Source organism: Streptantibioticus silvisoli (genome assembly GCF_027947535.2).
In the GTDB taxonomy this organism is placed as follows: domain Bacteria; phylum Actinomycetota; class Actinomycetes; order Streptomycetales; family Streptomycetaceae; genus Streptantibioticus_C; species Streptantibioticus_C silvisoli.
Map to the genome: position 1 here is coordinate 57,672 of NZ_JAAGKO020000019.1, position 57,671 is coordinate 115,342.

Below are 57,671 nucleotides of genomic sequence, written 5' to 3' on the forward strand. Positions count from 1 at the left end.
TCACCGGCTGGTCGTGGTCGATCTTGGACAGCCGGCTCAGCCGATCGCACAACTGGGCCGCGTCGCCGGCCGGTTCCTCCCCCTTGCGCCAGCGATGCAGTATGTCGCGGGCCTCCGTGGCGCCGAGACCGCATTCGTCGGCGAGGGTGTCGACGACGCGGTGGTCGCGAAGCGTCACGACGCAGCCCGTGCCGGCGAGGAGCGCGGCCCACAGCCGCAGCATGGTGAGCTGGGCGGCGAACTCGTCCGGCTCGTTGCACATGGTGGCCACCAGTTGCGTCCACGAGCGCAGGGGCTTGCGCTGATGGCGGGCGACGGTGACGGCGGCGGCGACCAGGGTGGGCTCGGCGGGCCGGAGGGCGTCCGCCCCCGACACCGCCCGCAGCAGCGCGACGAGCGCGTTGGCCGTCAGCGCGACGTGGCGGCCGCCCCGGTCGACGAAGTCGAAGATCCGCCCGGCCGCCGCCGAGCCGAACGTCAGATAATCGCTGACATACGAGAGGGGCGCGCTCCGTACCTGGGCATACCCGAAAGTCGATGCGACTTCCAGAAAGAGAGCCTCTGCACTGTTTATTCTTTCAGCATCCTCGCCGACCACATCCTTGAAACCGGGCGGTAGCATTCCCAGGCGGCGCCTCAAAGTGTCCTCGTACCTCCTCAGCGACGTCCTTCGACCGTCGGCAGCGAGAATCCGCTGCCGCCTGCTCCGGCCCGTTCGCCTTCGACGCGGGTTCCTCGCAGTCGGCGAAAACGCTAGAGCGGACGTGTCAACGCGCCGTACACCCGCCGCGATGCGCCGCGTGTACGCGCGATGTACGCCGCTCCTGTAGTGCGGGTTCAGCCGTCCCGGATGACGGCGGAGCACTTCCCCCGGCCACCTCGAACTCGCATTGACGCCCTTTGAGGTGCCGGTATAGCGTCTGCGTCTTCATGTGATCCCGACAGCGGGGAGCGACTCTTCATGCAGCCTGCGCGGCGTACGCCGGGAAGCCCTTACTCGGTCTATTCGGAAATGTCCGCGCTGGCTCGGCGTACGGGCTCCGTTAATCTCGGCCAGGGCTTTCCCGACTGGAATCCGCCCGAGCCGCTGCTCGCCGCCGCATCCCACGCCATATCCCACGGGGATCACCAATATCCGCCCGTGCGCGGTCTGCCGGAACTGCGCCGCGCGGTCTCCGCCGACCTCGCGCTGCGCTGCGGGATCGAGGTGGACCCGGAGACCGAGGTGGTGATCACGGCGGGTGCCACCGAGGGACTCACCGCGGCGATCCTCGCCCTGGTCGGTGAGGGCGACGAGGTGGTGTTCCCCGAGCCGTTCTACGACGCGTACCCGGCCGCCGTCACGATGGCCGGCGGTGTCCCGGTGACCGTCCCGCTGACCGGCCCGGACTACGTGCTCGACGAGGCGGGCCTCGCGGCGGCGGTCTCACCGCGCACCCGCATGATCCTGCTCAACACGCCGAACAACCCGACGGGTCGCGTCCTCACCCGGCCGGAACTCGACGCGGTCGCCCGTACGGCGGCGGCACACGATCTGATCGTGCTGGTCGACGAGGTCTACGAACACCTCGTGTACGACGGCCGCGAGCACCTCTCGCCGGCGGCCGTGCCCGGAATGCGCTCCCGGACGCTCACCGTCGGTTCCGCCGCCAAGACGTTCTCCGCGACCGGGTGGAAGGTGGGCTGGGTGAGCGGGCCGGCCGAACTGGTGGGGGCGGTGGCGCGCGTCAAGCAATACCTGTCGTTCGCCACCCAGGGCCCGCTCCAGACCGCGGTGGTGGCGGGACTGAACCTGCCGGCGTCCTACTTCGCGGACCTGCGCGGCGCGATGGAACGTCGCCGTGACCTGCTCTGTGCCGGTCTCACCGCGGCCGGTTTCGCCGTGACCCGGCCGGAGGGCGGCTACTTCGTCCTGGCCGACGCCAGCGGTCTGGGTGTCACCGACGCCGCGGACTACGCCGACTGGCTCGCCCGTCACGGCAAGGTGGTCGCCATTCCCGGCGGTACCTATTTCACCGACGCGCGGTCCGGCGCGCATCTGCTGCGCTTCGCGTTCTGCAAGACCGACGAGGCCCTGAGGACCGCCGTCGCCCGGCTGTCCGGCCTGCGGGACATCGCGGACGCGTACCGGGCACCGGCGTCGCGCGGACGGACGCCGTGACCGGCGCCCCTCCCCGGCCGTGCGGCGATGCGCCGCCGCCGGGGGCGACACCGCACGGCCGTACGCCGTGACCGCTTTCTGAGGACGTGGAGGTTTTCAAGTGACCGTTCTGGTCGTCGCCGTCGGCCCACCGGTACTGGAGCAGGAGCTCGTCCGCGCGGGCCACACGGACTTCGTGTCGGTGGTTCCGGAGGCGTACGCCGGACTGCGCGGCGACGGCCACCCGGTGGTCCCGGTGCGGTCGTTGGACGACTACGCTGCGCTCGCCGCCGTGGCCCGTGCCCATCCGGGGGCCGGCGCAGTACTGACCGTGCAGGAGGAAGGCATGCGGGCCGCGGCCTTTCTGCGCGACCTGCTCGGCCTGCCGGGCGCCGGGCTCGGCGAGGCCGTCCGTTTCACCGACAAGACGCTGATGAAACGCCTGCTGGCAGCCGCTGGGCTGCCGGTGGCCGCGAACACCCGGGTCGCCTCCCTGGACGCCGTACCCGCTGCGGCCGAACTGATCGGCTGGCCCGTCGTGGTCAAACCGGCGGCCGGCGGAGGGACCGAGAACGTGTGGCGCGCCGACGGACCGGCGCACCTGGAGCGCTTGGCCGCCGAGGGCCACCTCGCCCCGCTGAGCGCCTGCGGTTCCCTCGTGGTCGAGGCCTTCGTCGACGTCCGCACCGAGTACCACTGCGACGCCCTGCACGTCGGTGGCCGGGAGGTCTACGCCCACGTGGGACGCTACCCGGCACCGCTCCTCGCCGGACTCGGAGCAACGGGCGGCACCACGCTGCTGCCGGACACCGATCCGGTCGCGGCCGCCGTACTCGACCTGCACCGCGCCTCCCTGCGTGCGCTGGGGCAGACCGACGGTTTCACCCACGGCGAGTTCTTCGGCACGCCCGACGGCCTCATGGTCGGCGAGGTGGCCGCCCGGCCCGGCGGCGCCGGCCTGCCGCGGGCACTGTTCCACCAGTACGGCATCGACGTGCGGGCCTGGGCGGTCGACCTCGCGCTGGACCGCCCGCTGCGCCCGGTGGGCGGGGCCCGCGCCGACGTGATCAGCTGGCTCACGCTGCCCGCCCGTCCCGGACGGATTCACCACGTCAGCAGTGCGAAGGACCTGAGGGAACTGCCCGGCGTGATCGAGGCGGTCATGCGCTACGGCCCGGGCGACCTGTTCGATCGGCCGCGGTCGTCCATCGCCTACGCCGGCCACGTCTACCTGGCCTCGACGTCCCCGGAGGAGGCCACCACGGACATCGAACGCGTCCTGGCGGCCTACCGGTTCGAGCTGGACACCGACGCCTGACCTCCCGACGGCGGGGCTCGCGGCCCGAAGGGGGCCGTCCCGGGGCTCCGGGACCGGCGAGCCGCCGAGGGGGCGAACCACCGAACGCGGTAAGGATGATGTTGTTTTCATGATCGACCGGCTTGTCCGCCCCGGTCAGTGGACCCTGACGCAGCGCGTACTGCCACCGGCCGGCCTGCCCCGGCGGCTGTGCACGCAGTCGGCGATTGCCGCGGTGGGTGGGGGTACCTACCTCACGGGCGGTGTGGTCTTCTTCAGCCTCTACACAGGACTGCCGGCGACGCAGATCGGGCTGGGCTTCTCGTTCGCCGGTCTGCTGGGGCTGGTCGGATCGCTGCCGGCCGGGCATCTCGCCGACCGGTTCGGCGGCAGGAGGGTCTGGCTGGCCGGAGCGGTGGTGACCGCCGCGGGGTTCGGTGCCTATCCGTTCGCGAGCGGGTTCTGGTCGTTCCTGCTGGTGATGGCGGTCGCCACGGTCGGTCAGCTGCTCGCCGGCTCCGGGCAGGGCCTCTACGCGGTCGCCGCCCTGCCGGCCGGCGACCGGGTCCGGGTGCTGTCGTTCGTCCGCGCGTACAAGAACGTCGGCTTCACCGTCGGCAGCGGGCTCGGCACGGCCGTCCTGGCCCTCGATTCCCGGGTCGCGCTGCTGGCTCTGGTGCTGGCCAACTCGGTCGGCATGCTGGTCAACGCGGCCCACGTCGCACGGATGCCGGTCGCGCACGCCACCGGGCCGGCCGGCCACCGGCCGCGTCCGAGGCCGTGGAGCGTGCTGCGCGACCGGCCGTACCTGGCGCTCGCGACACTGCTCAGCATGGTGAGCATCCTCAACGTCACCATCTTCAGCGACGTGATCCCGCTGTGGGCGATCACCATGACCGACGTGCCGAAGCCGGTGCTGGGCGTGCTCGTCGCGCTGAACACGGTGATGGCGGTGGCCTTGCAGGTGCCGGCCACCCGCGGCGCCGGGACCACCGCCGGCGCCGCGCGGCTGGCCCGGCGTGCGGCCTGGTCCATGGCCGCGGCCTGCCCGGTCCTCGCCCTGAGCGGGGCGACCCACGGCTGGCTGACCGTGGTCGTGCTGGGCGTGGCCGTGGTCCTCACCACGATGACGGAGCTGTGGATATCCGCTGCCCAGTGGTTCGTCAACACCGACCTGCCGCCTGCGGACCGCCGGGGCGCGTACGCCGGGGCGAGCCGCATGCTGAACAGCGTGTTCCAGATGATCGGCCCGGCTTCCACCACGTTCCTGGCCATTCGCACCGGCGGCTGGGGCTGGTGGGTGGTCGCGGCCCTGTTCGCCGCGTGCGCCTTCGCCGTCCGTCCGGCGATGACCGCGGCGACCCGTCGCCCCCGCTACGGCGAACGTACCGTGCGGGTGCCCGACACCGCTCCGGCCGTGGCGCGGGTGCCCGTCACCGGACGGAGCACCGTGCGGTCGGGGGCGCGTCCGTGAACCGCCGGGTGTGACCCGTGAGCACCCGGCTCCGGGCGGCCCCGCGCGCGGTCGGCCGGAGCCCGGGGAGCGGGCACGGCAGCCCCGCCCCCCGTACGTCCCCGGAGGGCCCCGTTGCGTGGACACTGAAAGCAAGCACGTAAACCGATGCTCCTTGCGGGGTCACGTCTTGCCGCGACGTGGCGGGGCAACGGGGTGGGACAGTGAGGATTCGAGGAGGCTGACCATGTCGTCGCGCCGTGTCGAGTGGCGTTCCTGTTGCTGCGGCGGTGCTGCTTCGCCACGCCCTTGCCTGCGGACCACGACGACGTGGCGGCCTTCTTCCGGTTGTGCTTGCGCCAGTCGTCGCAGATGCGGGAGTACGCCATGAGGAAGGCCGAGTCCGGGTGCAGGCGGGCAAGCTCCGCTGGGGGAGCGAGGCCGGCGGGCTTGCCTCGCAGGTCAAGATCGGTTGGGCCTGTCGTGTCGGTTGGAGTAGGGCCGACAGCCTCTGGATTGGGTACTGCGTCTTCTTCCCGGCTCCACGGCCTCGCAAGGTGGGCCGCACGGACCCGGTCGTGCGACGATGCCGGGATGAACCGCCTGGCCGACGCGACCTCCCCGTACCTCCTCCAGCACGCCGACAACCCCGTCGACTGGTGGCCCTGGTCGCCCGAGGCGTTCGAGGAGGCTCGGCGGCGGAACGTGCCCGTGCTGTTGTCGGTGGGTTACTCCGCGTGCCACTGGTGTCACGTCATGGCTCGGGAGAGCTTCGAGGACGAGGTGACGGCTGCCGTCGTCAATGACGGGTTCGTGGCGGTCAAGGTGGACCGTGAGGAGCGGCCGGACGTTGACGCGGTCTACATGGAGGCCGTGCAGGCCGCCACCGGGCAGGGCGGCTGGCCGATGACCGTCTTCCTGACCCCCGACGCCGAACCCTTCTACTTCGGCACCTACTTCCCGCCCGCGCCGCGCTCCGGCATGCCCGCGTTCCGCCAGGTGCTCGACGGGGTCTCCACGGCGTGGCGGGACCGGCGCGAGGAGGTCGCGGAGGTGGCGGCCCGGATCACCGCCGACCTCGCCCGGCGGAGCGTCACCGCCGCGCTGCCCGGTGGCCAGGTGCCCCGTGGGGCCGAACTCGACTCCGCCGTACGGGTGTTGGCGGATGAGTACGACGCCGTGCACGGCGGCTTCGGCGGGGCGCCGAAGTTTCCGCCGTCCATGGTGCTGGAGTTCCTGCTGCGCCACCACGCCCGCACCGGATCGCCCGAGTCGCTGGCGATGGCCGAGGAGACCTGCGAGGCGATGGCCCGCGGCGGGATGTACGACCAGCTCGGCGGCGGATTCGCCCGCTACACGGTCGACCACACCTGGACCGTTCCGCACTTCGAGAAGATGCTCAGCGACAACGCGCTGCTGTGCCGGGTCTACACCCACCTGTGGCGTACCACCGGATCGCCGCTGGCCGAACGCGTCGCGCTGGAGACCGCGGCGTTCATGGTCCGCGAACTCGGCACCCCCGAGGGCGGGTTCGCCTCCGCGCTGGACGCCGACAGCGACATCGCCGGCGGCGGCCACGCCGAGGGCGCGTTCTACGTGTGGACCCCGCGGGAACTCGACGAGGCGCTCGGCGCGGACGACGCCGCCCTCGCCAGGGAGTACTTCGGCGTCACCGACGCGGGCAACTTCGAGGCCGGCGCCTCCGTACTGCGGCTGCCGCACCGGGACGTGGACCCCGCCGAACGCGTCGAGGCCGTCCGCCGGCGGCTGACGACCGTACGCGCCTCCCGGCCGCGGCCGGGACGGGACGACAAGGTGGTCGCCGCCTGGAACGGGCTGGCCGTCGCCGCGCTCGCCGAGACCGGCGCGATCTTCGGCCGCGACGACCTGGTCCGGGCCGCCGAGTCCGCCGCCGGCCTGCTGCTGCGGATCCACCTCGGCGAGGACGGCCGGCTCGCCCGCACCTCCCGCGACGGCCGGGCCGGGGGCAACGCCGGCGTGCTGGAGGACTACGCCGATGTCGCCGAGGGCCTGATCACGCTGGCCGGCGTCACCGGCGAGCCCGCCTGGCTGGAGTCGGCCGGCCGGCTGCTGGAGGTGGTCCTGGACCACTTCACCGGTGAGGACGGCGCCTTCCACGACACCGCCGACGACGCCGAGGCGCTGATCCGCCGCCCGCAGGACCCCACCGACAACGCGGCGCCGTCGGGCTGGACCGCCGCGGCCGGCGCCCTGCTGTCCTACGCCGCCCACACCGGCTCCGCCCGGCACCGGGACGCCGCCGTCCGCGGACTCGGCGTGGTCGGCGCCCTCGCCGCGACCGCGCCGCGGTTCATCGGCTGGGGCCTGGCGGTGGCCGAGGCCGCGCTCGACGGACCGCGCGAGGTGGCCGTCGCCGGGCCGGCCGGCCACGCCGGCACCGACGCGCTGCGCCGGGCCGCCCTGCTGGCCACCGCCCCCGGCGCGGTCCTCGCGGTCGGCGAGCCCGACACGCCCGGATTCCCCCTGCTGGCCGACCGCCACCTGCTCGGCGGCGCCCCGACGGCCTACGTCTGCCGCGGCTTCGTCTGCTCCCTGCCGGTCACCGACGCCCGCGGCCTGACGGAACGCCTCAGCCGCGACACGACCGGGCAGGGCTCGTAACTCCGGCGGAACGTGGCGTTCCACTACGGGTGACGTGGGTGGCGTTCCGCTACGGATGACGTGGAGGACGTGGCGTTCCGCTGCGGGTGGCGTGGGCGACGTCGGCGTCGCGGGGCGTCACCCCGCGGCGCGGACCGCTGACGGAAGCGGACCACCGCACGGGCCCCGTGGGCCGGTCACCGCACAACGGTCAGCGCGGCCGGTGAACGCGATACGGCCACCGCGGACCGGTCGACGACGCCGGTCACCGCGGACCACCGGCCCCTGCCCGGCCACCGCGGACCGGTCGACGCCGCCGATCACCGCCGACCACCGAAAACCCCCGCCCCGCCCCCGAGACCCCGCGCCCCCTCACCGCGACCCCGTCATCCCCTCCGAGATCATCGTGAGCGTGCGGTCCAGCAGGTCCGGCAGGGGTTCGGCCGCGCCGGTCTCCGACCAGTACAGCAGCGCCTCGGTCCAGCCGCCCATCAACGCCCCGGCCAGTACGCGCAGTTCGAGGTCGTCGGCGGGCCGGCCGTCCCGCTGGGAGAGCGCGCCGGTCAGCAGGCGCTGCGCGGTCACCATGTTCTCGCCCAGCCGGGTGCGGATCGCCGGCACCTGCCGGCACAGCCGCATGCGCAGCAGGATCTCCCCGCGGTCCTCCTGGAACATCTGGCGGGCCGCGTCCGCGATCGCCGCCCGCATGCTCACCACCAGCGGTTCGCCGGCCGGCCGGGAGGCGATCGCGGCCCGCATCACCGGGTCGTACTCGTCGCTGAGGACCACGTCCTCCTTCGTCGGGAAGTACCGGAAGAAGGTGCTGGGGGAGACCTCCGCGTCGGCGGCGATCTGCTCGACGGGCGTGGCCTCGTACCCCTGCGACTCGAAGAGCCGGTAGGCGGCGGTCCGGATCGCCCGCCGGGTCTTGATCTTCTTGCGTTCCCGCAGGCTCGGCGCGGGAGGGTCCGAAGGGGTCGCAGAAGCCATGCGGTCATTGTCGTGCATCCGCCCCACGGCACCGTCCGCTCTGCCGCACGGCACCGGCCCACTCTCCCGCGGGCCCGCCCGCCCGTGCTTGCGGCGCCCCTCCGCGCCTGCGACGCCCCGGCCGGAGACCGGCCGAACCGGCGCCGAACCCCGCGCCGAGCCCCGGCCGCAACCGCGCCGAACCCCGCACCGAACCCCGGCCGCACCCACGCCGAACCCCGGCCGCACCCACGCCGAACCCCCGCGCAACCCGCGGAGCGGACGGTCGAACGGGATCGAACGGATATGTCGGCGGAAATGTGGCGGGGGTTGAGCCGGACGTATGACCGAAAAGGGGAGAAACGATTCCCTAAAGCCGGTAAGCGTTATTTATGGCTGTACGCGACCAGCGAGATCCCCACGTAGTGCACGGCGAACGCGGCCAGCGTGAGCGAGTGGAAGACCTCGTGGAAGCCGAAGTAGCGCGGGGAGGGGTTGGGGCGCTTGATGCCGTAGATCACCCCGCCGGCGCTGTAGAGCAGGCCGCCGACCGCCACGCAGACCAGGACGGCCACCCCGCCGGTGCGCATGAAGTCGGGCAGGAAGAAGACCGCGGCCCAGCCCAGGGCCAGGTAGCACGGGGTGTAGAGCCAGCGCGGCGCGCCGACCCAGAAGACCCGGAAGGCGATACCGGCCAGCGCTCCCGCCCAGACGAACCACAGCAGTGCGACCGCGGTGCCGTGCGGGAGCAGGAGTATCGCGAGGGGGGTGTAGGTGCCGGCGATGATCAGGAAGATGTTCGCGTGGTCCAGCCGCCGCAGGACGGCGTACGCCTTCGGGCCCCAGTTCCCCCGGTGGTAGAGCGCGCTCACCCCGAACAGCAGGCAGGCGCTGAGGGTGTAGACGGCGCAGGCGATCCGGGCTCGCGGGCTGTCGGCGAGCGCGGTGAGCGCCACTCCGGCGATCAGGGCGGCCGGGAACATCCCGGCGTGCAGCCATCCGCGCAGCTTGGGCTTCACGACGGCGTTTGCGTGCTCGGCGGCGGTGGCAACCGCGGCCTTCACGGGAGTTTCCTCGACCGGGGTCATGGCGGCCACTCTACCTACGCGTCCGTAGGTTACGTCCGGGTCATGAAACGGGCGAGAAGTGGCAATGCTCACCCCTCGGGGGGTGGACAGCACAGATGTCATGGGTGGACACTCATATGAGCAGACACTCATGTGAGTGCGGTCGGTACCGGATGAGCGGGCGCGCGAAAGCATCCGGGCCGCAGCCCCCAAGGGGCCGAACACCAACCCTCAACATCTGACGCCCGGGACGTGCGGACCGGGCGGGACGGAGCGATCGTGGCGCGCGGAAATGCGGCTCCCATCAGCCGGCAGGAAGCTCCCACCAGTCACCAGGAACTGATCGCCTGGGTCGACGGGATCGCCGACCTGACCCAGCCCGACGAGATCGTGTGGTGCGACGGCTCCGAGGAGGAGTACCAGCGCCTGTGCGACGAACTCGTCGAGCGCGGGACGTTCAAGCGGCTCGACCCGGTGCACCGCCCCAACTCCTTCTATGCCGCCTCCGACCCGAGCGACGTGGCACGGGTGGAGGACCGGACCTTCATCTGCTCCGAGCGCGAGCAGGACGCCGGCCCCACCAACCACTGGAAGGCCCCCGCCGAGATGCGGGAGATCTTCGCCGGCGACGACGGGCTGTTCCGCGGCTCGATGCGCGGCCGGACCATGTACGTGGTGCCCTTCTGCATGGGCCCGGTCGGCTCGCCGCTGTCGGCGCTCGGCGTGGAGATCACCGACTCCGCCTACGTCGCCGTCTCGATGCGCACCATGACCCGGATGGGCAGCCGGGTGCTGGAGGAACTCGGCGACGACGGCTTCTTCGTCCGGGCCGTCCACACCCTCGGGGCCCCGCTGGCGCCCGGCGCCAAGGACGTGCCGTGGCCGTGCAACACCACCAAGTACATCTCGCACTTCCCCGAGAGCCGGGAGATCTGGTCCTACGGCTCCGGCTACGGCGGCAACGCGCTGCTGGGCAAGAAGTGCTACGCCCTGCGCATCGCGTCGGTGATGGCCCGCGACGAGGGCTGGCTCGCCGAGCACATGCTCATCCTCAAGCTCACCCCGCCGCAGGGCGCGCCGCAGTACGTGGCGGCCGCGTTCCCCTCCGCCTGCGGCAAGACCAACCTGGCCATGCTGGAGCCGACGATCCCCGGCTGGAGCGTGGAGACCGTCGGCGACGACATCGCCTGGATGCGCTTCGGTGAGGACGGCCGGCTGTACGCCATCAACCCGGAGGCCGGCTTCTTCGGCGTCGCCCCCGGCACCGGTGAACACACCAACGCCAACGCCATGAAGACCATGTACGGCAACTCGATCTTCACCAACGTGGCGCTCACCGACTCCGGCGACGTGTGGTGGGAGGGCATGACCGAGCAGCCGCCCGCCCACCTCACCGACTGGAAGGGCAACGCCTGGACGCCGCAGTCCGGCACCCCGGCCGCCCACCCCAACGCCCGGTTCACCGTGCCGGCCTCGCAGTGCCCGATCATCGCGCCGGAGTGGCAGGACCCGCAGGGCGTGCCGATCTCCGCGATCCTGTTCGGCGGCCGCCGCGCCAGCGCCGTCCCGCTGGTCACCGAGTCCTTCGACTGGCAGCACGGGGTCTTCCTCGGCGCCAACGTGGCCTCGGAGAAGACCGCCGCCGCCGAGGGCAAGGTCGGCGAACTGCGCCGCGACCCGTTCGCCATGCTGCCGTTCTGCGGCTACAACATGGGCGACTACTTCGCGCACTGGCTGCGGATCGGCCGGCAGGCGCACGAGCGCGGCGACGGTGACAAGCTGCCGCGGATCTTCTACGTCAACTGGTTCCGCAAGGACGCCGGCGGCCGCTTCGTGTGGCCCGGCTTCGGCGAGAACAGCCGGGTGCTCAAGTGGGTCGTCGAGCGCCTCGCCGGCCGCGGCGACTCGGTGGAGACGCCCATCGGCCACCTGCCGGCGCCGGGCGCCCTCGACACCGAGGGCCTCGACATCGACCAGGCCGACCTCGACCTGCTGCTGTCGGTCGACCCGGAGGTCTGGCGCGAGGAGGCGGCGCTGATCCCCGGCCACCTGGAGACCTTCGGCGAGCACACCCCGGCCGAGCTGTGGGACGAGTACCGCTCGCTGGTGCGCCGCCTCGGCTGACGCGGCGCCGCGGAATCCGGCCCGTCCCCGCGCGTGCGGCGCGGCGGGCGGGCCGGCGGCGAGGCACGAACCCCCCGGCGGGCACCCCGACCAAGACCGCCTGCCGCGGGACGACGCCGACCCTCAACGCACGGGGGCCCGGTCCACGACCGATGTCGTGGGCCGGGCCCCCGTGCGGTGCCGGACCGGCCGGCGTCAGGGCTGGCTGTAGCCGTCCAGGAAACGCCCTATCCGGGTGATCGCCTCGGTCAGGTCCTCCGCGCGGGGAAGGGTGACGATGCGGAAGTGGTCCGGCTCGGGCCAGTTGAAGCCGGTGCCGTGCACGATCATGATCTTCTCGGCGCGCAGCAGGTCCAGGACCATCTGCCGGTCGTCCTTGATCTTGTAGACGTCCGGGTCCAGCCGGGGGAACGCGTAGAGCGCGCCGCGCGGCTTGACGCAGGTGACGCCCGGGATCGCGGTCAGCGCCTGGTAGGCGGCGTCCCGCTGGGCGCGCAGCCGGCCGCCGGGCAGCACCAGCGGGTTGATCGACTGGAAGCCGCCGAGCGCGGTGGCGATGGCGTGCTGGGCGGGCATGTTGGCGCACAGCCGCATGTTCGCCAGGATCGTCAGACCCTCTATGTAACTGCTCGCGTGCTTCTTCGGACCGCACACCGCCATCCACCCGCTGCGGTAGCCGGCCACCCGGTACGCCTTCGACAGGCCGTTGAACGTCAGGGTGAGCAGGTCCGGGGCGATGGCCGAGGTCGGGGTGTGGGTGGCGTCGTCGTAGAGGATCTTGTCGTAGATCTCGTCGGAGCAGACCACCAGGCGGTGCCGGCGCGCGATGTCGGTCAGGCCGCGCAGCAGCTCGTCGTCGTAGACGGCGCCGGTCGGGTTGTTCGGGTTGATGATGACGATCGCCTTGGTGCGGTCGGTCACCTTGCGCTCGATGTCGGCCAGGTCCGGCATCCAGTCGGCCTGCTCGTCGCACCGGTAGTGCACCGCGGTGCCGCCGGCCAGCGAGACGGACGCCGTCCACAGCGGGTAGTCCGGCGCCGGGACCAGCACCTCGTCGCCGTCGTCGAGCAGCGCCTGCATCGACATCTGGATCAGCTCGGAGACGCCGTTGCCGAGGTAGACGTCCTCGACGTCGAGCGGGACGTCCTTGGTCTGGTAGTGCTGCACCACCGCGCGCCGCGCCGACAGCAGCCCCTTGGCGTCCCCGTAGCCGTGCGCGTCACGCAGCGTGCGCAGCATGTCCTCGAGGATCTCCGGCGGGCACTCGAAGCCGAACGGCGCCGGGTTGCCGGTGTTGAGCTTCAGGATGCGGTGGCCCGCCGCCTCAAGCCGCATCGCTTCTTCGAGAACCGGGCCCCGGATCTCGTAACAGACGTTGGCGAGCTTCGTCGACTGGATCACCTGCATGCCGACACACTACCGGGGGCGTTACGCGCCGTGCTGGGTGTTTTCCGCCACGCGGTACCCCCGGCCGCGCACCGACCGGCCCGCGGTGACGGCGGTGCGCCGGCCGTCGTCCACGGTGAGGTGGCCGTCGATCAGCACGTACGGGATGCCGGTGGGCGCGGTGCGCGGCCGCTCGAAGGTGGCGCCGGCGCCGACCGTGCCGGGGTCGAAGAGGACCAGGTCGGCGCGGTGCCCGGCGCGGACCAGACCCCGGTCGGTCAGGCCGAGGCGGGCGGCCGGGCGGCCGGTGAGCCGGGCCACCGCGGCCGGCAGCGTCAGGACGCCCAGCTCGCGGACGTAGGTGCCCAGATAACGGGGGAAGGTGCCGTACGCGCGCGGATGCGGCTTGTCACCCATCAGGATGCCGTCGCTGCCGCCGGTGTGCGCCGGATGCCGCATGATCGCCCGCACGTTCGACTCGTCGCCGACGTGCTGGAGGATCGCGGTGCCCAGCCGGTCGGCCAGCAGCAGCCGCCGGGCCACCGCGAACGGCTCCTCGCCGCTGTCGCGGGCCAGGGCCGCCACCGTGCGGCCGGCGAGCCGGCGCAGGGCGGGGTCGGCGACACCGGAGATCTCGATGGTCTCCCAGTCGATCGGCACACCGTGGCAGCCGTCGGAGCCATCCACCTCCAGCACCTGCCGGATCCGCGCCGCGCTCGACTCGTCGCGCAGCCGGGCCAGCGTGGCGGCCGGTCCGCCGTCCAGCGCCCAGCCCGGCAGCATCGCGGCCAGCGTCGTGCAGCCCGGCGTGTACGGGTAGGTGTCCAGGCTCAGGTCGCAGCCGCCGTCGATCGCCGCGTCCAGCAGCGCCAGCAGTTCGCCCGCCCGGCCGGCGTTGACGGTGAAGTTCATGGTCGCGTGCGCCAGGTGCAGCGCACACCCGGCACTCCTGGCCACGTCGATCACCTCCTGGTAGGCGGCGAGCGCGCCGGCGCCGTAACTGCGGTGGTGCGGGCACCAGTAGCCGCCGTGCCGGGCCACCACCCGGCACAGCGCGGTCAGTTCGGCGGTGTCGGCGTACATCCCGGGCGCGTACGTCAGCCCCGACGACAGGCCCACCGCGCCCTCGCGCATCCCGGCGTCGACCAGGGACCGCATCCGGTCCAGTTCGGCGCCGGTGGCCGGCCGGTCGTGCCAGCCGACCGCCATCGCCCGCACGGTGCCCTGCGGGATCAGGTAGGCGGCGTTGACCGCGACACCCCGGTCCAGCCGGTCGAGGTAGCCGCCGACGGTGCGCCAGTCGAACGTGACGTCGTCGCCGGGGCCGTTCCAGCCGGTGATCTGCGTCCGTACGGCGGACAGCGTGGCGTCGTCGGCCGGCGCGTAGGACAGCCCATCCTGGCCGAGCACCTCCAAGGTGACGCCCTGGAGCGCCTTCGCCTCGTGCGCCGGGTCGCGCAGCAGGGCGAGGTCGCTGTGCGCGTGCATGTCGATGAAGCCCGGTGCCAGCGCCAGCCCGTCGGCGTCCAGCGTGCGGCGGGCCGACGGGCGCGGTCCGCCGTCCCGGGGGCGGTGGATGCGCGCGATCCGCCCGCCGGCCAGCGCGACGTCGGCCCGGTAGCCGTCGGCGCCGGTGCCGTCGAAGACCGTGGCGCCCCGCAGTACGAGATCCACGGCGGTCAGAAGAAGGTGCGGACGAGGTCCGTCACCGTGCCGTCGTCCTGCACGACCGGGATCAGCCGCCACTTGTCGAACGTGGTGCACGGGTGCGACACGCCCAGCGACACCCAGTCGCCGACCTCGATCCGCGCGCCGGGGCCGACCCGTACGAAGGTGTGCTGGTCGGCCATGCCGGTCACCTGGAGCCCGTCCGCCGCCCGTTCGGCGCCGGTGTCCGGATCGCGCACGGTCAGCGGCACCGGCAGGTCCATGTCCATCGGCGCGTCCCGCTTGCCGGCGTTCAGCAGCGCCAGCCCCGGTTCCGGGCGGGAGACGACGTGCGTCCACAGCCGCAGCGCGGGCCGCAACGAGCCCTCGGACGCGGCGCGTTCGCGGAACGGGGTGATCTGCTCGTAGTGCCCGTCGTCGTGCGTGACGTAGGCGCCGGAACGCAGCACCTTGCGCAGCGGGCGGCTCAGCGGCCCGGCGTCCTCCAGCACCGCGGCCACCGTGTCGAACCACGCGCTGCCGCCGGCGCTGACCACGATCTCACCGGCCCGCGCGAACCGCCCGGCGGCGTCGAACCGCCGTGCCAGCGCCAGCAGTTGCTCCAGCCAGGCGCGGACGGTCTGTTCGGTCTTCACCGGCAGCTCGCCCTCGTAGCCGGCCACCCCGGTCAGCCGCAGGTGCGCGGAGGCGGCCACCGCGTCGGCCACCGCGTCGGCGGTGGCGGTGTCGCGCACGCCGGTGCGGCCGCCGTCGGCGCCGAGTTCGACCACCACGTCGACGGTGGTGGTCAGGTGACGGTCCATCAGTTCCACGCCGCGCACCGAGTCGACGTAGGTGATCAGGGCGAAGCCGGGGTCGGCGGCCAGTTCGGCCGACAGCCAGCGCAGCGCGGCCGGGTCGACCACCTCGTTGGCCAGGAAGATCCGCTGCACGCCGAACGCCCGGTAGACCCGCGCCTGCCACGCGGTGGCCGCGGTGATCCCCCAGGCGCCGTGCGCGAGCTGGCGCTCGAAGAGCCGCGGGGCCATCGACGTCTTGCCGTGCGGGGCGAACGACAGCCCGTGCGCGCCGGCGTAGCGGCCCAGCGCGGTGAGGTTGTGCTCCAGCGCGGCGGCACCCAGGGTGAGCACCGGGGTGGTGAAGCCGCCGTCGAACAGCGACCGCTGCTGCGCGGCGAGTTCGGCTACCGTGAGGCCGGCGGCGTCGGCCGGCAGGCCCTTGAACCGGTGGTCGACGCGTTCCAGGTCCAGGCTGTCGGTGTCCAACACGTTCCTTCCGTCGCCGCGCGGGCCGCCCCGGGTCGTTGCCCGGGTATGCCCTGCTGTCTAACATCCCGGTCACCGCGGGTCAACGACACGCCCCCCACCCTTCAGGAAGGCCCCACCATGAGCGAGAAGACCGCGATCACCCCGCCGACCCACACCACGCCCCCGGCGCGGTTCTCGCACGGTGTCCGCAAGGGCGGCATCCTCCAGGTCGCCGGCCAGGTCGGATTCCTGCCGGCCGCCGGCGGCCAGTCCCACCCGGTGCCGGCCGGCCCCACGCTGCGCGAGCAGACCCTCCAGACGCTGGCCAACGTCCACGCCGTCCTGGAGGCGGGCGGCGCGGGCTGGCACGACGTCGTCATGGTCCGCGTCTACCTGACCGACACCGCGCACTTCGCCGAGTTCAACGCGGTCTACGACGAGGTGCTGGCCACCGTCGCGGTGCCGCCGGCCCGTACCACCGTCTACGTCGGACTGCCGCAGGGCCTGCTGGTGGAGATCGACGCGATGGCGGTCCTGGACTGACCCGCCTCCCGCGCGGCGGCCGGCGCCCCTTGGTGGGGGACGCCGGCCGCCGTGCGCGGGGCGGTGCGGGCCGTTACGACAGCGCGTGGACGTGCGCGCCGACGCTTGTGGCGAACTGGTTGCCGTTGGAGGCGTCCCAGTTGGTGGACCAGGTCATGGCACCGCGCAGCGTCGGCCAGGTGGTCGGCGGCTTGAAGGTGCCGCAGGAGGTGCCCTGGGTCAGGCAGTCCAGGGCGTCGTTGACCACGGTGGGCGAGACGTAGCCGCTGCCCGCCGCGCTGGAGGAGGCCGGCACGCCGATGCCGACCTGGGACGGCGACAGGCCGGCCTGGATGGCGGTGCAGGCCATCGAGGTGATGAAGTCGACCGTGCCCTCGGAGTAGACGCCGCCGTCACAGCCGTTCATCGAACCGCTGTTGTAGTACTGGGTGTTGACGACGGTGAGGATGTCCTTGATCTGCAGCGCGGTCGCCAGGTAGTCGCTGGAGGCGCTGAGCATGTCGATGGTCTGCGGCGCCATCGTCACCACCAGCCCCGATCCGGCCAGCGACGACAGGCTGTGCAGCGCCTGGCTCATGTACGTCGGGTTGATGCCGTTCTCCAGGTCGATGTCGACCCCGTCGAACCCGTAGGACTGCATCAGCGCGTACACGCTGTTGGCGAAGTTGGTCGCCGAGGCGGAGTCCGTCACCGAGATGGTGCCGTTCTGCCCGCCCACCGAGATGACGACCTTCTTGCCGGCCGCGTGGGCGGCGGTGATGTCCGCCTTGAACTGCGCGTCGCTGTAGTTCAGGCAGGAGTCCAGGCTGAAGTCGACCGCGCCCGGCGTGGTGGTGGCGGTGGCGAACGCCACGGCGATGATGTCGTACGCGCTGTTGACGTCCGACAGCTTCTGCACGGTGGCGCCGTTGCAGAAGTCCTGCCAGTAGCCGGTGACGGCGTGGGTCGGCACGCCGGCCCCGCCGGTCGGCGGGCTGGTGGGCGGCGGCGAGGTGGGCGGCGGGCTGGTCGGCGGCGGCGTGGGCGTCCCGCCGCTGCCGGCCGGTCCGGCCAGGGCCACGTCGTCGGCGAAGTACGCCGGCTCCCCGTACCAGCCGTGCAGGTAGACGGTGACCGACGTGGTCTTCGCGCCGGTGGTGAACGACGTCGTCAGCTGCTGCCACGACGACGCCGACGGGGTCCACGTCGACGGGTCGGTGCCGCCGGTGCCGCTGGCGCCCAGGTAGACGTAGGAGCCCTGCACCCAGGCGCTCAGGGTGTAGGAGGAGTCGGGCTGGACGCTGACGGTCTGCGAGCACTGCGCGTCGTCGGACGAGGACGGCACCGCCTTCAGCGCCGAACTGCCGCTGTGGACCGGGCTGCTGACCGCCGAACCACTGCTCGCGGCGCAGTTCCAGCCGCCCAGGCCGGACTCGAACCCCGGGTCGGCGGTGAGGTTGGCGGTGGCCGCCTGGGCACCGACGGCGCTGACGCCGAGGCCCAGCGCGGCGGCCGAGACCACCGCGGCGGTGATGAGGGAGAGGGTGGGCGCACGACCTGACATACAGGTGCCTCCAGGGGGGACGGCGCGGCGCGCGTCGGGAGGGAGGAGCATTGGTACGGACCAAAGTGGTCCAGACCAGTAGGCATGTCAAGGGTTCGCGCACGGGCAAGACGCGCCGGGGGCGGTCACCCGACCGCCGAGCGGGGGTTGGCTCCGCCGGGTGGGGTGGTGCGTGCACGGGTGTGGTGGGTGGGCTGGCGGTGGCGCGGGTACCGGTGGTGGTCGCGCCGTGCGGTTGGCCCGAACGCCAGCCGCAGGCCAGGCCGTCCGCCGCCCCCGAAGCGGCCCCCGCCGACCCCTTCACCCGCCCAGGCCCGGCGCCGGCCGACCCGTTCGCCCACCCAAGCCCGGCGCAGCCGCCCCCTTGCGGAAGTCCCCGTACCGCTTCCGGAAGGCCCTGTTCATCCCCGGAAAGACGGATAGGCTGCGCAACCGGGGCGGTCATGACCCGGGTGAGCTACCTTCAGGAGCGGTGAGAAACAGGGGGGTTGGCGATGTCAACCGTCATAGGCGCGACCGGCGCGGACCTGCTGCTGCCGGTCCCGGACCGGGACACCCCGGCCGCACTGGTGCTCGGCGCACCCGCCGACCAGTCGCTCGACGACGCCCTGGAGACCGCCTGGTCCGCGTTGCAGGCCGTCGGCCACCTGGTCGTCGTGGTGCCCGCCGCGCTGTCCGCCGCCCACCGCGGCCGGCTGCGCGCGGTGCGCTCGCTGCTGGAGAGCGACCGGATGGCCCTGGTGGACATCGACCTGCCGCCGCTGGCGACCGCCCTGCTCGTGGAGCAGTTGCGCCGCATCTCCCCCTACGACCTGGGCCCCGGCGTCATCGCCTCCGCCGCCCGGCTGCTCGCCCACTACCTGCACGCCGGCGCCGTGCTGGGCAGCGTCGCCAAGCTCGACCGGGTCGACGTCGGGCTCGGCACCCACCTGAAGTCCCTGCTGCCCGGCGCCCGGTTCGCCGTCCAGGCCGCGCCCGCCGCCTCGCTGACCCAGCTGGCCGACGACACCCGGCTGCCCGGCCCCGACTACGCCACCGGGCTCGCCTGGGCCGCGCCGGCCGGCCACTCCGGCCGCGGCCACGCCGCCGGCCACCCGCCGGCCGGGCCGGGGCTGGGGGAGGAATGGGTCAAGGACCGCCTGGCGGCCGACTGGAAGTGCCAGTATGTGCGGCAGGTGCCACTGCCCGAGGGGTCCGCGCGATGGTGGGGAACAGCCAAGGTCGTCGAGTTCGCCGCGTACATCGCCGACGTCGGCGTGCTGTACCAGCTGGTCGGCTCCGCGCACCGCGCGCCCTGCCGCTGGTGCGGGCTCGAACTCGTCGGCGACCGCTGCGCGTTCTGCTCGTCCCCGCTGACCACCGCCGCACCGGCGCCGGCCCCGGCCGGCAACCCGTCGCGGCGGCACGGCGGTTGACCCGCGTGACCGCCGACACCCGCCGCAACGCGGCCCCTTCGCCGTCCGCCCCCGTCCCCCCGCCCGAGTCCAGCGCGGCTCTCGTCCCCTGTGATTGGTCCAGTCGATGAACTCACGCCAGCGGCGCGGTGTCCTCCTGCTCGCGCTGTCCGTCCTGTGCGCGGCCGCCGCCTTCTTCGGCGTGCTGACCGTCGTCAACGACGTGGACTCCAAGGTCGGTCCGCAGACGACCGCCTACGAGCTGAACCAGGACATAGCCGCCTACCAGGCGCTCAGCCCCGGACAGTTCACCAAGGTCTCCATACCCAGCCGCTGGCTGCCGTCGACCGCGGTGACCTCGCTGGCCGCGGTGAGCGGCAAGATCGCCGCCACCCCGCTCACCAAGGGCTCACTGCTCCAGACCGACATGGTCTCCGGCCGGCCGCGGCTGAAGGCCGGTGAGCAGGAGATCGCCATCATGGTCGACGCCGAGACCGGTGTGGCCGGCACCATCGAACCCGGCGACCAGGTCAACATCTTCGCCACCTTCGGCGGCGCCGGCGTCAACGGCACCACCGCGGGCGCCCAGACCCCGCAGTCGCGGATCATCGTCACCGGTGCCCAGGTGCTCGACATCGGCAAGATCACCCAGGCGAGCCAGACCAGCGACCAGTCCGACGCCCGCGACACCGGACGCGAAGTGCCCATCACCTTCGCGCTCGACACCGAGGACGCCCAGCGGGTCGCCTACGCCGAGTCGTTCGCCACCCGCGTCCGCCTCGCCCTGGTCGCCCCCGGCAGCCCCGCGATCCCCAAGGCCCAGCGGACCTACACCCTCAACGGCGACAGGTGAGCCACCGATGACGATCCGCATTCTGCCCGCCGCGGACCCCGAGGCGGCCCGGACCGCGGTCTCGCTGACCGGGCAGCTGCCCGGCGCCGAACCGGTGCCGCCGGTCGCCGACTCCGTCACCCTGCTCGCCACCCTGGAACGGCTCGGCGCCGCCGGACTCGACGAACTGCCCGACGTCGTCCTGGTCCACGAACGCATCGGCCCGCTGCCCGCGCTGGAACTGGTCCGGGAGGTCGCGCTGCGCTTCCCGGCCGTCGGCGTCGTGCTGATGTCCGCCGACACCGGCCCGGCCGTCTACTCCGCCGCCATGGACGCCGGAGCCCGCGGCGTGGTCGCCCTGCCGCTGTCCTACGAGGAGCTGGCCCCCCGCGTCCAGGCCGCCGCCGGCTGGGCGGCCGGGGTGCGCCGGCACCTGGGCGGCGGCGACGGCACCCAGGCCGGACCGGCCGGCACGGTGGTCACCGTCTGCGGCGCCAAGGGCGGCGTCGGCACCACGGTCGCCGCCGTCCAGCTCGCGCTGGCCGCCCGGTCGGCCGGCGTGCCGGTCGCCCTGGTCGACCTGGACCTGCAGACCGGCGACCTGGCCTCCTACCTCGACGTGCAGTTCCGCCGCTCGGTCGCCGACCTCGCCGAGATCACCGACATCTCCCCCCGGGTGCTCGCCGACGCGATGTTCTCCCACCCCAGCGGCCTGTCGCTGCTGCTGGCCCCGGCCGACGGCGAACAGGGCGAGACCGTCACCGACCGCGCCGCCCGGCAGATCGTCACCGCGCTGCGCTCCCGGTTCGCCGTCGTCGTGGTGGACTGCGGCTCGCAGCTCAGCGGCGCCGGCGCGGTCGCCGTCGAACTCGCCGACACCGCGCTGCTGCTGACCACCCCCGACGTCGTCTCGGTCCGCGCCGCCAAACGCACCGTGCGGATGTGGGACCGCCTCCAGGTCCGCAAGCCGCAGGACATCCGGATGGTCGTCAACCGCATCGGCCGGCAGACCGAGATACAGCCGCCGCTGGTGGAACGCATCACCGGCACCCCGGTCACCCGGGCCGCGGTGCCGGCCGCCTTCAAGGAGCTCCAGCCCGTCGTCGACAGCGGCCACCTCGACGAGCTCGACGCCCGCTCCACCGTCCGGCAGGCGCTGTGGGCGCTGGCCGCCGAGATCGGCATCCTCACCCCGGCCGCCGCGCCGCCGGCCGGCCCCGCCGCCGCGGCCCCGCCACCGGCCGGCGCCCCGCGCCGCCTCGGCCGCCGCGACCCCCGGCGTGCCATCGGACCCGGCAACACCCCGACCACCGGCGGGAGTTGACGATCATGACCCTGACGTGGAGGTGGCGGGCGGCCGGCCCGCTGCCGCGCCCGGCCGGCGACCGCGGCCAGGTCAGCGTCGAACTGCTGGGCATCACCCCGCTCATCCTCGCCGTCCTGGTGGTGGTCTGGCAGTTCGTGGTGATCGGCTACGGCTTCGTGCTGGCCGGCAACGCCGCCGACCAGGCCGCCCGCGCCGCCGCCGTCGGCCACGACGCCGGCGCCGCCGCCCGCGCCGACCTGCCGTCCGCCGCCTGGGTCTCCGGCGCCTCCGTCGCCGTCGGCACCGACGGCGACGTCGTCACCGCCCGCGTCAGCCTGCGGGTGCCGCTGCTCGTGCCGGGGCTGCTCTCCCTGCCGTTCACCGTCACCGGTGACGGCGGCGCCGCGAAGGAGACCCCGTGACGCGCGCCGGCCACCGGCGGGCGCGGCCGGCACGGGCTCTGCGGCCGTTCGGGCAGGCGTTCGGGCGGGCGGTCGGGCGGCGGGCGTCCGGCCGGCCGCGGGACGGCCGGGCCGCCGCCCGCGACCGCGGATCGGCCGCCGTGGAGTTCCTCGGCTTCCTGCCGATCCTGCTGCTTGTCGCGCTGGCCGGCGTCCAGCTCGGCCTGCTGGCCTACGCCGGCAGCCAGGCCGGCACCGCGGCCCGGGCCGCCGCCCGCACCGGCCGGGCCGCCGCCGGCAGCGCCTCGGTCAGCGGCTGGCTGCACCCCAGCGTCCGGGTCGGACAGGGCGGCGACCGGACCACCGCCACCGTCACCCTCCAGGTGCCGTCCGTCCTGCCCGGCATCTCCATCCTCGGCCCGGTCACCCGCCGCGCCACCATGCCCTGGGACGGAACTCCACGATGAGCGGCCTGCGTTCACGCATCAACACCCCCGAGGAGGTCTCCGAGCACCACCAGGAGACCCACCTGACCGCGGTCTACCGGGCCAAGCTGCTGGAGGAGATCGACCTCGCGGAGATGTCCTCGCTCGGCATGGCCGAACGCCGCGGTCGGCTGGAACGGGTCCTGGGCCACATCATCAGCCGCGAGGGCCCGGTGCTGTCCACCGCCGAACGCGCCTCGCTCATCCGCCGGGTCGTCGACGAGGCCCTCGGCCTGGGTGTCCTGGAACCGCTGCTGGAGGACGCCTCCATCACCGAGATCATGGTCAACGGCCCCGACCAGGTCTACGTCGAACGGGCCGGCCGCGTCGAACTGCTCAACGCCCGGTTCGCCAGCACCGAGCAGCTGATGCAGACCATCGAACGCATCGTCTCCACCGTCAACCGCCGGGTGGACGAGTCCAATCCGATGGTCGACGCCCGCCTGCCGTCCGGCGAACGGGTCAACGTCATCATCCCGCCGCTGTCGCTGACCGGCCCCACCCTCACCATCCGCCGCTTCCCGCGCTCCTACACCCTCGCCGAACTCCTCGAACTGGGCACCCTCGACGAGCACATGCTCATGCTGCTCAACGGCCTGGTGCGGGCGAAGTTCAACGTGATCGTCTCCGGCGCCACCGGCTCCGGCAAGACCACGCTGCTCAACGCGCTGTCCGGCCTCATCCCGGAGGGCGAGCGGATCATCACCGTCGAGGACGCCGCCGAACTCCAGCTCCAGCAGAGCCACGTCATCCGGCTGGAGAGCCGGCCGCCCAACGTCGAGGGCAAGGGCCGCATCACCATCCGCGACCTGGTCCGCAACTCGCTGCGCATGCGCCCCGACCGGGTCATCGTCGGCGAGGTCCGCGGCGGCGAGACTCTCGACATGCTCCAGGCCATGTCCACCGGCCACGACGGCTCGCTGGCCACCGTGCACGCCAACTCCGCCGAGGACGCGCTCATGCGGCTCCAGACGCTGGCGTCGATGAGCGAGGTCAAGGTGCCGTTCGAGGCGCTGCGCGACCAGATCAACAGCGCCGTCGACGTCCTGGTCCAGCTGACCCGCAACGCCGACGGCAGCCGCCGCATCACCGAGATCGCCGTGCTGTCCTCCCGCGGCCGCGAGGACTTCAAGCTGGCCACCGTCGGCGCGTTCCGCTCCGCCCCGCTGGGCGCCGACCGGGTCACCCGCGGCCACTTCGAGCACCACCCGCTGCCGCGCCGGGTCGCCGACCGCCTCTACCTGGCCGGCGAGTCCGTGCCGCCCGCCTTCGGCGTGGCCACCTCCACCGAACAGCTCGCCCTGCGAAAGGCCGAATAGCCATGGAGACGATGGGCTGGGTGGCGCTCGGCGCGACCCTCGCCGCCTGCGTGCTCGCGGTCGCCGGACTGCGCGCCTGGGCCCAGGGCGCCGTCCAGCGGCAGGCCCTGGTCGACCGGCTCACCGACGACGACCGCGCCCGCCGCCCCGGCCGCCACGAGCGCTTCTCCCGGTTCGACGTCACCGTGCGCCGCACCCGCTACGGCCGCGCCCTGGACCACCGGCTGGCCGCCACCGGACTCGACGTCTCCCCGGGCGAGTTCACCGTCTACCTGGCCCTGGCGGTGGCCGTCGTGTGGCTGCTGGCCGGCACGCTGATGGCACCGTTCTTCGGCCCGATCGCCGCCGCCGTCGCCGTCTGGTCGGCCTACGCGTTCCTCAACTGGCGCCGCCAGAAGCGCATCGAGCACTTCATCGGCCAACTGCCCGAACTCGCAAGGCTGCTGGCCAACAGCGCCGCCGCCGGACTGGCGCTGCGCACCTCCATCGGACTGGCCGCCGACGAACTCGACGCCCCGGCCGGCGAGGAGCTGACCCGGGTCGCCGACGCGCTCGCCGTCGGCAGGTCCCTGGAGGAGGCGCTCGGCGACCTCAAGAACCGGCTGCCGTCGCGCGAACTGGCCGTCATGGTCACCACGCTGGTGCTGTCCAGCAAGGCCGGCGGCACCCTGGTGGGCTCGCTGCGCAACCTCACCGAGACCCTGGAGGAGCGCAAGGAGACCCGCCGCGAGGTGCGCACCACGCTGTCCCAGGTCACCATCACCGCCTACGCGGTGCCCGGCATCGGCCTGGGCGCGCTGCTGCTGCTCAACAAGATGTCCCCCGGCGCGCTGGCCGCCATGACCGGCACCTTCCTCGGCGAGGCCGCCGTCGTGGCGGCCCTGGTCCTGTACGCCGTCGGCTTCGTGCTGATCCGGCGGATGGCGAGGATCGATGTCTGACCGCGCCGTGCCACCCGGCGGCCCCGAACCGGGCCGCCGCGCCGAGGAGTCCGCACCGTTGGAGGAGGAAGCGTGATCGCCCTGCTGCTCGCGCTGGGGACCGCGGTGTCGGTCGCCGGGATCTGCTACGGCGTCTCGCTCTACCGCCGCGAGGCCAGACTCCCCGACGACCTGGCCGTCGCCCTGGAGGTCGGCGCCACCCGGACCACCGCCGTCGGCTCGGCCGTCGACCGGCTCGGCATGCGGTACGCGCCGTCCGTGCTGCGCCTGATGGGCCCGGCCCGGGTCGGCAGGCTGCGCCGCCGGCTGGACCTGGCCGGCAACCCCGGCGGCCTCACCGTCGACCGCTACGCCGCCCGCCGGGCCGTCTACGGCTTCCTGGGCTTCTTCGGCGCCGTCGTCATGCTGCTGCGCGGCGAGTACCCGCTGACGCTGGTGCTGCTGGCGTTCGGCCTGTGGTGGACCGACCTGGGCATCTGGCTGGCGGTGCGCGAGCGCCGGACGGAGATCGAACGCACCCTCGCCGACTTCCTGGACGTGCTGGCGGTCGTGGTCAGCGCCGGCCTCGGCTTCCGGCAGGCGCTGGAGCGGGTCGCCGACAGCTACCAGGGGCCCTGGGCCGACGAGGTCCGCATCACGCTGCGCCAGATGGACATGGGCGTCAGCCGCCGGCAGGCCTTCGACGAACTGCGCCGCCGCAACGACTCCGAACAGGTCGCCCAGTTCACCTCCGCGCTCCAGCAGGGCGAGGAACTCGGCGCCCCGATCGCCGACACCCTCATCCAGATCGCCAAGGACATGCGCCGCGCCGACGCCCAGAACGCCCGCCGCCGGGCCGCCCGCGCGGTGCCCAAGTCCACCGTGGTCATCACCACGTTCATGGTTCCGGCCACCATGATCCTGCTCATCGCCGGCTTCTTCCTCGGCAACAACATCAACTTCGGCCAGGTGCTCGGGCGTTGAGGACCGCGAGCGGCACCGGGACGGAATGGCCGGAACTTTCCTTCGCGATGGCAACGAGACTCTTTGCGATCGCAACGGAATGTGGGACGCTCGACCCGATCGCCAGGGCGATGCCGAATGCGGAGAACTGATCTCATGTCAGCTCGCGCGGGAAAAATCATGCCCCGGGGCCACACTGGTGTCCCGGAACCCTCGAATCCCAACGCCTCCTCCCTCTACGCTTTTCGGGTCGCCCACAGCACGGTGCCGGGAGGGCCCCGGGACGCGGACGACGAAGGGACTGAGTGCCCGGCCCGGCGTCCGACCACCGCCGCGGCTCACACCGTAGGAGGGGTTCGTCGTGTCGAAGCACATCGCTCTGAGGGCCGTAGTGGCCAGCCGGTCGCACCTGACGGGATGGAAGAACACCGCGATCGCCAGAATCAACGCCCGGTCCGACCGGGGCCAGACCTCGGTGGAGTACCTGGGCATCATCGCGGTCGTGGTGCTGATCGTGGCCGCGATCCTGGGCACCAATATCGGCCAGACGATCTACAACGCGATCACCACCCAGATCGCCAAGGTCGCCGGGTAGGTGTGAGAACGGGAATGCTGCGCCGTCCCCCTGGCGGCGATCGCGGGCAGGCGCTGCCCGTCTACATCACGGTGATCGGCGCGCTGCTGTTCCTCGCGTTCGCGTTCTTCGCGGTCGGCCAGGCCGCCGTCACCCGCAACGGCGCGCAGACCGCGGCCGACGCCGCCGCGCTGGCCGCGGCCCAGGACCGCGCGGGGCAGCTGCACGACCAGTTGCTGCACGTTTTCCAGGGCGGACCGCTCGACGGCGTCGGTCAGTTGCTGGGCGGCGTCTTCCCCGGCCTGACCGACTCCTGCGGCCGGGCGGCGCAGTTCGCGCGGGACAACGACGCGCGGACCACCGCCTGCGACCTGACACCGGACGGCGACGGCTACCGGGTGACCGTGCTGAGCACCGGCACCGTCGGCCACTCGGTCATCCCCGGTACCCAGAACAAGAGGGCGCGGGCCGGCGCGACCGCCGAACTCACCCCGCAGTGCACCTGGCAGGCGGCCCCGACGCCCAGCACGAGCGCGAGCGCGCCGGCCGGCGGCGCGACCCCCGCGCCGACCCCCACCCCGACCGGCACACCGCCCACCGGACCCGGTGCGAACCCGCCCTCGCCGGGAACGCTCCGGTGCCAGGGCGGCACCTGGACCGTCGACCCCGCGAACCCCACCGGATTCCCCACCGTCGCGGACCTCTTCCACGTCCACCTCACCAGTTGACCAGCGAAGGAACGGCATGAAGAACAACCGGCAGACCCAGCGCACCGCCAGGGCCGCGTCCGCCGTCGCCATGGCCGCCGCGCTGGCCCTCACCGTCACCGCCTGCGGCGGCCGGTCCGACGAGACCACCACCGCCAAACCGGCCACCACCGGCGCCGGTACCCCCGCCGCGCCGAGCACCGGCGCGACCACCGGCCCGAACCCCGCCCAGGTACTGGCCACCATCAAGGGCCCGCAGGGCATCGTGATCACCCTGACCTCCGCCGCACGGGAGACCGGCGGCTTCGTCACGGTCCAGGGCACGGTGCACAACACCGGCACGCACCCCTACACCGGTGCCACGTACTGGGTCGGTGACGAGGCGGCCCTGCAGAAGAACGGCGGCTCGCTCGCCGGCGCCTCGCTGGTCGACATGGCCGGCAAGAAGCGCTACTACGTGCTGCGCGACACCGACGGCAACTGCCTGTGCACCGTCAAGCTCGACATCATCGAGCCGGGCGCCACCGTGCCGATCTTCGCGCAGTTCCCCGCGCCGCCCGCGACCACCACGCAGGTGGACTTCGACCTGCCCACCATGCCGACCGCGTCGATCGTGATCTCCCAGTGAGGACGGCGCCGATGACCCCCACCGCCCGCAGGATGGCCCGCGGCCTGGCCGCCGCCGGGTACGTGGTCGTGCTCACCGCCGTGGGCCCGACCGCCCCGGCCCGGGCCGCCGGCGCCCCGCCGCCCGCGCCGCCCACCGCGTCCGCGGCGCCGGTGACCGTCGACCCGCACGCGGACGGGCTGCGCCTGAAGCCGGGCGCGACGCTGGCGGCGCCCAAGGTGCTGGACGTCGTCAGCGTCGTGGAGGACTCCGACGGTGACGAGCGCCGGTCCGACACCACGGCCGCCGTCACCTTCGACCTCCAGGCGGAGGTGCTGTTCACCAAGGACAGCGCCCACCTGAGCCCGGACGCCAGTTCGCGCATCGAGGCCATCGCCGACGAGATCATCCGGCAGAGCGCCAAACTCGTCCGGGTCTCGGGCTTCACCGACAACCTCGGCAGCCACGCGCACGGCGTCGTGCTGTCCAAGCAGCGCGCCGAGGCCGTCTACTCGGCGCTGGCCAAGGACCTGCCCGACGACGGCACCATCCAGTTCCAGGTGCGCGGCTACGCCGAGGACTACCCCATCGCCGACAACTCCACCGAGGCCGGCCGCCGGCAGAACCGCCGCGTCGAGATCACCTTCGCCAAGAGCGACGACGCAACGGACCCGACGGACCCGGACGCCGACGCGGACGGCACGTCGTAGCCCCGGTCAGTCCCGCTGCGCCAGCTCCACCACCGTCCCGCGCCGCAGCCCCCACCCCGCCATCGCCCCGGCCCGCGCCTCCAGCACGTACCGGGACCGGGGCCGGGGCAGCCCCATGCGGCCGGGCGGCATGGTCCGCACCGCCAGCACCCGCGAGCGCCGGTCCAGGTAGGCGACGTCGATCGCGAACCGCATGCGGAAGGTGTGCACCCCGCTCGCCGGGGCCAGCAGCAGGGCGCCCTCGACCCCGTCCCGGCCCAGCAGCCCCCGGGTCCGGGCCGCGTACGAGGCGGCGACCTCCAGCGGCACCACCGCACCGTCCCCGCCGTCCGCCGCCGGTACCCGCAGCACCCCCGGACCGTCGCTCCACCGCCGCCGCATCGCCGTCCTCCTCCCGGCGCGTCAACTCCGGTGCGCGCCGTCATCCCACGGATTCTCCGCCAGTCGCCCGCGCCGCGTGTCGCAACGCGGGCATCCGTCGCCGGGCGCGCTAGGCTGAAACTCCCCCCCTCGGGCCGGCCCGCCTTTCCGCGCGGACCGGCCCGTCCCCTTTTCCGGGGGTTTCCGGCCGCTCCGGCCTCTCCCCGCTTCTCCCGGTTTCCCCGCCTCTCCGGCCCCCAGCGCCCCGGCCACCCTGCGCCGGCGCTCGGCAGGCTCGCTCCCGAACCCCCGCCCCCACGCTCCCGCCCCTCGTCCCCGCCACCGGTGCCCGGTAGCGTCGCCCCGTGCATGTTGTCGTCGTCGTGGCGGCCGCCGTGTGGGGGCTGGGGAGCGGGCTGGCCGCGGCCACCGTGCCGTGGCGCCGGTGGCTGGGGGAGGAGCCGGTGGCCGGGGCGGTCCGGCCGGCCGGGCCCGCCGTGCTGGGCGCGGTGGTGTGCGCGGCGCTGGCACTGCCCGGGCCGGCGCGTCCGGAGCTGGCGGTGTGGCTGCTCCTGGTGCCGGTCGCGCTGCTGCTGGCCCGGGTGGACCTGGCCGTCAAACGGCTCCCGGACGTGCTGACGCTCCCGGCCGCGGCGGGCACCGCCGTGCTGCTGGGCGGCGCGGCGCTGCTTCCCGGCCACGACGGCTCGTGGCCCCGGGCGCTGCTGGGCGGCGCGGTGCTCGGCGGGGTCTACTTCACGCTGATGATGATCAACCCGGCCGGCCTGGGATTCGGCGACGTCAAGCTCGCCCCGGCGCTCGGTCTGGCGCTGGCCTGGTACGGCTGGCGCACGCTGTTCCTGGGCACCTTCCTCGCCTTCGCCCTCGGCGCGCTGACCGCCCTCGCCCTGCTCGCCGCCCGCCGCGCCCACCGCGGGACCGCGCTGCCCTTCGGCCCCTTCATGCTGCTGGGCGCGCTCACGGCCCTGCTGCTGGCGGCGCGGTAGCCCCCGTGCCCCCTCCGGCGCCCGTGGCGGGGCCGGGGCGGGGGCCGGGGCGGGCCGGTAGCCACCGCACCGTCAGCCCACCGCACCGTCAGCCACCGCACCGTCAGCCACCGCACCGGGAGCCCACCGCACCGTCAGCCGGTGCGGCGGTGCGGCGGTCCGGCGTGCTGCGGTGCGGGGTCAGGCCTTGGCGTCCGGGTCCTCGGCGTGGGCGTCCATGGCCGTCAGCTCCTCCGGCGTCAGTGCCGGGGCCGTCAGCGCCGCGACGTTGGACTCCAACTGGGCGACGGAGGAGGCGCCGATGAGGGCGGAGGTCATCCGCGGGTCGCGCAGCACCCACGACAGGGCGAGCTGGGCGAGGGACTGGCCGCGGCCGGCCGCGATCTCGTTCAGCGCCCGCAGCCGGGCCACCAGGGAGTCGGTGAGCAGGCCGGGGTCGAGGGACTTGCCCTGGGTGGCGCGGGAGCCCTCCGGGATGCCGTGCAGGTACTTGTCCGTCAGCAGGCCCTGCGCCAGCGGTGCGAAGGAGATGCAGCCCATGCCCTCCCCCTCCAGCGCGTCGAGCAGCCCGTCGGCCTCGATCCAGCGGTTCAGCAGCGAGTAGGACGGCTGGTGGATCAGCGCCGGCACCCCCATCTCCCGCAGCAGGCGGGCGGCCGCCACGGTGCGTTCGGCGCTGTAGGACGACAGGCCGACGTAGAGCGCCTTGCCCTGCCGGACGGCGGACGCCAGCGCGCCCATCGTCTCCTCCAGCGGGGTGTCGGGGTCGAAGCGGTGGGAGTAGAAGATGTCGACGTATTCCAGGCCCATCCGCGTCAGTGACTGGTCCAGGGAGGCCGTCAGGTACTTGCGCGAGCCCCATTCGCCGTACGGGCCGGGCCACATGTCGTAGCCGGCCTTGGTGGAGACGACCAACTCGTCGCGGTACGGCCGGAAGTCCTGGGCCATCAGCCGGCCGAAGTTCGACTCCGCGGAGCCGTAGGGCGGACCGTAGTTGTTGGCCAGGTCGAAGTGGGTGACGCCCAGGTCGAACGCCCGCCGCAGGATGGCGCGTTGCGAGTCCAGGGTGCGGTCGCCGCCGAAGTTGTGCCACAACCCCAGGGAGATGGCGGGCAGTTTGAGGCCGCTGCGGCCGCTGCGGCGGTAGGGCATGGCGTCGTAGCGCTCGTCCAGGGCCCGGTAGAGGGGGGTTACGTTCATGGACCGATGCCTATCACGCCTGGCCCATCACGAGGGTGGTGCGGGATCGGGCCCGGTGGCCGGGCCCCGTGGCGGCGCCGCTTGCTGCGGGGACGCCGGACCGGGCGGGGCAGGACGCCGCTCCGCGGGGCCGAAGACCTTACCCGGTTCGTTACCCTCCTACACCCCGCAGTATGGTGACAGCGGGGTTCGTGATTTCAAGGGGCTGACGTATGAATCTGCGCGACCTGGTGTACCGGCTCTACGCACGCCGGGTCGAGTCCCGCCTGGACCAGGCGCAGAGCCCCAAGCACATCGGTGTCATCCTCGACGGCAACCGGCGCTGGGCCAAGGCCGCGAAGAGCACCACCGAGCAGGGCCACCGGGCCGGCGCCGACAAGATCGGCGAGATGCTCGGCTGGTGCGAGGAGACCGGTGTCGAGGTGGTCACCCTGTGGCTGCTGTCCACCGACAACCTGCACCGGCCGGCCGAGGAACTCAGCCCGCTGCTGGGCATCATCGAGGACGCGGTGACCGGGCTGGCCGAGACCGGCCGCTGGCGGGTCCACCACGTCGGCGCCATGGACCTGCTGCCGGGGCACACCCAGCAGGTGCTCAAGCAGGCCGAGGAGGTCACCGACGGCGTCAAGGGCCTGCTGGTCAACGTGGCGGTCTGCTACGGCGGCCGCCAGGAGATCGCCGACGCGGTCCGGTCGTTGTTGCGTGACCATGCCACGCGTGGTACCTCGGTGGAGGACATCGCCGAGGTGCTGGACATCGACCACATCGCCGAACACCTCTACACCCGGGGCCAGCCCGACCCCGATCTGATCATCCGTACGTCGGGTGAGCAGCGGCTGTCCGGTTTCATGCTCTGGCAGTCCGCACACTCGGAGTACTACTTCTGCGAGGTCTTCTGGCCGGCGTTCCGCAAGGTGGACTTCCTGCGGGCGCTGCGCGACTACACCGCCCGGCACCGGCGCTACGGCAACTGAGCCACCGAAGACACCTCGCACCACCCCAGGGCCCGGCGCCGCGCGCGCCGGGCCCTGATGTGTACCCGGGCGGCGGCCGCCCCACCCGCGCGGCACGCCCGCCCGGCCGGTTCGCGGGAACTCTTTACCGCGGCACGCCCGGTGTTTTACCGTCGTTTGGCCCAATACCGTCGCGCGGGTCCCTGACGCCCCCGGTGGACCATCCCGCCGCATACGCGACTCGTGATGCGGGAATACCCACATCAGGCCGACACCCGGGCCACGGGCGTCGGACGGCAGCGGGAGGCACCGTGCCTTCCGCCCGGGAGGCCCATTGCACACGGACGTGCTGTCATCGGACCGCGTGGCCCGCCTTGAGCCGGAGGGCCGCGGTACGGCCCGTTCAACGGCCGGGCCTGTTGCCGCGCCCCGCGCGGAAAACCCGCGACCTCGTCGCACCCTGACACCTCTCCCGAGGGGGTTCGTCCACCCGTGGTAGCCAGCAAGAGCCGCCGGGACAACGACCGGCGCACCTACGTACTCGACACCAGCGTGCTGCTCGCCGACCCAGGAGCCGTCAACCGGTTCGACGAGCACGAGGTCGTGCTCCCGATCGTGGTGGTGACGGAACTGGAGGCCAAGCGCCACCACCCGGAGCTGGGCTACTTCGCCCGCCAGGCGCTGCGGCTGCTCGACGAGTACCGGATCAAATTCGGCCGGCTGGACGCCCCCATCCCCATCGGGGAGATCGGCGGTTCGCTGCGCGTCGAGCTGAACCACTCCGACCCGGGCATCCTGCCGGCCGGCTTCCGGCTCGGCGACAACGACTCGCGCATCCTCGCCGTGGCCCGCAACCTCCAGGCCGAGGGGTACGACGTCACCGTCGTCTCCAAGGACCTGCCGCTGCGCATCAAGGCGTCGTCGGTGGGGCTGCTGGCCGAGGAGTACCGGGCGGAACTGGCCATCACCTCCGGGTACACCGGGATGGCCGAGCTCCAGGTGGGTGCCGAAGAGGTCGACGCGCTGTTCGCCGACGAGGTCACCGACGTGGCGGGTACCGAGGAACTGCCGGTGCACACCGGTCTGGTACTCCAGTCGGACCGTGGAAAGGCACTCGGCCGGGTGACGGAGGGCGGCCAGGTCCGGCTGGTGCGCGGCGACCGGGAGGCGTTCGGGCTGCACGGGCGCAGCGCGGAGCAGCGGATCGCGCTGGACCTGCTGCTGGACCCGGAGGTCGGCATCGTCTCGCTGGGCGGCCGGGCCGGCACCGGCAAGTCGGCGCTGGCGCTGTGCGCGGGCCTGGAGGCGGTGCTGGAGCGCCGCCAGCACCGCAAGGTGATGGTCTTCCGCCCGCTGTACGCGGTCGGCGGCCAGGAACTGGGCTACCTGCCGGGCAGCGAGGCGGAGAAGATGGGCCCGTGGGCCCAGGCGGTCTTCGACACGCTGTCCGCGGTGACCTCGTCCGACGTCATCGAGGAGGTGGTGGAGCGCGGCATGCTGGAGGTGCTGCCGCTGACCCACATCCGCGGCCGTTCGCTGCACGACGCGTTCGTCATCGTGGACGAGGCGCAGTCGCTGGAGCGCAACGTGCTGCTGACGGTGCTGTCGCGGATCGGGGCCGGCTCGCGGGTGGTGCTCACGCACGACGTGGCGCAGCGCGACAACCTGCGGGTGGGCCGCTACGACGGTGTGGTGGCCGTCGTGGAGAAGCTGAAGGGGCACCCGCTGTTCGCACACGTGACCCTCACCCGGTCCGAACGTTCGCCGATCGCCGCCCTGGTGACCGAGATGCTGGAGGACATCCAGCCGTAGGGGCCGGGCGGCGCGGTCGCTGCGCGTCACACAACGACCGCCGCCGGTAACGGAGTTGAGGTTCTGGGCTGCTGCGTCCCGAAAGGGGCGCAGCAGCTTAGCCATGTTCGGGGCCGCGGGGTGGGGGTTTGCGCCAACTGGCCGCGCCAAACGCGCTGTGACGTTCGCCACGCAACTGGGAATTGCCTTGGCGCGTCACTGTCGGGCAGGGTGTGAGGCTGTCAGGCCCCGCTTGCGGCAACACCGCGATCCCCCCGGGGAGCGCGAAACCACCAGAACTGAACAGCTTTCGCCGTAAGCCGCCCAGCACCACGCGGACTCCGCCCCTTGACGGGGGCCGGGGGATCGCACCGGGCCAGTACCTCCCGTGACCAACCCGGACCCCGGTCCGGACCTAGGGGAGGACAGCGTCAGGGGCAAGATTGCGTCCGCGCGGTCACCACGCGGGCGACGCTGGAAGGAAAACGTGTGAGCCGGATCTCCGTCCGGGGTATCGCCGTCGCGTCGGCAACCGCGGTCACCACCGTCGGTGCCGTCGTCGGTATGGCCTCAGGCAGCGATGCGACCGCCGCAGCCGCTCAGCCGGTCGCCGACTCGGTCACGCTGGACTCCATCGCCAGTGCGCAGCAGGCCGACGCCATGACGGCCTCGCTGACCGAGCAGGCCCAGACGCAGCAGGCGGAAGCCGAGGCCACGGCCAAGAAGCAGGCCGAGGAAGCGGCGCGCAAGCAGGCCGCCGCCGAAGCCGCGAAGAAGAAGGCCGAAGCGGAAGCCGCGGCGAAGGCGAAGGCCGAGGCGGCCGCCGCCAAGGCCAAGGCGCAGAAGATCGCCACCGAGGCCGCCGCGACCGGCAACTACTCGGTCTCCGCCGTGCAGGCGATGGCGCAGCAGATCGTCGGCAACGCCACCCAGTACCAGTGCTTCTCGTGGATCGTCTCGCGCGAGAGCGGCTGGAACTACCGCGCCACCAACGCCTCCTCCGGCGCCTACGGTCTGGTCCAGGCACTGCCCGGCTCGAAGATGTCCTCGGCGGGCGCCGACTGGCAGACCAACCCGGCCACCCAGATCAAGTGGGGCATGAGCTACATGAACAGCCGCTACGGCAGCCCCTGCGGCGCCCAGCAGTTCTGGGAAGCCAACGGCTGGTACTGACCGCCGCCCCGCGCCTCACACGGAAACCCCCGACCTGGTCCCGGACCGGTCGGGGTTTTGCGTTGGGGCGACGCAACCCCGGAGCGGGGTAACGTCGTCATCCTCACCACATCACACAAACGGCGACAGGTACACGACAGGCCCGGCTCCGGGTCGGGGCGGGGATGGAAACGGACATGCCGGACAGACGCAAATGGGCCGCCGGGATCGCCGACGCCATCGCGCGCGCCGCCGAGCGGCGTGAGGCGGGGCGGGCCGCGATGAAACGCGGCCACGACCACCCCGACGACCAGCCCGACCGCGGCCACCCCGACCACGTCCCGCCGCCGCCCGCCTACGCGCCGGCCGTCGCCGCGCCGCGCGACCCGGTCACCGCCGTGCCCTGGGGGGTGCGGGTCGCCGCCGAGGTCGGCTGGCGGTTCGTGGTCCTGGCGATCACCCTGTACGTGCTGATGCGGGTGATCGGCGCCCTGGAGCTGGTGGTGCTGGCGTTCGTCGCCGCGCTGCTGATCACCGCGCTGCTCCAGCCGGTGGTGGCCAGGCTGCGCCGGGCCGGCGTGCCCCGGGGGCTGGCCACCGCGATCACCTTCATCAGCGGCTTCGTGGTGATGGGCCTGGTGGGCTGGTTCGTGGTCTGGCAGGTGATCGAGAACACCGATCAGCTGTCTGACCAGCTCCAGAACGGCGTCGGGCAGTTGAAGGGCTGGCTGCTGCACTCGCCGTTCCACGTCACCGAGACCCAGCTCAACCAGATCGCCCGCAACCTGCAGAACGCCATCGGCACCAACGCCGAGGAGATCACCTCGGCCGGCCTCCAGGGCGTCACGCTGATCATCGAGTTCTTCACCGCCGCGTTCCTGGCGATGTTCTCCACGCTGTTCCTGCTCTACGACGGGCACAACGTGTGGAACTGGGTGCTCAAGCTCTTCCCGCGCGAGGCCCGCGAAGGGGTGGCCGGCGCCGGACCGCGGGCCTGGCGGACGCTGACGCTCTACGTGCGCGGCACGGTCGTGGTGGCGTTCATCGACGCGGTCTTCATCGGTACCGGGCTGTTCTTCCTGGGCGTGCCGATGGCGGTGCCGCTCGCGGTGCTGATCTTCCTGGGCGCCTTCATCCCGCTGGTCGGCGCGGTGGCCTCCGGGGCGGTCGCGATGATCGTCGCGCTGGTGACCCAGGGGCCGTTCACCATGCTCATGGTGCTGGCCGTGGTGCTGGCCGTGCAGCAGATCGAGGGCCACGTCCTCCAGCCGTTCATCCTGGGCCGCGCGGTCCGCGTCCACCCGCTGGCCGTGGTGCTGTCGGTGGCCTCCGGGGCGCTCATCGCCGGCGTCGGCGGTGCCGTGGTCGCGGTGCCGCTGGTCGCGGTGACCAACACCACCGTCGGCTACCTGCGGTCGCACTCAGCGGAGAACGCGCTGCGCCGGTCGGCCGCCCCGCCCGGTGCGACCGCCTCCGCGGTCGCACCGGTGCTCGCCGAGCCGGCCGCCGAGGACACCGCCGGCGACAGCGCGACCGGCGCCGGGAACGACGACGGCGGGGACGAGCCCACCGGGCGGTGACCGGCGGCCCCGGCGCGGTCGCGGGAGACGACAGCGCCCCGGCGCCGGACGCGGGTGCGACGGGGGCGCCGGACGCGGGTACGACGAAGGCGGTGGAGCACCGGGGGTCACCCGGCGGCTCCACCGCCTTTGGCCGTCACCGCTCCCGCCGGGCCGCACCGGGCGCGCGGGCCCGGCGCCGAGGTCCGGGGCCCGCGTCCGGCACGGAGGTCCGGCGCCGACGTCCTGCGTGACTGCCCGGCACGGATGTCCGCCGGATCGGGAGCGCGGTGACGCGCGCTCACCGGTCGGCGAGCGTCTCCTCGGTGTCGAGGGTGACCGCCACCGCGTGCACGACGGAGGCGATCTTCACGGCCTCCTGCACGGTCTCGCGCGACAGGCCGGCCTTGCGCAGCACCTGCTCGTGCGAGTCCAGGCACTGGCCGCAGCCGTTGATCGCGGAGACCGCGAACGACCACAGCTCGAAGTCGGCCTTGTCCACGCCCGGGTTGCCGATGACGTTCATCCGCAGGCCGGCGCGCAGGTTGCCGTACTCGGGGTCGGACAGCAGGTGCCGGGTGCGGTAGAAGACGTTGTTCATCGCCATCACCGCGGCCGCCGCCTTCGCCGCGGTGTACGCCTGCGGGCTCAGCACGGCCCTGGCCTCCGGCTCCAGCTCGCGCAGCACGGTCCTGCCGCGCGAGGCGATCGCCACCGCCAGCACCGTGCCCCACAGCGCCTGCGCCGGGAGCTCGGAGTTGCCGATGACGGAGCCGAGGTTGAGCTTGAGGTCCTTGGCGTAGTCCGGCAGCGCGGACTTCAGAGCGTCGAGCGACATGTCCGGCTCACTCGCCCGACAGCAGCGCGACCGGGTCGAGGGTCTGCTCGCCCTTGTTCCAGTTGCACGGGCACAGCTCGTCGGTCTGGAGGGCGTCCAGCACCCGCAGGACCTCCTTGGGGTTGCGGCCCACGGAACCGGCGGTGACCATCGAGAACTGGATCTCGCCGTTCTGGTCGACGACGAAGACCGCGCGCTGCGCGAAGCCGTCCTCGCCCTCGACGCCGAGCGCGCGCATCAGCTCGTGCTTGGAGTCGGCCAGCATCGGGAACGGCAGGTCGGCCAGGTCGGGGTGGTCCTTGCGCCACGCGTGGTGGACGAACTCCGAGTCACCGGACAGGCCCAGCACCTGCGCGTCGCGGTCGGCGAACTCCTCGTTGAGGCGGCCGAACGCGGCGATCTCGGTCGGACAGACGAAGGTGAAGTCCTTCGGCCAGAAGAACACCACCTGCCAGCTGTTGCGGTACTGCTCCGAGCTGTACTCCTTGAGCTCCAGCTTGTCCGCCGAGGGTCCCTCGACGCCCATGAGCTTCCACGCGGGGAACTTGTCACCGACCGTGAGCACTTGTCACTCCTTGCTGTACGAGTTGTATTCTGCCACCGTCTCACGCCGGGATTGATTCGGAAAAATTCATCCGTCCCGGAGGGTTGACAACGAATGCCTATCGCTGTGGCGCGTCCCACCCCGCAGCGGGCCCGCCCCCTGAGCAGGACCTCCGGCGCCGCCGTACTACAGTGCATTGATCGGGAAGGCAGTTCGCGATACCGCCATGCGATAGGAATGAGTTATCAAAACGCCGCGTCAGCCCACGCTCGCCCAACTGCGTGCCTTCGTCGCCGTCGCGGAGCACCTGCACTTCCGGGACGCGGCCGCCGCCACCGGGGCCAGCCAGCCGGCGCTGTCCGCCGCCGTCGCCGCGCTGGAGGAGGTGCTGGGGATGCGGCTGCTGGAGCGCACCACGCGCCGCGTCCTGCTGACCCAGCCGGGCGAGCGGCTGGCGGCGCGGGCCCGGGCGGTGCTGGAGGCGGTCGGCGAACTGCTGGAGGAGGCCGACGCGGTACGGGCGCCGTTCACCGGCGCGCTGCGGCTCGGCGTCATCCCCACCGTCGCGCCCTACCTGCTGCCGACCGTGCTGGCGCTGGTCCGGCGCCGGTACCCCGACCTGGACCTGCAGGTGCACGAGGAGCCCACCGCCGCCCTGCTGGACGGTCTGGCGGCCGGCCGGCTGGACCTGCTGCTGCTCGCCGTCCCGCTGGGCCTGCCGACGATCACCGAACTCCCGCTGTTCGACGAGGACTTCGTGCTGGTCGTACCGGACGGCCACCGGCTCGCCGGCCGCGAGGACATACCGCGCTCCGAACTGCGCGAGCTGGACCTGCTGCTGCTGTCCGAGGGGCACTGCCTGCGCGACCAGGCGCTCGACGTCTGCCGCGAGGCCGGCCGCCCGGACGGCACGCCGGTCACCACCAGCGCGGCCGGCCTGTCCACCCTGGTCCAGCTGGTCGCCGGCGGGCTGGGCACCACCTTGCTGCCGCGCACCGCGGTCCGCGTCGAGGTGGCCCGTGGCGGCCGGCTGGCCACCGGCGCCTTCCGGCACCCGGCGCCCTCCCGGCGGATCGCGCTGGCCATGCGCTCCGGCGCGGCGCGGGCGGAGGAGTTCGCCGCGTTCGCCGGCGCCCTGCGCGAGGACCTGCGCCCGCTGCCGGTGCGGATCGCTGACTGACGCAACGTCAGACGGCGTGCGGGCTGCGGCGGTTGACGCTGCGCCGTGCCGCCGCACCGCAGTCGCCCACGCCACGACCGCGCCGGGTTCCGGTCCCGTGCGGGCGGCCGGGGGCGGGCAGGCGGCAGGCGTGCGGGCGGCCGGAGGTCGGGTACGCGGCAGGCGTGCCGGCGTCCGGGACAGGGACGGGCCGCAGCCGTGCGGGCGGTCCGGGGCTCGGGTACGCGGCAGCCGTGCGCCGGTGCAAGACCTTCACCGGGGCCGGAAAAAAAGATGCGACTGCCGCCCATCCGTTCCCCCTCCGGCTCCGAAGAAAGGGAGGAGAGCACACGCGAGTGGCCGCACGGCGGCAAGGAGGCGGACGGGGTGAGTGACATGGCGTCCCCGCGGCGCGGCACGGTCCCGGCACCGGGCCGCGCGCGCGGCGCGCGCCACCCCCGTCCCCTCCTCGCCGTCGTCGACCTCCCGGCCACCGCGGCACGCGGCGCCCACCCGGCGCCCGGCAGACCTGGCGGACCCACGCCCCGGACGCGAAGAGCGGCCGGGACGGTTCAGGCCGGCCGGGCCCGAGGCAGAGGCCGCGGCCCGGACGCGTCGTAACGACGCGTCCGGCTCTCCCGGCGGTCCGGCGGCACACCCGCAAAACCCCTCGCGCCTCGCCCACCAGCAGCGCCCGCAGTGCCCGCGGCGGCTGCCGGCGGCACCCCGGGCAACGGCACGAGCGCCGCCGTCCACCCGGACGCGGCTGTCGCGGGTGTCACAACGGCGTTCCCCCGTACGGCGGTTCGGGCCGTGCCAGACTCCGGGCATGAGCGGTGACGCGCCCCCGGGGGCCGTGGTCCGGCGCAACCGGGCGGTCGTGCCGACCGTCGTGGGGCTGGTGCTGTTCGCGCTTCCCACGGTGTGGTTCGGCCTGCGGACCGGCCCGCCGCCCCCGCTCTACGCCGCGGTGCTGCCCTTGGTGGCGGTGGTGGCCCTCGGCTCGGCGTTCTACGCCTGGATCATGCACCGTTACGGCTCGCCCGGCCTGCGCCCGCCGCCCGCCTGGCGGCAGGCGGTGGCGCTGTCGCGGGTGCTGTCCTTCTGGTACACCGCCGCCTCCCCGGTCCTGCTGCCCCTCAGCCTGTTCGTCGCCCCCGTGCTGTGCCTGGTGCTCCTCGCGGTGCTGGTCCTCAACGCGCTCGGCACCTACCTGGTGCGCGAACGGTCGATGAAGGGCGTCGTGCTGAAGCTGATCGGGCTGGTCCCGGTGGCGATCGGCGGGGCCCTGCCCCTCGTCGGGCGGCCCGGCGGTGGGTGGGTGGTCGGCGACTCCTGGATCTCGCTGTGGTGCTGGGCCATGCTCGACCTCGGAGTCCTGCTGACCGGTGCCGCCCTCGCCGCCCGCCGCCACGACCGGCGCTGAGCGCCCCCGCCTCACTCCGTCCGCAGGCCCTCGGGGCGCATCATCCGCCACAGCGGCGGCAGGCTGGCCAGCGTGACGACCAGGACGACCCCCGCGGCGATACCGGTGAGCGTGCCGATGCCGGACCAGTCGTAGCCGCCCGGGGTGTGGGAGATCGCCCGCAGCAGTGCGCCCAGGCTCAGGCCGCCGGCCACCGCGAGCGCCAGGCCCAGCACCACCGGGACCGCGGTCTGCCACAGCACCGACGCGCCCAGCGTGCCGCGCCGGGTGCCGAAGGCCACCAGGACCGCCAGCAGCCGCCTGCGGTCGCGCAGTTGCTCCAGCGTCGACACCAGCAGGCTCGCCCCGATCAGCGCCAGCACCACCGTCGCGCCGGCCAGCACCGCCCGCCGGATTCCGCTGAACGGGCCGGAGGTGTCGGTCGCGGACAGCATGACCGTCGGATCGCTCGGGTCGAACCGGACGGCGGTGTTGCGCACCTGGTCCGGCGCGTCCGCGACCCCGGGCGCCAGCGTGAGGCTGATCTGCACCTGCGGGTCGGCCAGCGCGGCGGTCGACAGCGCCTGCGGGGTGGCCAGCACCCCGGTGTGCTGCGCGCCGGTCGCGTCCACGTGCGCCGTGCCGGTGCGGGCGGTCGCCGGAACGGTCCACGGCCGCGCGGACCCCGCCGAGGTGGCCGCGGGGTCCGGCACCGCCAGGTCGATCGTCTCGCCCGGCCGGACCACCGGTTGGCCCGAATCGCCCTCACCGATCAGGTAGACGCTGCCGGGCCGGCACCCGTGCTCGCCGGTGTACGCCTCCAACTGCGGGCAGCCGGCCACCGTCAGGGAGATCTGCGGCACGTCGGCGAACACGTCCGGGTCGTGCTTGCGGGCGAACACCGCCCGCGCCCGGGCCAGGGCCGGCACCGTCGCGGCGACCGCGGTGGTGGCGCTCCGCACGCCGGTCACTCCCGGCGTACCGCGGAACGCGCTGACCACCGCGCCGGGGTCGGTGCCCTTCGGCAGGTCGATGTAGGCGGCCATCTGCGCCTGCGCGGTGTTCTGCCCGGTGGGCCTGGTGTACTGGGTGCCGACCCCGCTCATCAGCGTCATCACCGCGATGGCGCCGGCCACCGCGACCGTGATCCCGCTGACCATGCGGGCCGCCGACCCCGGGGTCAACTGAAGCCTGCGGCACGCCAGTTGCCACGGCACCGACCCTGCGCCGCCGAGCCGGCGCACGGTGGCCTCCACCAGCCACGGCAGCAGCGCGGTCAGCCCGACCAGCAGCAGCGCGGCGCCGGCGCCGACCTGGATCTCGCCCACCGTGTCGCTCACGCCGCCGCGCCCGGCCTTCGGGTACAGCAGCGCCGCGCCGGCCAGCGGCATCGCCAGCCGCCACAGCAGCCGGCGCCGGCGCGGCGCCGCGTTGCGCACCACCCCGAGCGGCTCGATGGCCACCCCGCGCAGCGCCAGCAGCGTCACCGCGATCGCCGACAGCGGTACCGCCACCGCGATCAGCACGGTCAGCGCGGTCTCGGGCCGCAGGTCGGACGGGAAGAAGCTCAGCCCGTACAGCGTGACGTCGCTCGCCAGCTGCCGTACGCCCAGGAAGAGCGCCGCGCCGACCGCCAGCCCCAGCAGCGAGCCGAAGGCCGCCTCACCGGCCGCGATCCGGCAGACCATCCGGCGGTCCGCGCCCACCAGGCGCAGGGCGGCGAGCCTGCGGTCCCGGCGTTCGCCGCCGAACCGGACGGCCGCGCCGATGAAGACGCCGACCGGTACCAGCAGCACCACGACGGCCACCACGACGAGCAGGATCAGCACCGGGTCCAGCGGTTGTTCGGAGGAACTGGCGCCGAAGTGGTCGATGCGGGCCGCGTTGTCGTTCAGCGTGGTCAGCTGCGGGTCGCCCGCGTAGTAGTAGAGGTCCCGCGGACCGCTGAGGCCGGCCGCGCCGATGGTCGCCACCGTCCGGTACGGCAGCCGCTCGCGCAGCAGCGCGCTGCCGGGGGCGTCGAGCAGGGCGTGCAGCGCGGGGGAGACGGCCATCTCGCCGGTGCCGGGCAGCCTGCTCAGGCCGGGCGGCAGCGCGGGGGAGGGCCCGTCGGGGCGGACCAGTTCGCCGGTGATGCCGTTGCCGCGGAAGGTGGTGGCGGCGTCGCGGGCCAGCAGGGTGTGCGGACCGGGCCCGGCGTGGGTGGCGTCGGAGTAGGAGGCCACCCGCTGGTCCTCGCGCACCGAGCGGGACTGGAAGGCGGCCGGGACGGAGGCGGCCAGCAGCAGCATGGCGACCCCCAGGCCGACGCCGACCGCGGTCAGCAGGGTGCGGGCCCAGCCCTCGCGGCCGCCGCCGACCGCGAACCGGACGCCGAAGGCGAGGTCGCGGGCCCAGACGCGGGCCGGGTTGCCGGAGGTGCTCACGCGGCGTGCTCCTGCTCCAGGTCGCGGCAGCGCCCGTCGCGGACCACGACCTCGCGGTCGGAGTAGGCGGCGACCCGGGGCTCGTGGGTGACCAGCACGACCGCGGCGCCGCTGTCCTTGGCGGCGGCGGCCAGCAGCCGCATCACGCGTTCACCGTTGAGGGAGTCCAGCGCGCCGGTCGGCTCGTCGGCGAAGACCAGCCGCGGACCGGTCACCAGGGCCCTGGCGACCGCGACGCGCTGGCCCTGGCCGCCGGATATCTCACCGGGCCGCTTGCCGGCCACCGTGTCGACCTCCAGCCGCGCCAGCCACTGCGCGGCCCGCTCCTGCGCCGGGCGGCGGCGCACCCCGTTCAGCCGCAGCGGCAGCGCGACGTTCTCCAGGCAGGTCAACTCCGGGACCAGCTGGCCGAACTGGAAGACGAAGCCGAACTCGCCGCGCCGCAGCGCGCTGCGTTCGGCGTCGGGCATGGCGGACATCTCCTGGTGCCGGTAGCGGACCTGGCCGCCGTCCGGCTGGACGATGCCGGCCAGGCAGTGCAGCAGGGTGGACTTGCCGGAACCGGACGGGCCCATGACCGCGACGACCTCGCCGGGGCGGATGGAGAAGTCCGCGGACTCCAGCGCCGGGGTGGCGCCGTAGGTCTTGCGCAGGCCGGTGGCGACCATCAGCAGGTCACCGGTGTCCGGCCCGGGGTCGGGGACGGGGACGGGCGTCATCGGGTCACCTCCGAGGCGAGTTCGTCGATCCGGGCGGCGGTCAGTTCCAGCCAGCGCAGGTCGGCTTCCAGGTGGAACAGGGCGTGGTCGCAGACCAGTTGGTCGGCCAGGTCGCCGGTGGCCTTGCGGCGGGTCAGCTCGCGCATCAGCCGCAGGTGCTCGGCGCGCTGGGTGTCGAGCACGCCGACCGCCGGGCGGCCGGTCAGCAGCGCGAGGACGACCTTGGTGTACAGGGTGCTGTGCAGGTACGGTTCGGGCTTTTCCGGCTGGTCGAGCCAGCGGCCGACGTCGGTGACGCCGGCGTCGGTGATGGCGTACCGCTTGCGCTCGGGACCGTCGCCGGGCTCGGTGCCGTCGACGCGCACCAGCCCGTTCTTCAGCAGCCGGGCGAGGGTCGCGTAGACCTGGCCGTAGGCGAGCGGGCGGTCCTGGCCGAAGCGCTCGTCGAAGTTGCGCTTCAGGTCGTAGCCGTGCCGCGGTCCGGACTCCAGAAGTCCCAGGAAGGTGTGGCCGATTGACATGCCGAGGACTCTACACCACGGGTATACACCATGTGTATACATGATCATGGAACGGCGGTTTTCGCAGGTGGGAGCGGGTGTGGGGGTGGGCGATGGAGTGGGAGCGGGAGTGCGTGCGGGCGCCGGAACGGCTCGGGCCCGGGCCGCCAACGGCGGTCCGGGCCCCGGTCGATCGGCCCCCGTCCTGCTCGGCCCCCTCCCGGTCAGCTCCCGTCCTGCTGCGACTGCTCCTGCTGCGACTGCTCCGCCCGGCCCTCCTCCGGCCGGTCCCGATCCGCGTCGCGCGGGGGGCGGCCGCGGCGGGCGATCGGCCGTACCCCGGTCGGCAGCCGGCCGGCGTCGGTCAGCGCGCGCCGCAGCAGGAACTCGATCTGCGCGTTGGCGCTGCGCAGCTCGTCCGAGGCCCACCGGCTGACCGCGTCGTGGATGGCGGGGTCGAGCCGCAGCAGCACCTTCTTGCGCTCGCGATCGCGCTCGGTGCCGCGCGGCGCCTGGGAATCCGTCACGCGTACAGGGTGCCGGTGTTCAGCACCGGCTGGGCGGCCCGCTCGCCGCAGAGCACCACCAGCAGGTTGCTGACCATCGCGGCCTTGCGCTCCTCGTCGAGGTCGACCAGCCCCTGTTCCGCGATGCGTTGCAGGGCGGACTCCACCATGCCGACCGCGCCGTCCACGATGGTGGCCCGGGCGGCCACGATGGCGCCGGCCTGCTGGCGCTGCAGCATGGCCGAGGCGATCTCCGGCGCGTACGCGAGGTGGGTGAAGCGCGACTCGATGATCCGCACGCCGGCCGACTCCACCCGGGCGGAGATCTCCGTCGACAACTGCTCGGTGATGATCTCCGCGTTCTCCCGCAGGCTCAGCTCCTCGGTGCCGTGCGCGTCGTAGGCGTAGTGGGTGGCGATGTGCCGGACCGCGGTGTCGGTCTGGATGGAGACGAACTTGGTGAAGTCGTCCACCTCGAAGACCGCCTGGGCGGTGTCGGTGACCCGCCAGACCACCACGCAGGAGATCTCGATCGGGTTGCCGTAGGCGTCGTTGACCTTCAGCACCGCCGTCTCGTGGTTGCGCAGCCGGGTGGAGATGGCCCGGCGCGAGGTGAACGGGTTGACCCACCGCAGGCCGTCCTCGCGGATGGTGCCGCGGTAGCGGCCGAACAGCTGGATGACCCGGGCCTGGCCGGGGGCGACCTGGGTCAGGCCGCGCATCATCAGTGCGTTCAGCACGATCAGCGCGACGCCGATCCACACCAGGGCGACCGACAGGTCCGACGACATCCCGTCCGCCTGGTTGCCGCCCAGCACCATCAGCGTGATGGCGGCGGCGAGCACGAACGGCGCCGCGAGCAGGAACGGCAGCCCCGCCGAACCCGTCGCCCGGCGTTCGGCCACTCGCGGCTTGGGCATCTGCGGTACGTCGCTGACCTGCGACCGGTCGGTGTCGGGCATGGCTTCCCTCGTTTCCCAGCGGTGGTGCGTGCTGTCACGCTCCTAGCAAAGTGATAGCACATTTTTTGGTTCCGGGAACCTGGCGTGGCTCTTCTCACGCCCCAGGAGGGCTGATTTCGTGCGACTTTCGTCAAATAAGGTCAGGTGCCGGTGTTAAGTTCGTCGGTCTGCGCCGAGGTGTGTTACGAGGGAGTCAGGCCGTGGGAACCAGGGGCAAGGTGAAGCCGACCCGCGTGGAACGGCAGGGGGGCAAACCCAGACGCCGGATCCTGCGGTGGGTCCTCGGGGGCGTCTTCCTCATCGTGCTGGCCGGCATGGGCGCGTTCCTGGCGCTCTACTACTCGGTGAACATCCCCGACGCCAACAGCGCCGCCACCGCCCAGGCCAACATCTACCAGCTGTCCAACGGCCAGGTCATCGCCCGCACCGGCCAGATCAACCGGCAGAAGGTGGAGCTGGACCAGGTGCCGCTGCCGGTGCAGCACGCCTTCGTGGCCGCCGAGAACAAGACGTTCTACACCGACAGCGGCGTGGACCTGAAGGGCATGGCCCGCGGCGTCTACAACACGCTGTCCGGCAAGGGCACCCAGGGCGGCTCGACCATCACCCAGCAGTACGTCAAGAACTACTACCTGGAGCAGAACCAGACCGTCAGCCGCAAGGCCAAGGAACTGATCATCTCGCTCAAGGTCGACCAGGACGTCAGCAAGAGCCAGATACTCGACGGCTACCTCAACACCTGCTACTTCGGCCGCGGCGCCTACGGCATCCAGGCCGCCGCCCAGGCCTACTACGGCATCGACGCCGGCAAGCTGACCGTCGAGCAGGGCGCCTACCTCGCCGCGCTGGTCCAGGCGCCCAGCGAGTACGACATGGCCGTCGCCGACCCCACCGAGAAGCAGCTCGCGCTGGCCCGGTGGCACTACGTGCTGAACAACATGGTCGGCATGAAGTGGCTCACCCCGCAGGCGCTGGCCAAGGCGACGTTCCAGCAGCCGATCAAGCCCAAGCCCGCCCCCGGACTGACCGGCCAGAACAGCTACCTGGTCACTCTCGCCCAGGACGAGCTCAACGCGTCCGGCGAACTGCCCACCGCCCAGCTGGCGGCCGGCGGGTACACCGTCACGCTGAGCATCGACCCGGCCAAGCAGAAGGACCTGCTGGCGGCGGTCAAGACCCAGGTCACCGACCGGCTCAACACCAAGCTGCGGCCCAAGGACGCCAACGCCCAGGTCGGCGCGGCCTCCGTCGACCCGAGTACCGGCTACATCGTGGCCCTGTACGGCGGCGTCGGCCCCCCGCAGCACTACGAGCCCAACGAGACCCGCGCCGACTACCAGGTCGCCTCCACGTTCAAGCCGGTCGAGCTGGCCTCGGCGCTGGAGAACAAGGCGACCGACCAGGCCGGTCAGCCGATCACGGCGAACACCGTCTACAGCGGCAAGTCCGGCCGCCCGGTGGTCGGCACCTCGGTGCCGTTCGCGCCGCCCAACGAGGACGGCGCCAACTACGGCGACATCACCGTGCAGAAGGCGATGGACGACTCGGTCAACTCCGTCTTCGCCCAGCTCGCGGTGGACGTGGGGCTGGACAAGGTCGCCAACACCGCGGTCTCGCTCGGCATGCCCGCCGACACCCCCGACCTGCGCGAGGGCCCGGCCATCGCGCTCGGCACCATGGGCGCGAGCCCGCTGACCATGGCCGGCATCTACGCCACGTTCGACAACCACGGCGTCAAGGTCACCCCGACCATCGTCAAGTCCGTGGTACGCGCCGGCCAGAAGGTCGCGCTGAAGAACCCCATCGGCAGCCAGGTCATCAGCCGCGACACCGCCGACTCGGTCACCTCGGTGCTCACCGGTGTGGTCAACTCCGGTACCGGTACCGCCGCCCGGCAGCCCAGCCAGGTGGCCGGCAAGACCGGCACGTCCGACAACAACAAGTCGGCCTGGTTCACCGGCTACACCCCGGACCTGGTCACCTCGGTGGGCATGTTCGGCCAGGACGCCAAGACCAACGCCCAGGTCCCGCTGACCGGCACCGGCAGCCCCGACCCGCAGTTCCGCGTCAACGGCGGCGGCTACCCGGCGCAGATCTGGGGCCAGTACACCCACGCCGCGCTGGAGAGCCGGCCGCCGCGCAAGTTCGACCTGGAGACCGACCAGGGCGACGCCGTCGCGCCGCCGCCCAGCCCGTCGGTGTCGGTGTCGGCCCCGGCGTCCTCCGCGCCGCCGTCGACGCCGCCGTCCAGCCCGCCGCCGTCCCTGCCGCCGTCCAGCCCGCCGGTGTCGCCGCCGGTCTCCGGCTCGCCGCCGCCCGGCCAGCCCACCGGCCCGCCGAGCCCGTCCACCTCGCTCTCCCCGGGGACGACCCAGCCGCAGTACCGCCAGGCCCAGCGCGCCACCCGCAGCGGCTCCGCCACCCCGTGACACCCCAGCAGGGCCCGGCGTCCTTCCCGGACGCCGGGCCCTGCTGGGTGTCCGCCCGCCGTGCCGCGGCTCGCGGTCAGCCGCCGTTGACCGCGGTGGCGATGCGGTCGCCGGTCTCCTTGTCGATGCTGCGCCAGTAGCGCAGCGCCCGGTCCAGCACCGGCCGGCTCACGCCGTCCATCAGGTGCCCGGCGACGTTCGACACCAGCCGGGTGCGCGCCGCGTCGTCCAGCACCTGGCGCACCATCGTCCCCGGCTGGCCGAAGTCGTCGTCCTCGCGGTGCGCGGTGTACGCCTCGCGGACCATCTCGCCGGCCGCGCGCCAGCCGGCGATGTCCCGGTGGGCCTCCGCCGAGGCCGCCGGGCCGCCGTAGGAGTTCGGCGCGTACGGCGCACCGGTACGGGCCGGCTCGAAGCGCATCGGGCCGTCCTTGGCGTAGGAGTGCACCGGCACGTGCGGCCGGTTCGGCGGCAGCTGCGCGTAGTTCGGGCCGATCCGGTAGCGGTGGGTGTCGGGGTAGGAGAACAGCCGGCCCAGCAGCATCTTGTCCGGGGAGGGCGCGATGCCCGGCACCATGTTGGCCGGCTCGAACGCCGCCTGCTCGATGTGGACGTGGAAGTCCTCGGGGTTCTTGTCCAGCCGCATCCGGCCGACCTCGATCAGCGGGTAGTCGCCGTGCGGCCACACCTTCGTCAGGTCGAACGGGTTGAACCGGTAGTCCGGGGCGTCGTCGAACGGCATGACCTGCACGTACAGCGTCCACGACGGGTGGTCGCCGCGCTCGATGGCCTGCCACAGGTCCTGCCGGTGCAGGTCGGCGTTCTCCCCGGCCAGCCGGTCGGCGTCCTGCTGGGGGAGGTAGTCGATGCCCTGGTCGGTCTTGAAGTGGTACTTCACCCAGAACTTCTCGCCGCCGCCGTTGACCCACATGAACGTGTGCGACCCGTAGCCGTTCATATGACGGTACGACTTCGGGATGCCGCGGTCGCCCATCAGCCACGTCACCTGGTGCGCCGACTCCGGCGACAGCGTCCAGAAGTCCCACTGCATGTCGTTGTCGCGCAGACCGTTGTCCGGGCGGCGCTTCTGCGAGCGGATGAAGTCCTGGAACTTGATGGTGTCCCGCACGAAGAAGACCGGCGTGTTGTTGCCCACCAGGTCGTAGTTGCCGTGCTGGGTGTAGAACTTCAGCGCGAAGCCGCGCGGGTCGCGCCAGGTGTCCGGGCTGCCCTGCTCACCGGCCACCGTGGAGAACCGGGCCAGCATGTCGGTGCTGCGGCCCGGCTGGAACAGGTCCGCCCTGGTGAACTGGCTGACGTCGTTCGTCACCTCGAAGACGCCGTAGGCACCGCTGCCCTTGGCGTGCACCACCCGCTCCGGCACCCGTTCCCGGTTGAACTGGGCCATCTTCTCGATCAGGTAGTGGTCCTGGAGCAGGATCGGGCCGTCCGGGCCGATGGTCAGCGAGTGCTCGTCGCTCTCGACCGGGATGCCGGCGTTGTTGGTCGTGTGGGGGCTGGTCATCGGGCGTCTCTCCCAATGGTGGGGGTTCGGGCCGCTGTGTCCTTGCTCCGCAGTCAACCGCCGGGCCGACACATCGGCAACAGGTGGACGAAGCAAAGCTAACCCGTTGTCAGCCGCCCAAACGGGAAGCCGCCCCCCGGGCCCCCGCGCCCGCCGCGCCCCCCGCGCCCCCGGGCCCGCCGCGTCAGGGCAGCGTCAGCTCGAACCACACCACCTTCCCGGCACTCAGCCGGGTGGCGCCCCACCGCTGCGCCAGCCGCTGCACCAGGAACAGCCCGCGGCCGTTCTCGTCCTGGATGCCCGCGTGCCGCAGCCGCGGCAGCTGCGGCGCGTCGTCGCCGACCTCGCAGCGCAGCACGTCGGTACGCAGCAGGCGCAGCGTGATGGGCCGTCCGGCGTACCGGACCGCGTTCGTCACGATCTCGCTGACCAGCAGCTCCACCGAGTCCGTCAGCTCCTCCAGGCCCCAGCGGTCCAGCGCCCGCCGCACCAGCCGCCGCGCGTGCCCGGCGGTGCGCGGATGCGGCTCCAGGAACCAGTACGCCACGTCGCCCGGCGCGATCCCGTCGAACCGGGCCGCCAGCAGCGCGATGTCGTCGTCGCGGTCGCCCGGGCCCAGGATGTCCAGCACCTCGTCGCACAACGGCTCCAGCGGCGGCGGGCACACGATGGACCCCACCGACCCCAGCCGCTCGCGCAGCCGTTCGATCCCGGCCCACACGTCCCGGGTCCGCGACTCCACCAGACCGTCGGTGTACAGCAGCAGCGTCGCCCCGGCCGGCGCCGGCAGCTCCACCGCGTCGAACGGCACCCCGCCCACCCCGATCGGCGCGCCCTCCGGCACCTTCAGCACCTCGGTACGGCCGTCCGCGTGCAGCATCACGGGCGGCGGATGCCCGGCGTTCGCCACCACCAGGCGGTGCGCGATCGGGTCGTAGACCGCGTACACGCACGTCGCCATCCGGTCGTGGCCCAGCCGCTGCGCCTGCTCGTCGAGGTGGTAGAGCACCTCCTGCGGCGGCAGGTCGAGACCGGCCAGCGTCTGCACCGTCGTGCGCAGCTGGCCCATGATGGCCGCCGACTGCATCGAATGGCCCATCACGTCGCCGACCACCAGCGCCACCCGGCTGCCCGGCAGCGGGATCGCGTCGTACCAGTCACCGCCGACCCGCGCGGTCTCCGCCGCCGGCAGGTACCGGCTCGCCAGCCGCACCCCGGTCGGCTGCGGCAGCGAGTCCGGCAGCATCGCGCGCTGCAACTGGTCGGCGATGTAGGCCTCCCGGCCGTACAGCACCGCCTTGTCCACCCCCAGCGCGGTGTGCGTCGCCAGCTGCGCCGCCACCAGCAGGTCGTCGCCCTCGAACGCCGGACGGTCCGCCCGCCGCAGCATCACCGCCGCGCCGATCACCCGCCGCCGCCCCCGCAGCGGCGCCAGGATCGCCCGGCGGCCGGCCGGCATCTCGCAGGCCACCAGCTCCGCCAGCGCGCCGGACGCCAGCGGCAGGTCCGCGAACAGCGGCCGCACCCCGCGCAGCACCTCCGCCAGCGGCCCGTCCGCGCGCACGTGCGTGGTCTCCGAGGCACCGCTGACCTCCGGCGCCTGCGCCAGCGGCAACCGGGTCGCCGCCCCCGGCCCGTCCGGCAGCGGGGTCTCCGTCGCCTCCTCCGGAACGCGGTCGGTGCGCCGCAGCCGCAGTACCAGCGGCTCCACCGGCCGCTCGTCGCCGACCGGCAGCGGATCGCGCAGGTAGACCAGGATCGCGTCGGCGAACGCCGGCACCACCGAACGGCACAGCCCCAGCACGATCTCGTCCAGGTCCATGCCGCGCGCGATGCGCCGGGTGGCGGCACCCACGTACCGCAGCCGGGACGTCTCGCTCTCCGCCGCACCCGCGTGCGCGCCGCCGCCGCGCCGGCCGCCCTGGGCCGGCCGGCCGCCGCCGGGGGCGGCCTGCTGGTCGCCGCCGCGGCCCGAACCGCCGCCGCGCCCGCCGCCGCTGCCGCCCCGCGCGGTGCGCGGTTTGGACCGCGGCGCGGTGGCGTCCGCCGCCGCCCGGCCGCCCGGGGCCCGCGGGTCCGGCGGTGCCGCCTGCGCGGGTACCGCCGGCTCACCGTCCGGTGCCGGCTCGTGCGGGCGCGCCTCGTCGGTCTCGCCGGCGCTGTTCTCCTCGGCCGCCCGCCTGGGGGCGCGGTGCTCCGTCACGCTGGGGGTTCCATCCATATCCGTCCGTACGCCGCCGGGAGGCCCGTACATCGGCTCAGGCCTGCCGTCGGCAGTGCAGGAAGATCTGCTCCTCCGGCGGCACCTGGGTGCTCGCCGGGGCGTACGAGTGACTGGACTCCTCCACCACGTCGAAGCCGGCGTCCATCACAACAAGGCGCAACTCGTCCCGCAAATATCCCGATACCCGGATCGTCGTGTCCAGGAACGGAATCGGGAAATCATCCACGTCGGCTTCCACCATCCCGAGCGCCAGCAGCCCCCCGGGACGCAGCAGCGCGGCGATCATGCGCAGCGCGTGCGGGATCTCGTGGCGGGGCAGCATCAGCAGCGAGAAGAACGCCGCCACCCCGTCGTAGCGCCCGTCGCCGCCGGCCAGCGCCTCGGCCGGCCCGCCGTCGCGCAGGTCGGCCAGGTCGAGGTGGTGGATGTCGGCCTGCGGCACGTTGGCGCGGGCGAGTTCCACCATCAGCCGGGAGGCGTCCACCCCGGTGACGCGGTGGCCGGCGTCCACCAGTTGCCGGGCGGTCGGCAGCCCGGAGCCGCAGCCCAGGTCGAGCACGGCCGCGCCGGCCGGCAGCGAGGCCGCCAGCCACGCGCCGGCCGCCCACTGGCCCTCCTTGAGCGGGAACGCCTGGTCGTACCGCTCACCGATGGCGTCGAACGCCTCGGCCTGACCGTCGCGATCGCGGCCCAACTCGTCGTAGTGGCCGATGACTTCGGACTCCACGTGTTCCCCGACTCCCTGCTTCCCCGACCCAGCGTCAAGTCCGGCTGCCGACTTGCGTTTCCCTGAGTACTCAAACTGCGAAGGACGATCCTATGTATGAAGAGGCGGGGGTCAACAGGAGGCTTACCCAATCAGTTGCTTCCGCTCACGGTACCCGCACCGCCCCCGGCCGCGGGGGTGAACCGGTCCCAATCGTCGGGCAGTGCCGGCACCGGCCACGCCGGGTCCGGCCGCCAGTCCTGCCAGCCGTCCCCGAACGGCGGGCCGCCCGCCTCGATCACCCGCACCGCGCGGGCCCCGGCCGAGCGCACCCGCTCGGCGAGTTCCGCCTCCATCAGCCCGTCGGCCTGCGCCTGCGCGAACTCGTCCTCGTCCCGCCAGCCCCACGTCCGGTCCGGATTGACGTGGATGTCGAGGAAGTGGTCCTGGGAGTCCACCCCGCCCGCCCATCGGCGGCGCGGCTCCTCGAGGTTCACGTACCAGTTCTTGAACCGCCAGCCCGGCTCCCAGAACAGCCACACCGACCACGGCTCGTCCGGCCGCGCCAGCTTCAGCACCCCGGTGCCCCACCAGCGCTCCACCCGCGTCGTGCGCGGCTTGCGGTACCGGGTCGCCAGCGGTTCGCGGTAGACCGGCGTGCCGTCCGCCAGCACCGGCTTGACGCACCGGGTGCCCGGCGCCATCCACACCGCCAGCACCTCCGGATCGTCGCGGACCACGGTCACCGGTCTTGCGATGTGCACCTGGTCGCGGTGCCCGGGCCCGTTGCCCCGGTACCGCCACAACACCTGTGTCCCCGGCCGCCAGTAGGTGTCTCTCGCGCCTCCTGGCGGGAAGGCGGTGGAAGATTCGGCTGTCATGAACCGATCCTAGGAGCCGCGGGCCGTCCCGGTAACCGGGTGTGACATGACGTCACAGCCGCGTCACACGGCACCGGCCCGGCCGACCAGGCGTCATGGCCGCGTCATGCGCAGGACATCCAGCGCCTCGTCGAGCTGCGCCTCGGTCAGGTCGCCGCGCTCGACGTAGCCGCGCGCCAGCACCACCTCGCGGATCGTCGAACCCTCCGCCAGCGCCTGCTTGGCCACCTTGGCGGCCTCCTCGTAGCCGATGTACCGGTTCAGCGGCGTGACCACCGACGGCGAGGACTCCGCGTACCGCCGGGCCCGCTCCACGTTGGCCGTCACCCCCGACACCGCGCGGTCCGCCAGCAGCCGCGTCACGTTCGCCAGCAGCCGCACCGACCGCAGCACGTTGTCCGCGATCACCGGCAGCGTCACGTTCAGCTCGAACGTGCCGGACGCCCCCGCCCACGCCACCGTCGCGTCGTTGCCCACCACCTGGGCCGCGACCATCACCACCGCCTCCGGGATCACCGGGTTGACCTTGCCCGGCATGATCGACGAACCCGGTTGCAGGTCCGGCAGGTTGATCTCCGCCAGGCCGGCCCGCGGCCCGGAGCCCATCCACCGCAGGTCGTTGGCGATCTTCGTCAGCCCGACCGCGATCACCCGCAGCTGCCCGGAGGTCTCCACGATCGCGTCCCGCGCGCCCTGCGCCTCGAAGTGGTCGCGCGCCTCGGTCAGCGGCAGGCCGCTGTCTCCGGCGAGTTTCTCCACGACCGCCTTCGCGAACCCGGGCGGGGTGTTGATCCCGGTGCCCACCGCCGTGCCGCCCAGCGGGAGTTCGGCCAGCCGCGGCAGCGTGGACAGCAGCCGCTCCACCCCGTAGCGCACCTGGGCGGCGTACCCGCCGAACTCCTGGCCCAGCGTCACCGGCGTGGCGTCCATCAGGTGGGTGCGCCCGGCCTTCACCACGTCGGCGAACTCCGCCGCCTTCGCCTCCAGCGCGGTCGCCAGGTACTCCAGCGCCGGGATCAGGTCCCGCACCACCGCCGAGGTCGTCGCGATGTGGATCGCGGAGGGGAAGACGTCGTTGGAGGACTGGGAGGCGTTCACCTCGTCGTTGGGGTGCACCGGCCGGTCCCCGCCCAGCCGCTCGGCGGCCAGCGTCGCGATCACCTCGTTGGCGTTCATGTTCGACGACGTGCCCGACCCGGTCTGGAAGACGTCCACCGGGAACTCCGCGTCCCAGCGCCCGTCCGCCACCTCGCCGGCCGCTGCGGCGATCGCCGCCGCGACCCGCGCGTCCACCACGCCCAGGTCGGCGTTGACCAGCGCCGCGGCCGCCTTGATCCGGCCCAGCGCCTCGATCAGCGCCCGCTCGATCGGCTGCCCCGACACCGGGAAGTTCTCCACCGCCCGCTGCGTCTGCGCCCGCCACTTCGCCTTCGCCGGAACCCGCACCTCACCCATCGAGTCGTGCTCGGTCCGGAACGCGTCCTTGTCACTCATACCTATGACAGTGCCCCGGACGCCGCGTTCTGTTCCCGGCGGACACCGGGTGCGCCCGATCGGGGTGGGCGCGGTGCTCACCGGGCGCGGTGCTCACCGGACGCGGGCGCGGTGCTCACCGGAGGCGGACGCGGTGGCCGCCGGACGCGGACGCGGTGCCGCCGGGTGCGGTGCTCACCGGAGGCGGCGGGTCACCGGAGGCGGTGGGCCGCCGGATCGCGGGTGCCGCCGTCCGCCGGGGCACGTCCGCCGGGGCACGTCCGCCCGGTCACGGCCGCCCGGTCACGGCCGCCGGGTCACGGCCGCCCGGTCACGGCCGCCGGGTCACGGCCGCCGGGCGCTGGCGAAGGCCACGAACGCGGTCCACTGGGCGGCGCCGAACGTCAGGACCGGGCCGGCCGGGTCCTTGGAGTCGCGGACGGCGACCGTGCCGCCGTCGCGGGCGACCTCGACGCAGTTGCCGCCCTCGGGGCCGCTGTGGCTGGAGGCACGCCAGGGGACCGGGAACCGCGGGGCCCGGGCGAACGCGGTGAACCGGTACTCCCGCGCGAGCGTGTCGATCAGCGCGGCCGACTCCTGCGGTGGCAGCGCGGCGGCCCGCACCAGGTCGAAGCTCTGCCGCAGTCTGCGCACGATGGCCGGATCCGACAGCACCTGCCCGGCGCACGGGCCCTCGACGTAGGCGACGGTCGGCTGGTCCCGCAGCTCCATCAACGTCACCGAGCCCGAGGCCAGCGCGTGGGCGCCGGCCGAGAAGGGCAGCACCTGGATGACCACGCGGTGGGTGCCGATCAGCTGGGTGAGGTGCAGCAGCTGCCCCCGCATGACCTCCGGCCCGCCGACCGGGGTGCGCAGCACGGACTCGTGGATGATCACCCACAGTTGCGCCCCGCACGTGCCGTCCTTGGTGCGCAGGACCTTCGCGCGGCCCATGCGGGTGGCGGTCCTGCGGTCGATCTCCTCCTCGGTCAGGAACGGGCTGCCGGCCCGGAAGACCGCCCGCGCGTAGTCCGGGGTCTGGAGCAGCCCGAACACCAGCGTCGCGGAGAAGTCCTCGATCTTCGTCGCCATCTGCTCGTTCTTCGCCTGGTGCTGGAAGTAGTCGGGGAAGTACGGCGTCCGCGTCGCCATCTCCCACACCCGGGTCAGGTGGCCGTCCGAGGCCAGCACTACGTCCATGTGCTCGACGTCCTGCCGGCGTTTCGGCCACCGCGCGCCGGTCTCGAACAGGCCGACGTAGGAGCCCGTGATGTACAGGAGTTTGCCCAGTTCGGCCTGGGTGAGGCCGGCCGCCTCCCGCAGCCGGCGGAACTCCGAGCCGAAGAAGGCGCGCGGGTTGCTCGACCCGTCGATCTCCTTGATGTTGACCATCGCGGACTCCCCGTGGTGCGGTGCGGCACGGTGCCGTGGGCGGTCTTGCACCCTAGTGCCGCCCATCAGCAGCTGGTAGCGCTTCCAGCACAATGGGTGACGAATGCCGTAGTCCCCGCACCGCGCCCGGTTGACCCCGGTTGACGCGGCCCGCGCGGGACGGCGCACGCGGCCCGGCGCGGCGGCACCGCCCGCGCGGCCCGGCGCACGCAGTACGGCCCGGGGCGTTGTCGCTGCCCCGGGCCGTACTGCGTGGATGCGGTGATGTGACGTGACGTGCGGTGCCGCGCGGTCAGGACCGGGCGCGCACCGGGATCGAGGTGAAGGTGGGGGCGGGGGAGGGGTCGGTGAAGAAGTCGTTGCCCTTGTCGTCCACGACGATGAAGGCGGGGAAGTCCTCGACCTCGATCCTCCAGACCGCCTCCATGCCGAGTTCGGCGTACTCCAGGACGTCGACCTTCTTGATGCAGTCCTGGGCGAGCCGGGCGGCCGGGCCGCCGATGGAGCCGAGGTAGAACCCGCCGTGCGCCGCGCACGCCGTGGTGACCTGGGTCGAGCGGTTGCCCTTGGCGAGCATGACCAGGGAGCCGCCGGCCGCCTGGAACTGCTCGACGTAGGCGTCCATCCGGCCCGCGGTGGTGGGGCCGAACGACCCGGACGCGTAGCCCTCGGGGGTCTTGGCCGGCCCGGCGTAGTAGACGGCGTGGTCGCGCAGGTACTGCGGCATCTCCTCGCCGGCGTCGAGACGTTCCTTGATCTTGGCGTGCGCGATGTCGCGGGCCACCACCAGCGGCCCCGACAGCGACAGCCGGGTCTTGACCGGGTACTTCGTCAGCTCCGCGCGGATCTCGCTCATCGGACGGTTGAGGTCGACGCGCACCACGTCGTCGTCGAGGTGCTCGTCGGTGGTCTCCGGCAGGAACCGCGCCGGGTCGGTCTCCAGCTGCTCCAGGAAGACGCCCTCGGCGGTGATCTTCGCCTTCGCCTGCCGGTCGGCCGAGCAGGAGACCGCGATGGCCACCGGGCAGGACGCACCGTGCCGCGGCAGCCGCACCACCCGCACGTCGTGGCAGAAGTACTTGCCGCCGAACTGCGCGCCGATGCCGATCCGCTGGGTCAGCTCGAAGACCTTCTGCTCCAGCTCGCGGTCCCGGAAGCCGTGGCCGGCCGGCGAACCCTGCGCCGGCAGCTCGTCGAGGTAGTGCGCGGAGGCGTACTTGGCGGTCTTCAGCGCGAACTCCGCCGACGTGCCGCCCACCACGATCGCCAGGTGGTACGGCGGGCAGGCCGCGGTGCCCAGCGAGCGGATCTTCTCCTCCAGGAACCGCATCATGGACGCCTCGTTGAGGACGGCCTTGGTCTCCTGGTAGAGGAACGACTTGTTCGCCGAACCGCCGCCCTTGGCCATGAACAGGAACTTGTAGGCGTCGCCGTCGGTCGCGTACAGCTCGATCTGGGCCGGCAGGTTGGAGCCGGTGTTGCGCTCGTCCCACATCGTCAGCGGCGCCATCTGCGAGTACCGCAGGTTGAGCTTGGTGTACGCGTCGAAGATGCCGCGCGACAGGGCCTCCTCGTCACCGCCGGAGGTCAGCACGTGCTGGCCGCGCTTGCCCATCACGATCGCGGTGCCGGTGTCCTGGCACATCGGCAGCACGCCCGCGGCGGCGATGTTGGCGTTCTTCA

At 73.1% G+C, this 57,671-nt stretch carries 49 protein-coding genes (2 of these 49 cut by a window edge); 26 read left to right on the plus strand and 23 right to left on the minus strand.

Translation table 11 applies throughout. The features are described from left to right. Positions 1 to 622 carry the 5' portion of an ATP phosphoribosyltransferase regulatory subunit gene (locus tag POF43_RS14830; protein WP_271312736.1) on the minus strand. Its footprint begins 578 nt before the window's first position, so 622 of the gene's 1,200 nt are visible here — the first part of the coding sequence; its start codon is at positions 620 to 622; the stop codon falls past the left edge of the window. Between the two features lie 390 nt (positions 623 to 1,012). On the opposite strand from POF43_RS14830, the gene POF43_RS14835 reads away from it, so the two are divergent. From POF43_RS14835 to POF43_RS14850, 4 genes are all read left to right on the plus strand, one after another. Beyond that, positions 1,013 to 2,161, plus strand: a complete 1,149-nt coding sequence (locus POF43_RS14835; RefSeq protein WP_271312737.1) for an aminotransferase class I/II-fold pyridoxal phosphate-dependent enzyme — start codon at positions 1,013 to 1,015, stop codon at positions 2,159 to 2,161. 100 nt (positions 2,162 to 2,261) lie between these two features. After that, positions 2,262 to 3,458, plus strand: a complete 1,197-nt coding sequence (locus POF43_RS14840; protein WP_271312738.1) for an ATP-grasp domain-containing protein — start codon at positions 2,262 to 2,264, stop codon at positions 3,456 to 3,458. A 109-nt stretch (positions 3,459 to 3,567) separates the two neighbouring features. Continuing rightward, positions 3,568 to 4,911, plus strand: coding sequence for an MFS transporter (locus tag POF43_RS14845; RefSeq protein WP_271312739.1), 1,344 nt, complete (start codon positions 3,568 to 3,570; stop codon positions 4,909 to 4,911). 573 nt (positions 4,912 to 5,484) lie between these two features. After that, on the plus strand, positions 5,485 to 7,533 hold the full coding sequence (locus POF43_RS14850) for a thioredoxin domain-containing protein (protein WP_271312740.1): 2,049 nt from the start codon (positions 5,485 to 5,487) through the stop codon (positions 7,531 to 7,533). 351 nt (positions 7,534 to 7,884) lie between these two features. Here POF43_RS14850 and POF43_RS14855 read toward each other — a convergent pair whose 3' ends face one another. Both POF43_RS14855 and trhA read right to left on the minus strand, forming a co-directional pair. Continuing rightward, positions 7,885 to 8,502: an acyl-CoA-like ligand-binding transcription factor gene (locus POF43_RS14855; RefSeq protein WP_282704594.1), complete on the minus strand. Its 618-nt coding sequence runs from the start codon at positions 8,500 to 8,502 to the stop codon at positions 7,885 to 7,887. Positions 8,503 to 8,867: 365 nt separating this feature from the next. Further along, positions 8,868 to 9,569 (minus strand): PAQR family membrane homeostasis protein TrhA, encoded by a 702-nt coding sequence (gene trhA, locus POF43_RS14860; protein WP_372516011.1) that lies wholly within the window; start codon positions 9,567 to 9,569, stop codon positions 8,868 to 8,870. Between the two features lie 258 nt (positions 9,570 to 9,827). On the opposite strand from trhA, the gene POF43_RS14865 reads away from it, so the two are divergent. Next, entirely contained in the window at positions 9,828 to 11,672 is a 1,845-nt protein-coding gene (locus POF43_RS14865) for a phosphoenolpyruvate carboxykinase (GTP) (RefSeq protein WP_271317780.1), read from the plus strand. Positions 11,673 to 11,867: 195 nt separating this feature from the next. On the opposite strand, the gene POF43_RS14870 is transcribed toward POF43_RS14865, so the two are convergent. From POF43_RS14870 to POF43_RS14880, 3 genes are read right to left on the minus strand one after another with little or no spacing between them, the layout of a single operon-like run. After that, the gene (locus POF43_RS14870) at positions 11,868 to 13,079 is read right to left on the minus strand and encodes a pyridoxal phosphate-dependent aminotransferase (RefSeq protein WP_271316802.1); all 1,212 of its coding nucleotides are present in this window, start codon (positions 13,077 to 13,079) and stop codon (positions 11,868 to 11,870) included. Positions 13,080 to 13,100: 21 nt separating this feature from the next. Then, positions 13,101 to 14,732, minus strand: coding sequence for an N-acyl-D-amino-acid deacylase family protein (locus tag POF43_RS14875; RefSeq protein WP_271323879.1), 1,632 nt, complete (start codon positions 14,730 to 14,732; stop codon positions 13,101 to 13,103). A gap of 5 nt (positions 14,733 to 14,737) precedes the next feature. Continuing rightward, a complete protein-coding gene (locus POF43_RS14880; RefSeq protein ID WP_271316803.1) occupies positions 14,738 to 15,991 on the minus strand; it encodes an amino acid deaminase in 1,254 nt (417 codons plus the stop codon). 120 nt (positions 15,992 to 16,111) lie between these two features. Between POF43_RS14880 and POF43_RS14885 the strand changes: the two genes are divergently transcribed. Continuing rightward, a complete protein-coding gene (locus tag POF43_RS14885) occupies positions 16,112 to 16,516 on the plus strand; it encodes a RidA family protein (RefSeq protein ID WP_271316800.1) in 405 nt (134 codons plus the stop codon). Between the two features lie 73 nt (positions 16,517 to 16,589). On the opposite strand, the gene POF43_RS14890 is transcribed toward POF43_RS14885, so the two are convergent. Next, positions 16,590 to 18,059, minus strand: a complete 1,470-nt coding sequence (locus POF43_RS14890) for a chitinase (protein ID WP_271316799.1) — start codon at positions 18,057 to 18,059, stop codon at positions 16,590 to 16,592. A gap of 494 nt (positions 18,060 to 18,553) precedes the next feature. Between POF43_RS14890 and POF43_RS14895 the strand changes: the two genes are divergently transcribed. From POF43_RS14895 to POF43_RS14950, 12 genes are all read left to right on the plus strand, one after another. Further along, positions 18,554 to 19,474, plus strand: coding sequence for a hypothetical protein (locus POF43_RS14895; RefSeq protein WP_271326030.1), 921 nt, complete (start codon positions 18,554 to 18,556; stop codon positions 19,472 to 19,474). Positions 19,475 to 19,580: 106 nt separating this feature from the next. Beyond that, a complete protein-coding gene (gene cpaB / locus POF43_RS14900) occupies positions 19,581 to 20,306 on the plus strand; it encodes a Flp pilus assembly protein CpaB (protein WP_271324106.1) in 726 nt (241 codons plus the stop codon). 7 nt (positions 20,307 to 20,313) lie between these two features. Next, positions 20,314 to 21,609 (plus strand): CpaE/TadZ family protein, encoded by a 1,296-nt coding sequence (locus POF43_RS14905; protein WP_271324105.1) that lies wholly within the window; start codon positions 20,314 to 20,316, stop codon positions 21,607 to 21,609. Positions 21,610 to 21,614: 5 nt separating this feature from the next. Further along, positions 21,615 to 22,013, plus strand: a complete 399-nt coding sequence (locus tag POF43_RS14910; RefSeq protein ID WP_271315640.1) for a pilus assembly protein — start codon at positions 21,615 to 21,617, stop codon at positions 22,011 to 22,013. Then, a complete protein-coding gene (locus POF43_RS14915) occupies positions 22,010 to 22,459 on the plus strand; it encodes a TadE/TadG family type IV pilus assembly protein (RefSeq protein ID WP_271324104.1) in 450 nt (149 codons plus the stop codon). Before POF43_RS14910 ends, POF43_RS14915 begins: the two co-directional genes overlap by 4 nt. After that, a complete protein-coding gene (locus POF43_RS14920) occupies positions 22,456 to 23,796 on the plus strand; it encodes a TadA family conjugal transfer-associated ATPase (RefSeq protein ID WP_271315641.1) in 1,341 nt (446 codons plus the stop codon). The genes POF43_RS14915 and POF43_RS14920 overlap by 4 nt, the downstream gene beginning before the upstream one ends. Before the next feature lie 2 nt (positions 23,797 to 23,798). Next, a complete protein-coding gene (locus POF43_RS14925) occupies positions 23,799 to 24,737 on the plus strand; it encodes a type II secretion system F family protein (protein WP_271324103.1) in 939 nt (312 codons plus the stop codon). Between the two features lie 75 nt (positions 24,738 to 24,812). After that, positions 24,813 to 25,700 carry a DUF5936 domain-containing protein gene (locus POF43_RS14930; RefSeq protein WP_271324107.1) on the plus strand — a complete coding sequence of 296 codons (888 nt, stop codon included), beginning with the start codon at positions 24,813 to 24,815 and terminating at the stop codon, positions 25,698 to 25,700. Between the two features lie 340 nt (positions 25,701 to 26,040). Beyond that, entirely contained in the window at positions 26,041 to 26,274 is a 234-nt protein-coding gene (locus tag POF43_RS14935) for a hypothetical protein (protein WP_308217269.1), read from the plus strand. A gap of 2 nt (positions 26,275 to 26,276) precedes the next feature. Then, positions 26,277 to 26,981 (plus strand): pilus assembly protein TadG-related protein, encoded by a 705-nt coding sequence (locus POF43_RS14940; RefSeq protein WP_271324102.1) that lies wholly within the window; start codon positions 26,277 to 26,279, stop codon positions 26,979 to 26,981. A 16-nt stretch (positions 26,982 to 26,997) separates the two neighbouring features. After that, the gene (locus POF43_RS14945) at positions 26,998 to 27,588 is read left to right on the plus strand and encodes a hypothetical protein (RefSeq protein WP_271315644.1); all 591 of its coding nucleotides are present in this window, start codon (positions 26,998 to 27,000) and stop codon (positions 27,586 to 27,588) included. 11 nt (positions 27,589 to 27,599) lie between these two features. Beyond that, on the plus strand, positions 27,600 to 28,277 hold the full coding sequence (locus POF43_RS14950; protein WP_271315645.1) for an OmpA family protein: 678 nt from the start codon (positions 27,600 to 27,602) through the stop codon (positions 28,275 to 28,277). A 6-nt stretch (positions 28,278 to 28,283) separates the two neighbouring features. Here the strand turns inward: POF43_RS14950 and POF43_RS14955 are convergent, their stop codons facing one another. Further along, on the minus strand, positions 28,284 to 28,658 hold the full coding sequence (locus POF43_RS14955) for a DUF192 domain-containing protein (RefSeq protein WP_271324101.1): 375 nt from the start codon (positions 28,656 to 28,658) through the stop codon (positions 28,284 to 28,286). Between the two features lie 344 nt (positions 28,659 to 29,002). Between POF43_RS14955 and POF43_RS14960 the strand changes: the two genes are divergently transcribed. Continuing rightward, the gene (locus tag POF43_RS14960) at positions 29,003 to 29,644 is read left to right on the plus strand and encodes a prepilin peptidase (RefSeq protein ID WP_282704595.1); all 642 of its coding nucleotides are present in this window, start codon (positions 29,003 to 29,005) and stop codon (positions 29,642 to 29,644) included. A 180-nt stretch (positions 29,645 to 29,824) separates the two neighbouring features. On the opposite strand, the gene mgrA is transcribed toward POF43_RS14960, so the two are convergent. Further along, on the minus strand, positions 29,825 to 30,844 hold the full coding sequence (mgrA, locus tag POF43_RS14965; protein ID WP_271322784.1) for an L-glyceraldehyde 3-phosphate reductase: 1,020 nt from the start codon (positions 30,842 to 30,844) through the stop codon (positions 29,825 to 29,827). A 212-nt stretch (positions 30,845 to 31,056) separates the two neighbouring features. Here mgrA and POF43_RS14970 point away from each other — a divergent pair, with 212 nt between their 5' ends. The 4 genes from POF43_RS14970 (at position 31,057) to POF43_RS14985 (ending at position 36,320) form a co-directional block, all read left to right on the plus strand. Then, on the plus strand, positions 31,057 to 31,818 hold the full coding sequence (locus POF43_RS14970) for an isoprenyl transferase (protein ID WP_271315679.1): 762 nt from the start codon (positions 31,057 to 31,059) through the stop codon (positions 31,816 to 31,818). A 471-nt stretch (positions 31,819 to 32,289) separates the two neighbouring features. Next, on the plus strand, positions 32,290 to 33,609 hold the full coding sequence (phoH2, locus tag POF43_RS14975) for an RNA 5'-3' helicase PhoH2 (protein ID WP_271315680.1): 1,320 nt from the start codon (positions 32,290 to 32,292) through the stop codon (positions 33,607 to 33,609). A gap of 468 nt (positions 33,610 to 34,077) precedes the next feature. Further along, positions 34,078 to 34,761, plus strand: a complete 684-nt coding sequence (locus POF43_RS14980) for an aggregation-promoting factor C-terminal-like domain-containing protein (RefSeq protein WP_271315681.1) — start codon at positions 34,078 to 34,080, stop codon at positions 34,759 to 34,761. 176 nt (positions 34,762 to 34,937) lie between these two features. Then, entirely contained in the window at positions 34,938 to 36,320 is a 1,383-nt protein-coding gene (locus POF43_RS14985; RefSeq protein ID WP_271322783.1) for an AI-2E family transporter, read from the plus strand. A 280-nt stretch (positions 36,321 to 36,600) separates the two neighbouring features. On the opposite strand, the gene POF43_RS14990 is transcribed toward POF43_RS14985, so the two are convergent. Further along, positions 36,601 to 37,137, minus strand: a complete 537-nt coding sequence (locus tag POF43_RS14990; RefSeq protein WP_271315682.1) for an alkyl hydroperoxide reductase — start codon at positions 37,135 to 37,137, stop codon at positions 36,601 to 36,603. A 7-nt stretch (positions 37,138 to 37,144) separates the two neighbouring features. Next, the gene (locus POF43_RS14995; RefSeq protein ID WP_271315683.1) at positions 37,145 to 37,702 is read right to left on the minus strand and encodes a peroxiredoxin; all 558 of its coding nucleotides are present in this window, start codon (positions 37,700 to 37,702) and stop codon (positions 37,145 to 37,147) included. A gap of 223 nt (positions 37,703 to 37,925) precedes the next feature. Here POF43_RS14995 and POF43_RS15000 point away from each other — a divergent pair, with 223 nt between their 5' ends. Both POF43_RS15000 and POF43_RS15005 read left to right on the plus strand, forming a co-directional pair. After that, positions 37,926 to 38,861, plus strand: coding sequence for a LysR substrate-binding domain-containing protein (locus POF43_RS15000; RefSeq protein ID WP_271322785.1), 936 nt, complete (start codon positions 37,926 to 37,928; stop codon positions 38,859 to 38,861). 808 nt (positions 38,862 to 39,669) lie between these two features. Continuing rightward, positions 39,670 to 40,266: a hypothetical protein gene (locus POF43_RS15005; protein ID WP_271322782.1), complete on the plus strand. Its 597-nt coding sequence runs from the start codon at positions 39,670 to 39,672 to the stop codon at positions 40,264 to 40,266. Positions 40,267 to 40,277: 11 nt separating this feature from the next. On the opposite strand, the gene POF43_RS15010 is transcribed toward POF43_RS15005, so the two are convergent. From POF43_RS15010 to POF43_RS15030, 5 genes are all read right to left on the minus strand, one after another. Next, the gene (locus POF43_RS15010) at positions 40,278 to 42,671 is read right to left on the minus strand and encodes an FtsX-like permease family protein (protein ID WP_271322781.1); all 2,394 of its coding nucleotides are present in this window, start codon (positions 42,669 to 42,671) and stop codon (positions 40,278 to 40,280) included. Beyond that, a complete protein-coding gene (locus POF43_RS15015; RefSeq protein ID WP_372516016.1) occupies positions 42,668 to 43,390 on the minus strand; it encodes an ABC transporter ATP-binding protein in 723 nt (240 codons plus the stop codon). Before POF43_RS15015 ends, POF43_RS15010 begins: the two co-directional genes overlap by 4 nt. Continuing rightward, complete coding sequence (locus tag POF43_RS15020; RefSeq protein WP_271315419.1) at positions 43,387 to 43,911, minus strand: PadR family transcriptional regulator; 525 nt, start codon at positions 43,909 to 43,911, stop codon at positions 43,387 to 43,389. Before POF43_RS15020 ends, POF43_RS15015 begins: the two co-directional genes overlap by 4 nt. Before the next feature lie 203 nt (positions 43,912 to 44,114). Further along, on the minus strand, positions 44,115 to 44,417 hold the full coding sequence (locus POF43_RS15025; protein WP_271322780.1) for a type II toxin-antitoxin system antitoxin: 303 nt from the start codon (positions 44,415 to 44,417) through the stop codon (positions 44,115 to 44,117). Then, positions 44,414 to 45,358, minus strand: coding sequence for an SPFH domain-containing protein (locus tag POF43_RS15030; protein ID WP_271322779.1), 945 nt, complete (start codon positions 45,356 to 45,358; stop codon positions 44,414 to 44,416). Before POF43_RS15030 ends, POF43_RS15025 begins: the two co-directional genes overlap by 4 nt. Positions 45,359 to 45,591: 233 nt before the next feature. Here POF43_RS15030 and POF43_RS15035 point away from each other — a divergent pair, with 233 nt between their 5' ends. Continuing rightward, positions 45,592 to 47,787 (plus strand): transglycosylase domain-containing protein, encoded by a 2,196-nt coding sequence (locus POF43_RS15035; protein ID WP_271315416.1) that lies wholly within the window; start codon positions 45,592 to 45,594, stop codon positions 47,785 to 47,787. A gap of 76 nt (positions 47,788 to 47,863) precedes the next feature. Here the strand turns inward: POF43_RS15035 and POF43_RS15040 are convergent, their stop codons facing one another. The 7 genes from POF43_RS15040 to POF43_RS15070 form a co-directional block, all read right to left on the minus strand. Further along, entirely contained in the window at positions 47,864 to 49,312 is a 1,449-nt protein-coding gene (locus POF43_RS15040; protein ID WP_271322778.1) for a catalase, read from the minus strand. 184 nt (positions 49,313 to 49,496) lie between these two features. Further along, positions 49,497 to 51,566, minus strand: a complete 2,070-nt coding sequence (locus POF43_RS15045) for an ATP-binding SpoIIE family protein phosphatase (RefSeq protein ID WP_372516017.1) — start codon at positions 51,564 to 51,566, stop codon at positions 49,497 to 49,499. Positions 51,567 to 51,570: 4 nt separating this feature from the next. Then, the gene (locus tag POF43_RS15050) at positions 51,571 to 52,263 is read right to left on the minus strand and encodes a class I SAM-dependent methyltransferase (RefSeq protein WP_271316667.1); all 693 of its coding nucleotides are present in this window, start codon (positions 52,261 to 52,263) and stop codon (positions 51,571 to 51,573) included. A gap of 131 nt (positions 52,264 to 52,394) precedes the next feature. Beyond that, positions 52,395 to 53,123: a cytidylyl-2-hydroxypropylphosphonate hydrolase gene (gene fomD, locus POF43_RS15055; RefSeq protein ID WP_271316666.1), complete on the minus strand. Its 729-nt coding sequence runs from the start codon at positions 53,121 to 53,123 to the stop codon at positions 52,395 to 52,397. A gap of 93 nt (positions 53,124 to 53,216) precedes the next feature. Then, the gene (locus POF43_RS15060; RefSeq protein ID WP_271323411.1) at positions 53,217 to 54,617 is read right to left on the minus strand and encodes a class II fumarate hydratase; all 1,401 of its coding nucleotides are present in this window, start codon (positions 54,615 to 54,617) and stop codon (positions 53,217 to 53,219) included. A 324-nt stretch (positions 54,618 to 54,941) separates the two neighbouring features. Then, positions 54,942 to 55,988, minus strand: coding sequence for a Scr1 family TA system antitoxin-like transcriptional regulator (locus POF43_RS15065; protein WP_271316664.1), 1,047 nt, complete (start codon positions 55,986 to 55,988; stop codon positions 54,942 to 54,944). A 292-nt stretch (positions 55,989 to 56,280) separates the two neighbouring features. Then, positions 56,281 to 57,671, minus strand: the 3' portion of a protein-coding gene (locus POF43_RS15070) for a fumarate hydratase (RefSeq protein WP_271323412.1). It continues 265 nt past the right edge of the window; 1,391 of the gene's 1,656 nt are visible here — the last part of the coding sequence; its start codon lies off the right edge, out of view — the gene reads right to left on this strand; its stop codon occupies positions 56,281 to 56,283.

Coding starts and splice junctions, on each gene's coding strand:
- POF43_RS14970 (WP_271315679.1), top strand. CDS start 31,057: ATGAATCTGCGCGACCTGGTGTACCGGCTCTACGCACGCCGGGTCGAG.
- POF43_RS14905 (WP_271324105.1), top strand. CDS start 20,314: ATGACGATCCGCATTCTGCCCGCCGCGGACCCCGAGGCGGCCCGGACC.
- POF43_RS14985 (WP_271322783.1), top strand. CDS start 34,938: ATGCCGGACAGACGCAAATGGGCCGCCGGGATCGCCGACGCCATCGCG.
- POF43_RS14845 (WP_271312739.1), top strand. CDS start 3,568: ATGATCGACCGGCTTGTCCGCCCCGGTCAGTGGACCCTGACGCAGCGC.
- mgrA (WP_271322784.1), bottom strand. CDS start 30,844: ATGAACGTAACCCCCCTCTACCGGGCCCTGGACGAGCGCTACGACGCC.
- POF43_RS15065 (WP_271316664.1), bottom strand. CDS start 55,988: ATGGTCAACATCAAGGAGATCGACGGGTCGAGCAACCCGCGCGCCTTC.
- fomD (WP_271316666.1), bottom strand. CDS start 53,123: ATGACAGCCGAATCTTCCACCGCCTTCCCGCCAGGAGGCGCGAGAGAC.
- POF43_RS14955 (WP_271324101.1), bottom strand. CDS start 28,658: ATGCGGCGGCGGTGGAGCGACGGTCCGGGGGTGCTGCGGGTACCGGCG.
- POF43_RS14855 (WP_282704594.1), bottom strand. CDS start 8,502: ATGGCTTCTGCGACCCCTTCGGACCCTCCCGCGCCGAGCCTGCGGGAA.
- POF43_RS14925 (WP_271324103.1), top strand. CDS start 23,799: ATGGAGACGATGGGCTGGGTGGCGCTCGGCGCGACCCTCGCCGCCTGC.
- POF43_RS14945 (WP_271315644.1), top strand. CDS start 26,998: ATGAAGAACAACCGGCAGACCCAGCGCACCGCCAGGGCCGCGTCCGCC.
- cpaB (WP_271324106.1), top strand. CDS start 19,581: ATGAACTCACGCCAGCGGCGCGGTGTCCTCCTGCTCGCGCTGTCCGTC.
- POF43_RS15045 (WP_372516017.1), bottom strand. CDS start 51,566: ATGTACGGGCCTCCCGGCGGCGTACGGACGGATATGGATGGAACCCCC.
- POF43_RS14920 (WP_271315641.1), top strand. CDS start 22,456: ATGAGCGGCCTGCGTTCACGCATCAACACCCCCGAGGAGGTCTCCGAG.
- POF43_RS14990 (WP_271315682.1), bottom strand. CDS start 37,137: ATGTCGCTCGACGCTCTGAAGTCCGCGCTGCCGGACTACGCCAAGGAC.
- POF43_RS14835 (WP_271312737.1), top strand. CDS start 1,013: ATGTCCGCGCTGGCTCGGCGTACGGGCTCCGTTAATCTCGGCCAGGGC.
- POF43_RS14890 (WP_271316799.1), bottom strand. CDS start 18,059: ATGTCAGGTCGTGCGCCCACCCTCTCCCTCATCACCGCCGCGGTGGTC.
- POF43_RS15005 (WP_271322782.1), top strand. CDS start 39,670: ATGAGCGGTGACGCGCCCCCGGGGGCCGTGGTCCGGCGCAACCGGGCG.
- POF43_RS15015 (WP_372516016.1), bottom strand. CDS start 43,390: ATGACGCCCGTCCCCGTCCCCGACCCCGGGCCGGACACCGGTGACCTG.
- POF43_RS14950 (WP_271315645.1), top strand. CDS start 27,600: ATGACCCCCACCGCCCGCAGGATGGCCCGCGGCCTGGCCGCCGCCGGG.
- POF43_RS15060 (WP_271323411.1), bottom strand. CDS start 54,617: ATGAGTGACAAGGACGCGTTCCGGACCGAGCACGACTCGATGGGTGAG.
- POF43_RS15040 (WP_271322778.1), bottom strand. CDS start 49,312: ATGACCAGCCCCCACACGACCAACAACGCCGGCATCCCGGTCGAGAGC.
- POF43_RS15030 (WP_271322779.1), bottom strand. CDS start 45,358: ATGCCCGACACCGACCGGTCGCAGGTCAGCGACGTACCGCAGATGCCC.
- trhA (WP_372516011.1), bottom strand. CDS start 9,569: ATGACCCCGGTCGAGGAAACTCCCGTGAAGGCCGCGGTTGCCACCGCC.
- POF43_RS14895 (WP_271326030.1), top strand. CDS start 18,554: ATGTCAACCGTCATAGGCGCGACCGGCGCGGACCTGCTGCTGCCGGTC.
- POF43_RS14870 (WP_271316802.1), bottom strand. CDS start 13,079: ATGCAGGTGATCCAGTCGACGAAGCTCGCCAACGTCTGTTACGAGATC.
- POF43_RS14850 (WP_271312740.1), top strand. CDS start 5,485: ATGAACCGCCTGGCCGACGCGACCTCCCCGTACCTCCTCCAGCACGCC.
- POF43_RS14885 (WP_271316800.1), top strand. CDS start 16,112: ATGAGCGAGAAGACCGCGATCACCCCGCCGACCCACACCACGCCCCCG.
- POF43_RS14910 (WP_271315640.1), top strand. CDS start 21,615: ATGACCCTGACGTGGAGGTGGCGGGCGGCCGGCCCGCTGCCGCGCCCG.
- POF43_RS15020 (WP_271315419.1), bottom strand. CDS start 43,911: ATGTCAATCGGCCACACCTTCCTGGGACTTCTGGAGTCCGGACCGCGG.